The sequence below is a fragment of the Paenibacillus stellifer genome (genome assembly GCF_000758685.1).
GTDB classification, from domain to species: domain Bacteria; phylum Bacillota; class Bacilli; order Paenibacillales; family Paenibacillaceae; genus Paenibacillus_AQ; species Paenibacillus_AQ stellifer.
In genome coordinates this window covers 2,504,884-2,561,155 of sequence record NZ_CP009286.1, presented here as the reverse complement: position 1 = coordinate 2,561,155, position 56,272 = coordinate 2,504,884, and the positions used below count along the sequence as shown (strand labels likewise).

Genomic DNA, 56,272 nt, shown 5'->3' with positions numbered 1-56,272 from the left:
GTGATCTTCTGCAGGAACTGGGAACGGATGATGCAGCCGCCGCGCCAGATCTTGGCGAGACTGCCGTATTTCAGGTTCCAGCCGTATTCTTCCGAAGCGACGCGCAGCTGGGCGAAGCCCTGTGCATAGGATACGATTTTGCTGGTGAACAGCGCTCTGCGGACATTCTCCACGAACTCGGCCTTGTCGCCTGCAAATGCCGGAGCGGACGGGCCGTTCAGCACCTTGCTGGCTTCCACGCGTTCTTCCTTCAGGGCGGAGAGGAAGCGGGAGAATACGGACTCGGTAATCATGGACAGCGGCACGCCGAGATCCAGCGAGCTTTGGCTTGTCCATTTGCCGGTGCCCTTTTGTCCGGCTGCGTCGAGAATGACGTCCACCATCGGTTTGCCGGTGTCCTTATCATATTGCGCGAAGATGTCACGTGTAATTTCGATCAGGTAGCTGTCAAGCTCGCCCTTGTTCCATTCCGCGAACGTTGCATGCAATTCTTTTTCATCCAGACCGACAACATCCTTAAGAAGCTGGTAGGCTTCGCAGATCAGCTGCATATCGCCGTACTCGATGCCGTTGTGGACCATCTTCACATAGTGGCCCGCTCCGTCCGGTCCGATATATGTACAGCAGGGTTCTCCGTCAACCTTGGCAGAAATAGCAGTCAGAATTGGCTCAACCAGCTCATAGGCGCTTTCCTGTCCGCCCGGCATGATGGAAGGTCCCTTCAGAGCGCCTTCTTCGCCGCCGGATACGCCGGTGCCGATGAAGCGGAAGCCTTTCTCTTCAAGCTCCTTGTTGCGTCTAACAGTATCAGGGAAGTAGGCGTTGCCGCCGTCGATGATGATATCCCCCTGATCCAGGTAAGGAATAAGCTGCTCAATCGTCGCGTCGGTTGCTTTGCCCGCCTGAACCATGATCAGGATTTTGCGGGGAGTTTCAAGCGAATTCACGAACTCCTCAACGGTGAACGTGCCGAACAGATTCTTGCCTTTCGCCTCTTCCAGAAGATCATGCGTCTTCTCAGGGGAACGGTTGAATACCGAAACGGTAAAGCCTCTGCTCTCGATGTTGAGAGCCAAGTTTTTGCCCATAACAGCCAGGCCGATAACGCCGATTTGTTGTTTTGCCATCTGGTCCTCCACCCTTTGCACACTTTGTTTTTGTGTGAAACCTATAGAGATCAAATTCATTGACAAACAAGACTTTATGGAATTTGACCCGCAATGTAACCATTTTAACTTTTTTTTCGCAAGAAGTGAACCCCCACGAATAATTGCTTTCGCAAATTGAAGACACCCCTTTGACAAGAGGTGCCTAAATCCTGATTCTTCCTACTATATTTACCACTCCAGCCTGAATAATTCAAGAGTCAGCTCCCGCAGCTTTTCCTTGGATACAGTGGCCTGAATTTCGTCCTTACGTGCCAGTGCGTCGCTAAGACGGTCGAGTTCGGCATCAAGTTCCCTCTTGCGCTCCTCGATGCGCTCTTCACCAAGCTTGGAGTAGAACATCTTGGTCAATTCCTGGTCAGAGAGCAGCGGTCCTTTCTGATACAGCACTCTCTGCTGATAGCCTGAAATCTCCACCAGCCGGATAACCTCGCCGAACAAAATGTTCTCAATAAGAATCTGACGGTCGCGGAAACGTTTGACAACCGCATGTCCTCGCATGTCGCCGATCAGCTTCTCCATCCACTCGGCTAGACGCGCATCCTTGATCATATAATCGCCGACCAGCTTGTAGCCTTCCTTGATCCGCTGAAAGCGCAGCTTCACCAGTTTGCGGCCCGTGCGAACCGAGATGATAAACAGATTGTCGCTCTCGCTCCAGTAGAGCGAGTAGCCTTCCTGAATCAGGTCCTTGATCAGGTTCTGAATATGCAGCCGGTCAAACCGCAGTTCCAGGTTGCAGTATTCCACTTCGTCATTCTTGTTCACGGCCCACTCCCCCTTAGAAAGTTGACGATCGTTTAACCGGCTTGTTGATCAGTCCGGCTCGCCCAATCCAGCCCATAATGCGATAGCTCCAGGCCGGACCAGTGCCCGTGCGACGCATGAGAAGGATTTTGCGTTCATCCTACACTTATTTTATACTTCAGCTTATGTAGCGGTAACTTGGTTTATTGACTATTTTTACCCGCTTCCCCATGATTCCAAACGCCTTTTTCGGTGATAGGTGAAGTCGTTATGGAAAAATGGGACATTCTGTATTGAGGTGACATGAGATGCCGTTTGAAGGTTTTGCCTCGCAAGATTTCGATACCATGGCCATTGAAGGGCTTGAGCCGCGCATGGATGCCCTTATCGCCACCGTCCGGCCCAAGCTGAACGCGCTGGGAGAAGAGACCGCACCCTTCCTCTCCGCACTCTGCGGCGAGGAGATGTATCCGCATGTGGCCAAGCATGCCCGTCGTACGGTGCATCCGCCTAACGATACCTGGGTCGCCTGGGGCCCATCGAAGAGGGGCTACAAGGCGCTGCCCCATTTCCAGACCGGGATGTTCAGCACGCACTTGTTCGCCGTTTTTGCCATCATCTACGAAAGCCCGAACAAGATTGCTTTTGCCGATGCCCTTGCAGACAATATGGATATGGTCCGGAAAGAGCTGCCCGGAAATTACTTTTGGTCTACAGATCATCTGGACCTGCGGGGAACGATGCATCGAGATATGGGCAGAGTCCAGTTCGAAGAGCTCATCCGGCGCTTGAAGGAGGTTAAGAAAGCCGAAGTGACATGCGGACTGCGGATTGAACGGAATGATCCGGTGCTTGGAGATGGAGCGGCACTACTTCAGCTGGTGGAGAGCACTTTCGAGAAGCTGCTGCCGCTGTACCGGATGTCGTTCTGAGGGAGAGCTGAGCTGACCAGCCGGAAGTTCCATGACCGAAACAAGAATAACCTTCAAACCCCTGACATGTGGGCTTGAAGGTTATTTTTTTGAAGGTTCTCTTTTTGAGGATCTCTTTATGGGGAACTATTTTAAAAGGCTCTTATTGAAGATCCCTTGCGATTCCTATTCATTCCTATGTCGGCTGAATTATTTGTCCGCCTCACGGGTCCGCAGGGCGCGCACGGATGACGCGCTGGCCTTCCGCTTCGTCCGCAGCACAATGACCCGGTGAAGCACGAAGAGCAGCAGCATGACGGCCGCACTGGCGACGAACGGCGCGTTATGGCTTACCGAATCCCATAGCTTGCCCGATACGATAGGGCCGAACACCATGCCGGAGCCCTGCAGGGTAAGGAATATCCCCCAGACAGTCCCTCGCTCCTCCTTGGGTACCTGTGACGCCAGGAAAGCGTTCCAGGCCGGGAGGATCATCGCATAGCTGACTCCGACGAGCGCGACCATTATAAAGACGAGTGACAGCACACGCACATGCGAGAAGATCGACAGTGAAACGGCAGCCAGAAGAAATCCGGTGCTCAGAAAAACCGACGTGCCGATCTTGTCCACCAGCTTGCCGGCCGGTATGAGCGCCAGGACAGTGAATCCCCCGCCTGCGATCAGCAGAAGATTGAACTGCATCGGCGACAGATGAAGCTCCGTCCGGGTGAACAGCGTCACGACCGGAGTCATCAGGCCGATGGCGAACGCCTGTAAGAACAAGGCTGGGTACAGCAGGCGGCTTACCCGCAGCGACTGTCTCACGTTGCGCATCGTCCGCTGGAGGCTCCGCAGCGGATTCAGCTTGACTCTCTCCTCTTCCGTCGGCTCCCCGGACCGGCTGACCGCATGAACGCCATGCGCTAGCTTCGCCGGCAGCAGCAGGGCAACGGCGATGACGAGCGCGGCGAAGATTAGAAGCACCAGGAATACGGCATGATAGCTGTAATGCCCGTGATCCATCAGGAAGTTGACCGTGATAGGACCGATGCCGGTTCCCGCCAGCGATGCCATCTCTACCGCCCCCATCGCCGCTCCGCTTCCGCCGCTCGTTGTAGAGCCGGCCAGCTCAGTCACACCGGTCATGACGCAGGGCCATAGCGGAGAGGTCCCTACACCGAGGATCAGGCAGGCCAGTGACAGCGAGACAGCGTCCTTCGCATAGATGATCAGGCAGACGGCGACCGCGATCAGAAACAGAGCCCCGGTCATCGTCCAGCGATAGCCGATTCGCTCCATGATCCAGCCCGACGGGCCGCGGAACAGATTATCGCCCAGATATTGAAGCGCGAAGGCTACGCCGACAACGGTCACGGACAGATCCAGAACGTTCTCCATATAGACGGGCAGCAGCGCGACGAGCAGCGATCCCTTGATGAATTCGACCAAAAAAATGATGATCCACATCTCAAGAATAAACGGAGACGCAAGGTTGATATGGGTGCGCGGCTTCGAATTCAGCGGCATTACATCACATCCTAGTATTATGATCATGGTTTTGTTATACTTCATTTGTTTGTGACTTCACTTTTAGAAAGGTTGTGGGAGTATTAATGGATCAATCGCTTACCCCTCTCTTCACGGCTCTAAAAAAGCACGTTGCCGGAAATCCGGTGCAATTTCATATTCCCGGTCATAAAAAAGGAGCAGGAACCGATCCCGAATTCAGGGAATTCATCGGCGACAATGTCCTTTCCATAGATCTGATCAATATTGCACCGCTTGACGACCTGCACCAGCCCAAAGGCGTAATCGCTCAAGCCCAGAATCTGGCGGCGGAAGCATTTGGAGCGGACTATACGTATTTCAGCGTCCAGGGCACCAGCGGAGCCATCATTACGATGATCATGTCGGTAGTCTCGCCCGGGGATAAACTCATCGTTCCCCGCAATGTCCATAAGTCGATCATGTCTGCCATCATTCTTTCGGGAGCCAAGCCCATCTTCGTCTCTCCTGTACAAGACGAGAATCTGGGGATCGACCACGGCATCACGACCAGTTCGCTCAGCCGCGCCCTTCAGCGTCATCCGGACGCCAAAGGCGTGCTAGTCATCAATCCGACCTATTTCGGGGTATGCGCCGATTTGCGCTCCATTGTAGAGCTTGCCCACAGCTACGGCATCCCGGTGCTTGTGGATGAAGCGCACGGGGTATTGATCCATTTTCACGAGGAGCTGCCGATGTCGGCCATGCAGGCTGGCGCCGATATGGCCGCAACCAGCGTACACAAACTTGGCGGCTCCATGACTCAAAGCTCAGTGCTCAACGTCAACGCGGACACAGGATTCATTAACCCGCAGCGCGTCCAGACCATGATGAGCATGCTGACGACGACATCGACTTCCTATGTCCTTATGGCCTCTCTGGATACCTCAAGACGCCAACTGGCCCTTCACGGACATGATATGGCATCACACGCCATCGCGCTGGCGAAATACGCCAGGGAAGCTGTCAACGAGATCGACGGCTTGTACAGCTTCGGCAACGAGATTCTCGGTACGGAAGCGACCTATGACCATGATCCGACCAAGCTCAGCATTCATGTTCGCCATCTCGGCATCACGGGCTGGGAAGCGGAGAACTGGCTGCGTGAGAAGTATAACATTGAAGTCGAAATGAGCGACATGTATAACATTCTTTGCCTAATTACTCCCGGAGATACCCGGCAGTCTGTAGACAAGCTGCTCTCGGCGCTGCGCGTGCTGTCCGCCATCCATTTCGGCAAGGGCGACATCTACGAGCTCAAGGTGCAGGTTCCCGAGATTCCGCAGCTGGCACTCACTCCGCGGGACGCCTTCTATGCCGATACCGAGCTTGTTCCATTCAAGGAATCAGCTGACCGGATTATCGCCGAATTCATCTACGTGTATCCGCCGGGAATTCCGATTCTTCTCCCGGGCGAAGTTATTACCCAGGACAATATCGACTATATTCGTGATCATGTAGAAATCGGCCTCCCCGTCAAAGGACCGGAAGACAAGACACTCACTCATGTCAAGGTTATCGTCGAGGCCGACCCGATCTTCTGACCGCCGGCTTTCAGCCCGGCATCTCATACAAAAACCCGATACCTGGCCAAAGGTATCGGGTTTCTTCATGATCAGAAAGTATATAATTGTCCGGTGCCCTCTCTGATCTTCTCCGGTAAACGCTCGGCGTCAAAGGACACCGACAGGCGTTATCCTTGATTCCATATTTTGCTTCGGAAAATCTATCCCTGACGGGCAAGCAGCTCGTTGTAGGCTTCTTCGACAGCCTTCCATTCCGCTTCGTCTTCGATATTGTAAAGCACCATTTCCTCGTCTTCTTCTTCCATACGCAGGATGATGCCGTCTGCTTCCGGATTTTCGCGTTCCAGCAGCAGCGCGTAGAGCTTCTCGTTCACATCGAACGTTTCGACAAGTACCATCTCTACATCCTCGCCCTGTTCGTTGGTCAGAGTCAGTACAAATTCCTCGTGCTCATGGTCGTGTCCGCAGCCGCAGCCGTCGCCATGGTCGTGGTTATGTTCATGGTCATGGTCGTGCCCGCAGCCGCATGCTTCGCCATGCTCATGTTTGTGTTCGCTCATTGAAATACCTCGCTTTAAGTTGAATTATCCTACATTTGGTATGGTAACACGTAAGACAACCCCAGGTCAATTTGCGAAGATGGCGAGCTTTTGTCAATTCATTGCCGTTATAACTTTCTCCGAAACCAGCGAGTAATCCCCGTTCTTGGTGGCTTTCATGTAGATGCCGATTTTATATTTGCCAGACGATTTGAACTCGTAAGTGATCTCCTTGGTCGAATACCAGAAGTTATCATCCTGTCCGCTGTCAAGATCCCGTGAGTCCAAATCTTTGGTGTTGCCTGACGGATCGGTAATAGACAGCTTGACACCGGCGATATTGTCGGAGAGGCTGTCCACCTGGGTAAGCGCCCTGAATTTGAGCTTGCCCGTCTTCACATTGCCAAATACCCGGTCATTTGAGTCGAACAGCGTAATATGGACGTTCGGCTTGATAATCTTCACCTTTCCCGAATCATCCCAGACCACCAGCGCGTCCATTTCACGGGCGGGGACGTAGGTTTTGCCATCGATCAAATATCCCCCGTCGGCGATCTCTTTTCCGTTGCTCCATACGCGCACCTTTTGATAGACGGAATCGGCGAACAGCATTGAGCCGCCCATTAGGGAAAATGCAATCACACACACGGCAACCTTTCTCCATCTCTTGTTCATCATACCCCTGACCTCCACACTAATTCATGCTGTTAATATATACTTCGTCTTCAGAAGCAAGTTGCGGCAGCCAAGGGATATTTTTCTTCAATCTTTCAGAAATAAAGGTTCAGCTGGAAAAATGATTCTTTATCGCCGCTTAACAATTTGCTGATACTATGTACAATGGGTACAACGGCTAACTTTGGAGGGATAAGAAGATGACGCTTCAGCTTCAAATGCTGGGAACGGGCAGCGCTTTTGCCAAAAATTATTACAATAACAACGCCCTGCTGATCACTCCGGATTACACCCTGCTCGTGGACTGCGGATTTACCGGCCCGCTTGCGATGTACGACCTCGGGCGCTCCTTCGAGGAGGTTGACGCAGTGCTGGTTACCCATATCCATGCCGATCATATCGGAGGGCTGGAAGAGCTGGCCTTCTCTCTTCGTTCGCGCGGCGCCCGCAAAATGACCTTGCTGCTGGCAGAGGCGCTGATCGATCCCTTATGGGAGCATACGCTGATGGGAAGCATGTACCAGGAAGGCAAGATCACCAGACTTGAGGATATCTTTGATGTACGCCCTATCGTTCCGGATATGCCCTGCAGACTGTCCCGGGATCTCACGGTCAACTTGATTCAAACTCCACATATACCGGGCAAGCTCAGCTATTCGCTGCTGCTGAACGACGATATATTTTACAGCGCCGATATGACTTTTGAGCCGGAGCTGCTAACGAACCTTGTGCGAAATCAAGGCTGCCGCCTAATCTTTCATGACTGCCAGCTCGAAGGCCCGGGCGTTGTCCATACCACACTGGAGGAGCTTAAGAGCCTTCCTGAGGATGTCCGGAGCGTGATCTCGCTGATGCATTACGGAGACGAGAAGCCGGACTATGTCGGGCGGACAGACGGGATGCCCTTCCTGGAGCAGCATGTGGTATACCCTCTTCAGGGATAATAATGTAAAAAGCCGCCCGGAGGCCTAATCGCCATCCGGACGGCATCCGTCCTGCACCTGCTGCTCTTAGAACAGCGGCAATTGATCGAGATTGTTGGTCGGATCGCCGTCGGCATCCCCCCGGATATGGGGAGCTCCATCCCGGCCTTTGAACACATTCACTCCGGCAATCGCGCCGGCCTGCACTTCCCGAATAGCCTGCTGATAGTCCAGAGTCCGGCCGGTTGAAGTCTGGAACGAGGTGATATCCCCGTCTCCATTCTTCTGCACAGCCACAAAACGTTCGCGTCCTCCATTGATCATGAGTCCTTGCTCCTTTGATCGAAATTTGCCCCTCGAGGCTAATTCCTAGATTTCCCAAAGGAAGGCCGGACTATTCCCGGATTACTCGTGGATTACTGTAAATCCTTTTGCATCCGGACATGCAGAATCCCTGCATCATAAAAAGGCTGCTCCGATATGACCCGGTATCCGAGCTTGGTATAGAATTTCTCCGCCTGACACTGCCCGTCCAGAATGGAAGTCTCAAGCCCCAGCTCGCGGGCCAGCTCTTCTAGCGCCAGCAGCAGAACTCTGCCGTAGCCTTTGTCCCGGTATTCCTTCAGCACCGCAATCCGCTGCATCTTCGCGGTTCCCTCGCGGTAATAGGTCAGCCGCCCCGTCGCAGCTGCGGTCTCTCCGTCCATTACCAACAGATGATGGGCATCCGGTCCGATGCAGTCATACTGGTCGATTTCTTCTTCAACCGGCACCTTCTGCTCTTTCACGAACACTTCTTTTCGGATCTTCAACCCCAGCTGGAGCTGTTCCTCCGTCGTCACACGAACAATTTCCGCCGCCATATCATGCTGCTCCCCTCTCATCTGTTTCAATCCAACCGCAATTGAACTATTATACTGAAATTGTCATTCTCTGTACAGATGAAGAGTCCGGCGCGCTTATTGTTCGTTGCCGTACACATCCTCCGGTATGGATTTCGTATAAACATCCTGCATGATGGAGGGAAGTTCGTCATTGGCTCCGACTAACCCGGAACCGTCAACGTCCATTGGAAGGAAGACGGGATTCTCCCGATCCGATCCGTTAGGGCGGCATCCTGCGGGAATCATCAGGATAAGTGCCGCGGCCGCTGCTGCGGCCATTGCTTTGATGCTCATAACGATAACTCTCCTTTCGGGGGACGATTGGAATGCTTTTCCACAGTTTGAGCCAGGGCCATCCGTTTTATAACCCTTAGAAGAATTAACGCAAAATATGCTGAAGAATTATCCGATATAATTATGCTATAGTAGAATTGCTGCGCTTCAAGTCCGCAGTGTACGCCATAATTAATAATCCAAATGCTTATTTATAGGAAGGAAGCAGATTGAATGATCGGAGAGATTCTGCTGCAGGTTGTCCTGCCGGTCTTTATTCTTATCGGAGCCGGCTCGCTGCTTCAGCGGCTGTTCCGGCTGGATCTGTATACGCTGGCCAAAATCAACTTCTATTACATAACTCCGGCTGCCGTGTTTATGAGCATGTACCAGTCAGAGATGTCTTACTCCCTGCTTGGAATGGTTGTCGGCTTCTATGCAATCTACATCATGATTCTGTATCTGCTGTCATTCACGCTCACCCGCGCACTGAAATTCAAGCCCGGCATGAGGGCCGCCTTCACCAATAGCGTAATGCTGGACAACTCGGGGAATTACGGCATGCCCGTCAACAGCCTCGCTTTTCATGGCAACCCGCTGGCCGCTTCCCTGCAATCGCTGATTATGACGCTCCAGGCCCTGCTGACCTTCACTTACGGCGTCATGTCGATCCAACGCGCGAAGCTGAAGGGCAATTACCGGGTCGTCATCATCGGATTTCTCAAAATGCCCGTTCCTTATGCGCTCGTCTTCGGGCTTCTGCTGCATGCCTGGTCTGTACCGCTGCCGGCGTTTCTCTTACAGCCGTTAACTTACGCCCAGCAGTCGATGGTCGCTCTTGCGCTGTTTACACTAGGCGCCCAGATTATGAAATACCCGATCCGGCTGGACCGGGCCGAAATATATTTAAGCCTCGTGCTTCGCCTGCTGGCCGCACCGCTGATCGGTGTGGTTATCGTGCTGGCCCTCGGCATCAAGGGAATCCCGGCACAGGCGCTTATGATCGCCTCCGGTATGCCGACCGGAGTGAACGCCTCCCTGCTCGCTGAGGAATACAACAATGAGCCCGATTTTGCCGCCCAGACAGTGCTGATCTCCACGCTTGTCAATGTGCTGACGATCACCGGACTGATTATGCTGGCGCGCTGGATCGTTTGATGCGCATCGCAGCCGATTCGGCGGATTAAGCCGTTTTCAAATTCATTTTTAACGAACAGGGATTAGTGAAGGATGGGAAGTAGTTAGAGCATTATTGACCAGGATTATCGTGGGGATTTGAAGCGTGAGGCTGTAACCTGATCGCATATAACAGATTGTGGAGGTTGACCGGCAAATGAGCAAACTCGTATTCTTTCTCGGCGCGGCAGGAGCGGGCAAGACGACGCTGGCCAAAGCCCTGGCCGAAAGACGCAAGGCCGCATTCTTCGATATGGATGTGCTGCTGCGGCCTGCGGCGAACGCTTTGATGGAGCAGAACGGGCTGGACCCGGACGACCGGGATTCAGACGCCTACAAGAAGCTGTGCCGCGATTTGGGCTATCGTATTACAATGGATGCCGCTCTTGATAACGTTGGTCTGAATGTCGATTGTCTCGTCGTCGGACCTTTCACCAAGGAAGCCGCTGACGAGGGCTGGATTTCAGATGAGCTGGCCCGGATCGGCCGGTCGCTTGAGAACGTCGAGGTCAAGGTGATCATCGTAAGCCTGTCTGATGAAGCTCTTTATAAAAAAAGAATCCTGGCGAGAAATTCCAGGCTGGACGACTGGAAGCTCCGGCACTGGGACGAGTTTCGCTCGGCTCTCGGGAAGTGTGGGGTCAGCTGGCCTCTTCCCGCTTCCTCGGTCCTGCATTTTGACAATTCAGGCACAGACCCGCTGCTGGCCGCCGACGCCATTGAACGCTTCGTCTATCCGGAGGGATCCTAGATCCCTCTTTTTTCATATGTATAACCGTAAATAAGCTGTGCTTCATTTCAGCTTCCGCCCCTTGCTTTTTCCAGCTCCACAGGTTTATTAGGCAGCTATTATGGGAATGTTTGTAGGATTGTCAAATCTTTGAGTCCCGTATAAATTGTGAAATCATTCACTGATATTTATAATTAAACATAACTTTAGAGCGCCTGTGTATCCAGCATTAGGCTGCGAGAGGATGGAGATTCCATGAGTTCAGGAACCGCTGAAGTTCAAGAACAGTTGCCCAGACATTTGCTAGCTATGCTTCCGTGCCCGCTGAAAGTGCCGCTCGAAGAAACCTTCGTGCGTCAGCAGAATGAGGGCTTGTGGTCCGAACTGGACCCGCAAGAGGTTGCCTTCGAGGGAAATGCGAACCAGCACGACTTCTATAAAACGGTAGACGGCTTCGAATCCGAGGATGAACTGCCGGAAGCCGTCATCACTCCCGGGATCAGCAGCTTCTTTCACCAGAGCTTCCGCACCCGGTTTCTTGACCATGATGTATTTGCCGACGCAGCGGACTATACCCCGAACGCCAGATTCACCGAGATCGGCATGAAGGACCCGCTTGGACGCGTTACTCTCTTATGCGTCAATCCGCTCGTCATCGTCGCGGACAAAGCCCGTCTCGGCGGATTGCCGGAGCCCCGCTCCTGGAGCGATCTGCTGAATCCGGCGTACAAGAAGCAGGTGACCATGCGTGGCCATAAGGGCAGCTTCTGCGAGACGGTGCTCCTGACGATCGGCCAATCCTTCGGCCAGGAGATGCTGACCGGGCTTGGCCGGTCTGTCCGGCAAGGACTGCATCCCGGCCAGATGGCGAAGCTCGCGGGAACCGACAGCGAAGACGCAACGGCGCTGTATGTTATGCCCTATTTCTACGCCAACAATATCCGCAAGAAGGAGAAGGTCAGCATCATCTGGCCTGAGGAAGGCGCGATCGCCAGCCCCGTCTTCCTGCTGGCCAAACGGCAAGCCTCGGAATCCGGCCGGCGCCTGGCCGATTTCTTCACCGGCGCCGAGTCGGCGCAGCTCTACGAGGACGCCTTCTTCCCCTCGCCGCATCCTTCGGTTCAGACCTCCGTACCGGACCGCAAGCTGCTGTGGATGGGATGGGACCTGGTGTGGAACCGCGACATCCAGAAGCTGACTGATGAGGCGAACGCCGCATTCCTGCGGGGCTTCAAGCAGGAGGGCTGACAGATGAAGCTCATAACCGTGGCGGGACCGCCGTCGAGCGGCAAGACCTCCATGCTTCTGCGCGTGATCGAATGGCTGAAGGAGCAGGGATTGAAAGCGGGGGTTGTCAAATTCGACTGTGTCGCCTCCAGGGACGATGAGCGCTACCGGGCAAAAGATGTGCCGGTGCTGCTCGGTCTTGCCGGCAATCTGTGTCCGGACCATTATTTTGTGACGAATATCGAGGCCTGCGCCAACTGGGGACAATCGCTCGGTCTCGACCTGTTCATCAGCGAGAGCGCGGGGCTGTGCAACCGCTGTTCGCCTTTCATCCGCCAGGCGCTGGGAGTCTGCGTCATCGACAATCTCGCGGGGGCGAACACCCCGACGAAGATGGGGCCCCTGCTCAAGCAGGCCGATATCGTCGTTATTACCAAGGGAGATATCGTCTCCCAGGCCGAGCGCGAGGTCTTCCAGTACCAGGTGCGCAAGGTCAATGCCAGAGCCGAAGTGCTGCAAATGAATGGCCTGACCGGCCAGGGGCGGGAGCGCCTCGGTGCCCTTCTCGCCCAGGCCCCCGATACCGGAGATTTGGAAGGCCGGAAACTTCGGTTCTCCATGCCGGCTGCCGTCTGCTCCTATTGCCTGGGCGAGACCAAGATCGGGAAGGATTATCAGATGGGGAATGTGCGAAGCATCGCTATTCCCGAGTCCGAAGTCTCCGGAGGTGAGACGGCATGACCGAACTGAACGACGTCATTACGTCCGTAACCCTGCTCGGCGGACGCTCCAAATCCGGAGAGCCCGAAGAGGTGAACCTCCGGCTTGTTCCCGGGGATTTGGTCGCTGTCGTTGGACCTACCGGCTCCGGCAAAAGCCGCCTGCTGGCCGACATCGAATACATCGCCCAGAGGGATACCCCGAGCGGGCGCCAGATTCTCATCAACGACGACACGCCTGATCCCGAGCTTCGCTTCTCCTGGGGCCGGAGGCTGATCGCTCAGCTGTCGCAGAATATGAACTTCGTCATGGATGCCACCGTTGCCGAGTTCATTACGATGCACGCCGAGTGCCGCGGAGACGGCAATCTTGACGAAGCTTACGCAGAGAAGCTGATACATGAGGTTATCGCGCAGGCGAACCGGCTTACCGGCGAGCCGATCATGCCGGATTCGCCGCTCACCGCGCTCAGCGGCGGCCAGTCGCGCGCACTGATGATCGCCGACACGGCCATTCTGTCCGATAGCCCGATCGTGCTGATCGACGAGATCGAGAACGCGGGCATCGACCGCCGCCAGGCGCTGGACGTGCTCGTCCAGAATCAGAAAATCGTGCTCATGGCGACGCATGATCCCATTCTCGCGCTGCTCGCCCACAGCCGCATCGTCCTGAAGGGCGGCGGCATCGCCGGCGTGCTGCAAGGCGATGCCGAGGAAGCAGCGCTGCTCCAGGAGCTGCAGCGCACGGACGCCGCCCTGATGGCGATCCGCGAGAAGCTGCGGCGCGGCGAGCGCTTGAGCGGATCTTCGCTGGGAAGCGGCTCCTGTCCGGCTTAAGCCAGCCGGAAACTACAACGGACCTGATCTCCGATATGATGCGGAGATCAGGTCCGTTCATTGTTGTATCTGTTTTTTCACATGACAGCTAAAATACCAGCTCTTAACGTACCCCGATCAATTGGCTGGTCCGGGCAACTCCGGTACGGATCGCCGCTTCGGCGACCGCAATCCGGATATTTTCCACCACTCGCTTGTCGAAGGGGTTCGGAATAATGAAATGCTCACTCAGTTCCGCCGGATCGACAGCCGCTGCAATCGCCTCGGCAACCGCGAGCTTCATCGCATCATTGATTTCTCTCGCTCCGCAGTCCAGCGCCCCCCGGAAAATACCCGGGAAGCAGAGCACATTGTTAATCTGGTTCGGGTAATCGGAGCGTCCTGTCGCCATAACCTTGACATAAGGCGCAGCCAGCTCCGGATCGATCTCCGGCGTCGGATTGGCCATGGCGAACACGATCGCGTCCTTGGCCATGTTCCGCACGTCCTCCACCTTCAGCACATTCGGCGCCGATACGCCGATAAAGACATCAGCTCCCTTAATGCAGTCCGACAGCGAGCCTTCTTCCTGATTAGGATTGCTGAGCTGCGCGAACTCGGCCCAATGCGGCTTCTCGTAGACATTCGACCGGTTGATCGCTCCGTCCCGGTCTACACCGATCAGATTGACAGCACCGGCGTTCAGCAGCATTTTAGCGACCGAAATGCCCGCCGCTCCGCAGCCGTTGACGACGATCTTCACATCCCGGATGTCCTTGTTCACAACCTTCAGCGCATTCAGTACGCCCGCCAGCACCACAATAGCCGTTCCGTGCTGGTCATCGTGGAATACCGGGATGTCGAGTTCCTCCTGAAGCCGGCGTTCGATCTCAAAGCAGCGCGGCGACGAAATATCCTCCAGATTAATGCCGCCGAATGTCGGCGCCAGCGCCTTGACGACCGCGATTATCTCTTCCGTATTCTTCGTATCAAGACAGATCGGGACGGCATCCACGTCAGCGAACTGTTTGAACAGCGCTGCCTTCCCCTCCATGACCGGCATGGCCGCCCGCGGACCGATGTCTCCGAGTCCCAGCACCGCTGTACCGTCACTGATTACAGCCACCGTATTCTTTTTGATCGTGAGCTCGTAAGCCTTCTCTTCATCGGAAGCAATCGCCTGACAGACCTTGGCTACCCCAGGCGTGTAGACCTTGGCCAGATCCTCCATCGTTTCGATCGGATGCTTTAGCGTGGTCTCCAGCTTCCCGCCCTGATGAAGCCGCATGATTTCTTCCAGATTACTCATTAAATTCCCTCCCGTTAATTGGCCCGCCTGTCAGGTCTTGTCCATCTATTCCCGTTCGGATGAATCATCACCCGGGACTGATATTTATTCAGGATTCTGCATTTCTTAATTCAAACATATTGCCGGGCTCCTTACTGCCACATGTGTCACATTTCCCGTGCAAAAAAGCCTTTCAATTCAAGGAATATTTTGTGATTCATCACGTTTCCCCAGGTATACGAAAAATTAACTTACAGCTAACATAGCTTGCCCGCTAACTGCGTTTGTTCATCCGAACAAGCAGCGTTTCCAACAGACCCTAATGTATCAGATTGCAAGGGTTTTGAAAATATCAGGAAGCGAAATTTTCACCATTTCACTAATTATAAAAAAACTGTTGCATTCCCTTTAGAATTTATGATAAGATAATTTTTGTTGCAGGACGGTAGCTCAGCGGGAGAGCACTATCTTGACAGGGTAGGGGTCATGGGTTCGATCCCCATCCGTCCTATACGATTCACCTCGAAAAACCCTTATTTTATAAGGGTTTTTTCTTTTTGTGTCCATTTACTTTTTTGTCGACTCAGTAAAAATCAGAGTTGTTGGGAACGGATTGGGGACGGAATTTTTTCTACTAAAAAATGCAAGGAGTTTCTCCGTGGGGGGACTGACCCCTGCTTATGAGACAGGGAACAATACCTGCGGGACACACTTATGATCATACCCTTTCTCTTCACTTCACTATAGCCTGGTACGCCTGAGACTTATACACGCTGCCATGGTCGCTATGGAGTAGCATGCTTGTCCGCTATGCTGTACGCAACGATCTCCCCGCTGTACAGATCCAGAATACTTGAGAGATACAGGACAAAAACTATATCGTCAATGGTCTGGCCGCTCGGAAGTGACTCAATAATTTACAGGACATTCTGTATAAATTTCTGAACAACACCATAGGTGTTTGCAGTTTCCATCCACAGATGTACACATACATTAGTGTAGAAAGTTTGCAAAGGAGGAATACGAATGGGCGAATGTGCAGGATTTACTTCCACTACCGTCATTCTGGTACTCTACATTCTCTTGGTTATTGTCTTAAGAACGTTCTAAGCTTCAAGGACGCTGAGTACGGGAGCCTATCGCTCTGTATGGTTCTCGTACTCAGATCAGCATACTGATTACCAACAGTTAGTAGTGTCCAGGGTAAGGACCATTTTCTCCCTAGTAATGCTTTCATCTTTACACTGAAAAAAAAGCAGCTGTGGGCATGGTAAATGATTTGGCTTAATCCGGAGATTATAAGTGGATCACCACTTATAGATTTCACCTACAATTATAGGGCTTTTACTAGATTAAATAAGGGAGAATCATCCACATAATTCATAGAGTATCTCTTCAAGATCAACATCAACCAAATCAAAATGAGTTTCATTACTCTGAGTAAAGTGTTTATAAACCTTTGGATAGTTTAAGGGAGACTTCGTTCTAAAAAAAATTCGTCCGGCTTATCCTAGCTTATTGGCAATGTCAGTCATACAAAAACTTGCGCTTCTGGATCTCGGTCTTGGGATAACTCGCATCCATCGCCTTTGAAAATCCATTCAGAAACTTTCTTCATAAGAACTCCCCATTAAAAAGGCTTCTGCCCGGAATGCATTTAATTAATTTGCTCCCGGGCAGAATATGTTTTGATAAACAAAGATAAGGCTTAACCTCTGCTGATTTGCTTAATTCCCAGCTCAATTCGGGAAATTACATCGGCTTCGGCTACGGAGACTGCCCATGCAATGTATCCATCTGGTCTAATCAACGCCGTGTGCACATCTTCCCAGCCATTAACTTGATCAGACAAAGTTGCACTTGCGAATTTGAAATGTTGGTGCTGCAAATTGCTTACAATGGTTTCTGTGATCTTATCCGATGCTAGATTCAATAGTACATATTTACCTTCACGAAAAAGCTCATAACTACTGAAGACATCGCCATTCTGCGATCGCAATTTAATCTCTGCAAGCCGGCGGCCATTTAGTAGATGTGACGATACATTCTCTCGCACGTTGTATTGAACATCCACGGCCGCAATTTGACTGGCTAAGCGATAGTTTGCATCCGGGCTTAGCAGCAAATCCGAAATCATACTGCGGAGGTGGATTGCTGTAGGCGAAAAATCGGTGCCGAACAATAGAGTTTGTACCTTGGTATTTCGAAGCAGTGTCGTATTAACGGGGAATCGTTCCGCATGGTAACTGTCCAGCAAGTCCTCGGGAGCCCATCCTTTCACTTCGGCAGCAAGTTTCCATCCAAGATTCATGGCTTCCTGCAAGCCCACATTCATTCCCTGCCCGCCGGCTGGGAAATGAATATGAGCAGCGTCCCCCGCAAGGAACAGTCTTCCTTCCCTATAGCGCTCCGCTTGACGGGTAGCATTACCGAAACGAGTCATCCAGTAGGGATCGGAAATTCCGTAGTCATCCCCTAACATGCGGATCATTCCCGAGCGTAATTCTTCCAAAGTAACGGGCTCATCCTTCGGTATTGAATTTCTTTCCGGATCGATAAAGACAACACGGTGCAGCTCCTTCGAGACAGGGACAATCATAATCATTCCTTTTTCATTAAAGCTGGAAACGACGGTCGTTTTCGGCGGACTTTTAAATACGACATCCCCTTGAACCGCAGTAAGTGTTGCATCCGTGCCGTTGAACGCAATGTTGGCCTGCTTTCGTACAATACTGCCAGCTCCATCGGCGCCAATCGCATAAGCTGCCGTTAATGTAATTTGTCCGGTATCTCCGGAAGCAATCACCTCGACACAATCAGAGCTCTGAGTCACCGATAATACATCTATTCCGCGGCGAATATCGGCGCCAAGCTCCTTCGCTCTCAGCTCCAGCGCCTTTTCCGTTTCTGACTGGGCGATAAACAAGGAATAATTAGAGGATGAGTCGATGACTGTAAAGTCCAGCCGGGTTTCCAAGCCTGCAAAGTGGCCTGTAGGCAGCGTTTTTCCAATCTTCAACAATTCCGATTTCAATCCACGCAAATCCATAATCTCTAATGTACGGGGATGGATACTAAGCGCTCGCGAGTAAGGCGTAGTGGCTTCCAGCTTTTCCAAGACGCAAACCTTAACATCAGCCAATGCGAGTTCCCCAGCCAACATCATTCCGACCGGTCCTCCGCCGACTACAATAACGTCATAATCCATCCTTATTTACTCCTCTCTTAGTTAGAAACGGTGACGATCGCATCGACTTCAACTAACCATTCCTCAAAGCCAAGCGCCTGAACGCCTATAAAAGTACTTGCAGTAAGCGGCCACTGGTCGCCGAATACTTCAAAGCCGGCTTTAAAGATCGAATCAACCAGCTCTGGCCTATGGTTAACAACATGAATTTTCATTTGAACAATATTCTCTGGCCCAGCTGCAATAGCATCCAATGCGAGCTTTAAGTTAATAAACACTTGTCTTGCCTGCAGCCCGTAGTCCCCTTCTCCGATAAGCTCTCCCTTTTCATTTAACGCGACTTGCCCGGAAATAAAGGCTAATTCAGACACGGGAGCGACGACGATTTGTGTAATCAAACTTGTTACTGTACTCGTTAGAGTATCGGGATTTATTTTCTTCATATGAAATCCTCCAATTTGATTTTTCACAGATTAAAAAGCTGTCCCTTGAGAATGAGAGAGTATGTTAGAGCGCATGTCCCGAAGAACCCATGTCAAGGAATCATCGGGGATCAGATACCCCCCCACTCCGTCTGTAAACAAGATGTCAAAAATGCGACGGCAAGCAGCATCCAATGCCTCATTGCTTGTATCTTCCTCTATGGGCGATGGAAGGAGAATCGTAATGGTATCCGGTTCTTGGGGGATGATTTTCACTTGAAACTGCCCCTCGGGTACCGTGCCTGATCCAAAATACTCATTGAGCCCTGCTTTTGGATCAAGAATTAAGCGTTGGCGGGCAGCTTGATTTCGTTGAAGCAATCGGTAATGAGCGGTAAAGATATCATGTTGATCCATTAGGGGTTATTCCTCCTGAAGCTTTGTCGCATCGCCAAGAGCTGCACTTTCAGTTTCTGAGGCATGATCCAGACAAACAACTCGGCGCTCTGCCACAGATCCATTTGATTAATGACGCTATCGGCTTGGTCCGGCTCCTCTGAATACGGCGGTATGACATAGTAAAGGGTATCTCTCCTTTGCCGCCGGATGTCGAGCTTAACACCTTCGGGCACTTCTACTCCTATTTGCGCAAGCGCCTGGTGCGGGTTTCTTTCAATCAATCCAGCAAACAAGGGGTCTCTCCAAGCAAGTTCGGTAATTTTCCGTTCAAGACTGCTATTCATGGTTTTTATTGTCCCTCTCCGACTAATGTTGTTAGCTATTTTGAATAGCCTCGTAACCGATAACGCTTGGCTTCGATTTCCCGATCACTCTTACGGGCTCATGAACAGATTTATCAAAATTTAAGCTTAAGAAGCCGGGAGTGGAGTAATGCCCCGCATGATCGATCAGGAATTTGCCGGGAATGATCTGTTTGAGATCAATGTCCGCATACACAATACCTTCCTCATCATGCTTTAGCGTATTGCTGATAACATGACCATTCGGCGCAATGATCTTCGCAAAGCCATATCCAATCTTCATATAATTTGGAGAAGCAATGACCTTAGCGCCGTTAGCTGCTGCCTCATCCACGAGCCTGCATGTTTTGTCAATCGTAGCATCCAGATCCAAATAGACGGCGGCAGCCTGAACGGCAGCGGCTTTGAAGGTTTGATTCATGATTGAACAACTCCTTATTCATTTATTAATATTAGTTCACTATTAGTGTATACAATACACCTTTAGTGATTTTTGCTTAGTATAATTTAGCTTTCTTGCTTGTGCAAGGAAAATTTTCAAAAGCAGAAACGGTTTTGCCGTCCTATAAAAATAAAAAAAAGACACTACAGCCGATTTGACCGCAGTGTCTTTTGCACACTATGACAGTTGATTGGTTATTTGATTGGCTTTCTCCTTGAGCTTGAGGACATTTAGGGAGGATGGACTAGTATCGATTTCGCCTGTAAACCCGATGAGACAAAGTGCTGCAACCATCTTTCCCGTATAGTCAAAAATCGGACTTGCTACCGACATGCTCCCAGGTATTCCGGCAAAGAGCGTATTGCGAAAGGAAACTCCTTCTTCCCGAATTGCCTGTAATTCCTGCTCCACCACTTGCTCGTCAAGTTGATAGTTGTCGATCTCCCTTTGTATCAATGACTGAACCTGCGAGGACGGAAGAAAAGCGGCAAAACACTTACCAAGGGCTGTCATCAATAACGGAAAGCGATATCCAGCTTGAATCTCGACCTGTATCGGTTTATTGCTTCGTTCGTATTCTGCAATTATCGGCCCTCCCTCGCTCCAAATCGCAAGCGCTACGGAGTGATTGATCTGTTTGCTAAATTCGCGGATATGCGGTTTGGCGATCTTGGCAACATCGAATTGTTGAAGCGCGACCAAACCCAATTCAATCAGCGCTGGCCCCATTGCGTAAGTCGAGTCTTTTTTATTCTGAATAAGCGCGCCAACTCTTATAAAACTAACCAAGTATTTATGAATTTTATTCTTCGGCATTTCCATTCTTTTGGACAATTCCGATACGGACAAAGGAGTTTTTGCCTCTTTAAAACAATTCAGTATGGAAAAAGCGGTCTCAAGCGATTGGATACCCTGAGATGAGGAACTTAAATGAGTTGCGGCTTCCAGCTCTTTCATGAATTCACCCTGCCTAAAAGTAGTGTTCTAGCTCATTCATTTGTTGATGTTGTTTTAATAGTAATGGATCTGATTTTTCTTCGCAAGGAAGGGACAGGGCCGTTTATTTTGGCCACTTGCGGTATGCCCCCCTTTTCTCTTTTGTAAATAAAGTTGACATACGTGCTGAAAATAGTTGCAAAAAAGATAAACGCCTATATAATAATGTTAAAAACATTCACATATAGTGTATATGTACACTAATAGTGAACAAAATTGGAGGGAAACGTACTATGTTTGACAATGCAGAAATTTTAAACAATCCATCGGTTGTACTCATTCATGGTTCTTGGTTAGGGGGATGGAGCTGGAGAGAAGTTGCCGGACACTTAGCCGCTCAAGGGTATCATGTTCTGGCTCCGACTTTAACAGGACTTGGCGAACGTAATCATCTGCTGACTGGAGACATTAATTTATCCGTCCACATCGAGGATATTGTTAATCTAATCTTGTACGAAAACATTACAAATGTTGTGCTGGTCGGACACAGTTATGGAGCTATGGTTGCTGCAGGAGCCGCAGACCGTTTGTTCGGTCGAGTACGTTGTGATATCGTTATCGTAGACGGCTTTGTTACCGAACCCGGTGAGTCTATTGTAGATCATTATCCGACTGTGTACGCTCTCATGCAGAATTTCTTGTCACCGAACAGCTCCTTGGTTGAACCGCCGCCTGTAGAGACATTTGGATTAAACGATGCCGAAATCTCTGCAGCCATTACTCCCTTCCTAACCAAAATGCCTCTTGCAACGCATACGGAGAAGCTCAACTTCTCTTTAGAAAAACAAGCACAAATGTCCCGTTCCTACATTTGCTGCAAGGAATTTCCTATGTTTCATCAAACGGCATCCATCGCAGCCAAAGACAGGTGGCATACCTTTGAAATAAATGCTGGCCATCTGGCTCCAATTACCCATCCGAAACAAATTGCCGAATTGATCAATGCAGCAATCCAATCCTCACATTAATTTTCTTTGGAGAAACATCTGGCGCTTATCGATATGGATAGAGATGTTGAAGCAGCCCTGGCCGGGATTGACGTAGTAAGGTTTGCCATATGCCGATTGGGCGATTTCCACCTCTTGAAGAGGGACACCGAGTCTGCACCGGAAGCGGTACCAGCCGAAGCGCATCACGGACGTCCGATTCATTCAGTCGGCCGGCGATGATCACCGCTCTCACCCGCATCATCTGCTCTCCTCTGCCCGTTCCCAGGCGAGCATCCCGGCTCGCAATTTTCCGTGAGCGAGATCAATGCCCGGTCTGTGGCTTCCGTGAAAATCGCTTCCTCCCGTTATTCGCAGCCCGTTCTCTTTGGCCAATCGGAGACAATAGGCTGCCCAATCGTCCGTATGCTCGGAGTGATAGCATTCGATACCGTCCAGCCCATACCGGATAAGCTCGGCCAGTACAGGCTTTAGCTCCTCCATGCTCTTGTTGAGACGCACCGGGTGCGCAAGAACCGCAATGCCGCCCGCCGCCTTAATCAGATTAATGCAATCCGCCGGCAGCCATTTATACGTCTTGATGTACGCCGGCCGGCCTTGTCCCAGATAACTCCCGACAGCATCCCTCCGGTCCTTCGCGTATCCGAGCTTAATCAAGGCGTGAATGATGCTGTTTATGTCAATCACGCCCTTTGAGTTAAGCAACTCCTCATATGGAACGGGCATGCCCAGCTTCTTCAATGTCCTCAGCAGCCGGATCGTCTCCTGCGTGCGATGCTTTCTGATCTCTTCCATATACCGAATCAGATGCTCGGAATTGATGTCGATGAAGTAACCGAGAATATGCATCTCTTCCTCATAGTCCGCGCTCAGCTCGATTCCCGGGATGACTCTTACCCCGCAGCGCCCGCCTTCTTCCATCCCTTCTCTTACGCCCGCAATCGTATCATGATCCGTGATCGCAATGGTCCCCACATGGCGGGATCGGGCGTAGTGAATAATTTCCGATGGAGACATGGACCCGTCCGAGTAGTGGGTATGCACATGCAGATCAATATACTCGCCCAAGCGAGGACGCCCCCTTTCCATAAACAGTCTCCAAGCTATGCCCAAGCGGTTGTCGATTTACGCATACTGCTCTTTGAACAATTCATCATACGCTTCATTGCGGTCCAGAAGCTCGGTATGATGCCCGCTTGCCGCGATTCTTCCATCCTTCAGAACAATGACCCGGTCGGCCAGCAGCAGCGACGACAACCGGTGGGCAATCAGAATGATCGTCTTGTCGCCAGTTGCGTTCCGGATCACATCATGGATCATTCGTTCGGATTCATGGTCGAGCGAGGAGGTCGCCTCGTCCAGAATCCATATGTTCGCTCTGCTCAGGAACACCCGGGCAATGGCAAGACGCTGCCTTTGTCCGCCCGACAGCTTCACGCCTCTCTCTCCGATGATCGTATCATATTGATCCGGAAGAGTGTCAATGAACTCGTCGATATGGGCCTTCCGGCAAGCCTCCACAATTTCCTCATCGGTCGCCCGGCTTCTCGCCAGCTTCAGATTATCCTTGATCGACATGTTGAACAGAATGCTGTCCTGCATCACCGCACCGACATTCCGGTGGAGCAGCGGCTCATGCAAGCTGTCGATGTCGGTATGGTCATACAGGACTTGCCCCGCCCGGCACCGTTCGATTCCGAGCAGCAGCTTGGCAAGTGTGCTTTTGCCCGCGCCGCTCTTGCCGACAATAGCGACCTTCTCGCCGGGAGTGATCGTTAACGAGACATCCTCCAGAATATGGCGGGTGCCGTTCTCATACCCGAATGTAACATTCTTGAGCCTAACTTCTCCCTGAAACGGGGTTTGCGCCAATTGACCGGCCCGTTCTCCCCGTCCTCCCCGTTCTGCGTGTACTTCCCGTTCTGGCTGTTCTGACTGCTCTCCCTGTTCTGACTGCTCGCCTTCCTTGTCATGAATGACATCGAATATCCGATGAAACAGCGGCTTGTCGTTATTCAGGCTAATATTGCACTCATTGACCCTATTGACGCTTTCATAGAATCCTGAATAGAATTTCATGAAGATCAGCAAGCTGCCGATTGTAAAATCGCCGTTCATTACCAGAAGGCTGCCCGCCAGATACAGCGCGAACTTCATTATAAATTCATCCTTGATCGCCGGCAGAATCAAATCGTGGAGCAGCCAATAGTTAATCCACCGTGCATCGAGAATCCCGCTTCTGTGATGATATTGAGTGAAGATTCTCCGTTCCCTGTTCTCAATGCAGAGCGCCTTGACCTCCTTCCAGCCTTGAAGACTGCTCAGCATCCAGTCATCCTTCCTCGCCCAGACCTCCCTCCGCTGCTCGTTGAGCGCGTTCTCGTTCCTGCCCAGCACATGGCCGATGAAGAAGGTAACGGGTACCATAATGACGGAGAACAGAGCCAGCTTCCAACTGAGATACAGCAACACGCCGCCGTAGGAGACAATAATCAGCAAGTTGATGATATAGCTGTACGTTTGCTGATTGATGAACTCTTCGATTTTGTTCGTGTCGTCGTCCATCCGCATCTTCAGATCGCCGACCTGATACCGGTTGTATCTCGTCAGCGGCATCTTCAGATAATTGCTCCAGATTCTGAGCCGCATATTGAAAACAAGCTTGTTCAAAAAACGGTTCGAGGCGTAATTCCCGGCCGTCTTCATGCCCGAGGTGATGAGGTACACCGCCGCATATCCAGCAACCACGTACCAGAGCGCATGCACCTCCCGGTTCAGGATCACGTCGTCGACCAGTATTTTATAGAACACCGGCGTCAGCATCCCTGCGAACATCAGCACCAGACTGGATATGAACAAGATGGCAAAGTACCTCTCCAGCCCTCTGGCAAACGGAATAATCCGCTTGAGAATCGCGAATCTCTCTTTCATTATGCCTGACACCTTTACGCCCCCTGTCCGATATATTGAGATTTGAACAGCTTTTGATAATGGGCGCAGGTCTCAAGCAATTCCGCATGGTTGGCGCACGACACAATCTCGCCCTCATGCAGTACCGCAACCTTGTCGCTCTTGAGAATCGTCGTCAGCCGATGGGCGATGGTGATGGTCGTTCTGCCCCGGCTGACCGTATCCCATGCTTGATGAACGGACTTCTCTGTTTCGAAATCCAGTGCCGAGGTCGCTTCGTCGAAGACGAGAATCCGGGGGTCCTTGAGATAAATCCGGGCAATGCCCAGCCGCTGCTTCTGTCCTCCGGACAAGTCGATTCCACCATGGCCGACAATCGTATCCAGACCTGCGGGAAGCTGCCGGATGAACCCGCCGATATCCGCCTTGTCGCACGCCTCTATAATCTCCGCGTCCGTACAATGCCGGTTGCCGAGAGAGAGATTGCTGCGGATGCTCTCATTAAATAACAGCGTCTCCTGCTGGACAATTCCGATATTCTTGCGAATCGACTTCAGCGTGCAGCGGCCAATATCGCTTCCGTCCACCAGAATCTCCCCGGAGCCGGCCGAATACAGCCGGAGCAGCAAATTCATCAGCGTCGTCTTGCCCGACCCGCTCGCACCCACGATCGACAGATGCTGGCCCTCCTGGATATCCAGATTGATATTCTTCAGTACGGGGTCCCGGTCATTGTACGAGAATGACACATTCCGGAACCGGATATTTCCTTGCGGCACCAGCAGGGGCCTGTTGGCTTCATCATTCTTCTCCGTATCCACTTCAAGCAGCTCGCACACCCGGTCCACGGCCGCTTGTCTAAGCTGCCTGTCCACATTGTTGTTCACCAGGTCGGCCAACTTGAGATTCGCCGTCGCGAAATATTCCGCCATGGCAATGAAGGCTCCTAGCGTGATTTCACCCCGCAGCACAAGAAACCCGGACAGGCTGTATAGGCTCAAATTCGAGAGAAGCGCAATGCCTTCAATGAACAGAGTCGCCTTGAGCTGAATGATCGACGTTTTAATTTTAATCAGAACCATCTCTTTGTAATGCCGGACAAAAGCAACCTTCGAATTCCGCTCCGCCGCCAGCAGCCGGATCTCCCGCAGCCCCTTCAGCCATTCCACCATCCAGCTGATGTAACCGCCGTATGCGGCCCGCGCTTCCGCCGAACGCTTCCTGGCTCTGCCTCCAAAATGCAGGGACAACAGCGTCGAGAGCGGAATGACGACCAGCATAAGCATGGCGGCCTTCCAGCTGTAGATCCAGACGAAGATCAGGGCCAGCGCAACCTGGACAATGCCGTTGAAGAAATGGAACATATTCCGCTGGATAATATTCATGAACTCCGAAGCATCATGGACATTCCGTGATATCAGATCGCCGGTCTTGGCTTCCGAGAGAAATGACGCCTTCGCGTAAGTAATCTGGTCAAACAGTTTCAGCTTGATATCGAAAATAAACCGGGACATCAAATATTGCCATATATTCGGATGTATCGTGTACAGAACGCTCATGAACGCGATGCATATCCCGAACACGAGCGCAATTCTCCAGAAGAACTCGATGTTCCTGTAGTAAACGACCTCATCGACCAAGAGACCGATAATCAGCGGCGTAAGCATCGCGAGCAAGGCCTCGATCGCCAGACACAGGTACAGAGAGACGAAGCTGAACTTATATTTTCGGGCAAATCCCCAAATTACCCTCAGTTGGTCCCGGTTACGCATCTGCGCCATATCACTTTTCCCCCTTCGCCATCAGACGGTCCAGCAGTCTCTCTTCACCAGTAGCAAGCTCCACCGTTACCGCATCACCGTTCCCCCTGCGATCGGCGTCCGCCACATCCCCGGACCGGGTCTCAAGCACAACAACGTTCCGGCCCTCCGTCTTCACAACGTCTATGATTTCGGCCTGATACACTGCCCGATTCTTGTCATAATACCAGTAAGCCCGGTCATGAAGACCGACCTCCGCGCTCTCGAGTCCGTCAATCGCGGCTTGCACCCGAATGATCCCGTTCTTGCCGGAGACGAGTTCCCCCTTGTGGGAAGAATAGACCTCCATAGTCGAGACGACGGCCAGGTTATACAGAATCGCGAATATCACCGCAGACAGGGCGATTACAAGGATGGGCGTTCTGACGCAGAGATTCATATACAAATGGACCAAACTGGCTTTCCTTGCCGACAACAGGCTCTCCTCCTAACTTTTTTTGTTAATTCACTCACATGAATTGCTCTGCCAATACTTGCGTGGTCAGAATCCCCATGAACCGCATAATATCCTTCTCGTTGACACGCTCTTTGCTCGACAGGAACGCGATGTATTTGCCGGCGGACTCCGGATCGAAGATGCCGAACCTCCTGATCGTGTCCGGCTCCAGAACATATCGGATATATTCGTCATTCAGCAGCCGCGCAAGATCAACCGGCGCCCGGTAAGGGAACTTGGTCCGGTTAATAATCTCCCCGGGAACGTATTTCCGGGCCAGCTTCTTCAGAATATACTTCTCGTCAAGACCTTTCAGCTTCAGCGAATCCGGCAAGTTCATTGCATAATCCAGCATATCGCTGTCCAGGAACGGGTATCGGCATTCCACCCCGGCGGCCATCGCGACCCGGTCTCCCTGGGAGGACAACAAATAATTCGGCAGGAAAATAAGCAATTCCAGAAATTGCGCCCTCCGGATCGGCGTCCATTCCGCAAATCCCGGCGGAAGAAAGCCTTCCACATCCTGAAACTTCCCGCCTTGGGCCATCTCATACCGGTAATCCGCCGAGAAGAGACGCAGACTGCTGTCGAACAACCGCCATCGCGATACATGCGAACCCAGAACGGAATCCGCGGACGAGCTGCCATAGTACATGGCCAGGCTCCGGACAGGCTGGTCGTTCAGCCCGTTCACGAACTGATTCACTCTCTTGTACAACGCGCTTCGGAAGTTCGAATCCGGGTTGCGGCTGACGAACGTCCGGATCTTCACTTCACGGAACAGATCGTAACCGCCGAACAGCTCGTCCGAGCCTTCCCCCGACAGCACCACCTTTCTGCCCCGGCTGCCCACCAGCCGCGCCAGCACGAACATGGGGAATGCCCCGGTGCGCACGAGCGGCGTCTCCGTATGACGGACCGTCTCCCGGATGACCCCGGGCAGATCGTCCATGGAATAACGGACTTCATGATGATTCGTCTCAAGCGTATCCAGCATCGCCCTCTGATATCGCGATTCGTCGAAATGACGATCCTCGAACGTGAGAGAGAAGGTGTCGGGCCTGCGGCTCAAGCGTCTCGATGCGATGGCGAGAATCAGGCTCGAATCGAGGCCTCCGCTTAAATAGAAGGAAACCGGCACATCGGACAACAAGCGCCGCTCAATCGCCCGAGTCAGCCTGACATCCAGTTCCTCTATGTAATCCTCAAGACTGCAGGTCTCCTTCGTGCAGCCGGCCGGATACGTGAACGACCAATACGGCGCAATCCGCACCTCTCCCTTCTGACAGACCAGCATCGAACCCGGAGGGACGGAAGAGATATGCTCGAATACGCTCGTATCGCCCAGAGTGGACCAGTACGTGAATACTTGCCTCATTGCCCTGGGAGAGATGACCGGCTTCACGAATCCGCTCTTCAGAATCGCTTTGCATTCCGAGGCGAAGCAGAGCCTGTTTCCTTCCCGCGCGTAATAGAGGGGCTTCTCGCCCATTCTGTCCCTCGCCAGAATCAGGGTGCTCTGTCTCCGGTCCCAGATTGCGATGGCGAACTGTCCGTTCAGCCGGCTGAACATATCAAGACCGTATTCTTCGTACATATGCGGCAATATAGCGGTATCGGAATCGTTCAAGACGGCATGTCCGCACCTCATCAGCATGTCCCTCAGTGCTAAATAATTGAAGATTTCGCCGTTAAATATCACAATTACGGACCCATCCTCATTCGCAACCGGCTGCTTGCCGTGTTCAGGGTCCAGGATGCTCAGCCGGACATGGCCCAGGCCAATCTGACCGTCATGGAAGAAGCCGATATCATCCGGTCCGCGGTGCCCGAGACTCTCCGTCATCACATGCAACGTCGTTGCGTCTACTCCACTGGCATTGAATATACCGGCAATTCCGCACATAATCCCTTGTCTCCGTTACTGGTAGTTTGGATGAACCTCAGAGCTTCTTAATTCGCTTCGCTTGATCTTACCGTTTGCGGTGCGCGGCAGCGAACCGATGAACCGGTAGGCATGGGGTCTTTTATAAGGAGGCAAAATCTTTCGCACAGTTCGGTCGATTCTGTTCTCGTCGCAGTTCTCGTCCTGACGGACCACATAAGCTACAATTTGTTTCTCTTGATGAATCTCCGATTCGACGACCGCGCACTCCAATACGCCTTCACATTGATTGATCGCCGTCTCCACTTCGAGGGGACTGATTCGGTGGCCCAAATATTTAATGATGTCATTCTTTCTTCCTTTTATATACAGGAACCCTTCGGAATCGGCTGTTGCGAGATCCCCGGTGTGCAGCCACCCGTCCCTGACCGCCGCCTCTGTCTCGATCCGGTTGTTCCAGTACCCCTTCATAATATTGGGGCCGGAAGCGATAATCTCGCCAATCTCGCCGGGCCGGACCTCCATCCCGTCATCGTTCACCACCCGAAGCTCGACTCCGGGAATCGCTCTTCCGATCGAGCCTCTCTTCAGCGGCAGCAAGGGTGGCTCCAGATAGCTTAATCTCGCCGCAGCCTCGGTCTGGCCGTACATCATATAGATGCTGAGACCGGGCGCCAGAGCGCTCAATCTGTCCACATCCTCGGCAGAGCAGGCTTCCCCCGCAACAGTCAGATACTTGAGTCCGGCAAAATCAAGATCGGATACCGTATCCTGCTTCAGAAGAAGATGCAGATACGAGCCGACAGTCGAGAAGCCGCTCATGTTCCCGTCCCGCAGTCGCTCCAGAATCTTCACCGGAAAAGCCGCCCGGTTGTCCAGGTATAACGTCCCGCCCGCCTTCGTCTGCGTCAGAATCAGAGAATTGCCGTAAGCATAGTAGAAAGGAATGGCAACCAGCAGCGAGTCTTCCGGCTGTATGGGGAGATAAGCCAGTATCGATTCCGTATTGGCCTCCAGGTTGCGGTGCGTCAGCATGACGCCCTTCGGGTTTCGGGTTGTGCCCGAGGTGTACAGAATTAGCGCCACCCGTTCAGGCTCGGCGGAAGGAAGACCTGCCGCAGCCGGCATATGTCTTTGCGCTGCGGTTGCAGCCTTCACCCATTCGTCAACTGGCAAGACCACCGCATGCCGTTCGCTTGCCGGTCCGCTCACTCTTCCCGCGCTTCTTGCATGAGTGAGAATCGCCTTGGGGGCTACATCATCCAGAATGAACCGCAGATGCTCGCCGCTTGCGGCGGGGCTGACCGGAACGGCGATCGCCCCGGCGCGCAGCACCGCAAAGTAGGCGATGATGTACTCGGCCGAATTGTCCATCCATAGCAAGACTCTGTCGTCTTCACCGATCCCGAGCCGGGCCAGATGGCCAGCCAGGCCGGTTGCCAGATCGAACACCTCCCGATAACTCCAGCTGCGATGATGCTCTTCGATATAGGTGCGGTCCGGTTGCCCGCTTGCGCGATCCGCCAAGAACGCAAAAATTGTACCCATCTCCATCCCCCGGCGTTTTCAATTTGGATTGCATGCTTGCCCGATTACCTGCTTCACCTCGCCAATGATGCGCTCATCTCCCGGCTTCATTAGCCTGCGCATCCCTTCCTCCCGGGTCATCGACCCGCTTCGGACGAGAGCCGCGATCTCCAGACTGTACGGATTGAATCCGTATCGCTTCATATGGATATCGTTCGCGTAAGCATTGAGAAGACAATTGGTGCTGTTCGTGTCCGTATCCTCGGGCTTCCTCCACCCGATCGTCCGGATTGTATCCAGTATAAGTTCCTCGTCGTACAGACCGAAGACAAGTGGATAAATCTGGGCGGGAATATCCGCTTGTCTCTCTTCCATCCAGTCGTCATCAATGAAATATTTGCCCATCCCAAGCCCGAAGAGGCGGACAAGCGGCTCCTTGATCTGCCTTTGATTCGCCAGAATCATGCTGCGGTCCAGCCGGACAACCGATGATTTCGGGAGAACTTGCCCGGGAGTCCAGCCGAAGGAAATATACGGAATCCGCCTTAGCATCGCTTCCTTGTAGATGGCCGATTTAATCAGACCGATGCATGCCGTACAGATCGAGCTTGCCCGTTCCAGTGCTTTCCCGGGGAAAATATCCAGCTTGCCCGCCGCGTCGAACACCTTGGCCAAGTTGGCGAATGACGGCTTGATGACGAGATGATCGACATCAAGAGCCGTTGTCGCCGCATGCATGTTCCGGCGGCATTGGTCGTTCAGGAACCCGTTGTCGAATGTGACCGCCAGCACCGAGAATCCATATTGCTTGCGCAGCATATGGAGCGCATACGTGCTGTCCTTGCCTCCGCTGTACGCAAGCAGAACCTGGTAGTCGCGATCCCTGAAGGAATCGGCAGCCTCTGCAAGCAGACGGCTCTTTCGCGCGTAATCGGGCGATGTAGCGCCGTGATTCGCGCTATTCTCCCGCTCGCAGTAATTGCACACGCCTTCCTCATTGATCCGGACAGAGGCGATGTTATCGTTCAGTACGCATCTTTTGCATACATTCATCCGATCACCCCCGGTCCCGGTGTTGTTTGCCCCAGACAAACGCGGAGATGCAGCGGAGGGAATCAAGATTCTCTGGAATAATCTCCGAATCCAGCACCTCCACGTCGAAGTGGCTCTCGATCATGGATACCAGCTCCATAATTCCTGTTGAATCCAGAATTCCGAGTTCCAGAAACGACGAATCCGGGTCCAGATCTTCCTCGGCGTAGCCGAACAATACATGATTGAGCAAATGGCCTTTCACAGTCAGCATAATTTCATTCTGTTCTTCGGTAAGAATTGTCACCGCGAACCACCTCCGTACACTTCAATACAAACAGATACCGACACTCCGCCGCGGTTATACCCGTTAACGATGAAATGATCGCCCGGACGGATGCACACTTTCTCCCTGTCTCCGTATCCCACGTTCAGGGCGATTCTGCGATCGGGCTCATACGTATGCCGATTGACCGGCAGCCGCTCCCCGGTCAGTGCGAGAACGGAGACGATGCCAAGCAGCCCCGCCGCGGAAGAGGTTTCGCCGAAATAAGATTTTGGAGCATACACCGGGGTATCCGGTCCGCAAACTGCCTCAATGGCGGCTGCCTCCAGCCAATCCGCCGTCATAGTCCCGTTGGCGTTGGCTGCGACAAAGGACAGGCTGCCTGGACGGATTCCGCTTCGCTCAATCGCGGCTCTCATCGCCTCTTCAATTGCGCGCGCCCGGCTCCGGCCGGAAGCTGAAGTCGCCATTCCGATCCCTTTCACCACTCCGTACACCCGCTTGCCGCCGCGAAGCGCCGTTTCTTCCTTCTCCATTCGGACAAACGCCGCCGCCTCGCCCCACACCGCATGCTTGCGTTCCTGATCGAACGGTCCCCTCCAGCGCGCGGGCTCCGGTCCAGTCCCGAGGAGACCGAGACTATGAAGCTGTCCGATCAGTTCATCCGATATGCCGTCCGCCCCGCCCGCAATCACATATTCCGACTGGCCGGACTCCATGAACCGGATGCCCTGCCAGAGCGTCATCAGTCCAGACTCGGACGACCCGGCCAGATGATTCGAGACACCCTTAAGCCGAAGCTCCGTGGCAGTTATGGAATTAGGCATATTGCAGATCGAATGCATGAAATAGAGCGGGCTTGCGAACCTCGATTTCTTCAGCGTCTTGAGCTGATGCAAGTACCGGGAGGCGGAATCCAGACAGCCGAACTGGGAGGCGGTAAGAAGACCTCTTCCAGCCGCATCGGCATCGTCCTCCTCCAGTTCCAGCTCCGAATGTCCTATGGCCTGCCTTGCCGCACAGGCGCATAGCTGGCTTACCCGATCGGCATACGTCTTCAACTGAAATCCCAGCTTGTAGAAATCGAATCCCGTTGCCTTCGCGACGGGGTATGCGCTCTCCCCGCGGTGCTCAACCGCAAAGCCGGTTTTGTCCCCGCTGAAGCCGCTTCTCATCTCGCTCATATCGTTGCCCATGGACGATACTTGGCCGAGGCCCGTAATGACATACCTATGCTTCATCGCAAGGCCCGCCCTTCTCGAAGACGATACAGACATTCGTCCCGCCGAAGCCGATGGAGTTCGACATGGCGAACCGAAGGTCCATATCGACATATCCGCTCGTGCAGTAATTCAGATCACAATCCGGATCGGCATCCGTATAGTTGGCGGTTGCATGAACCCGACCGTGGACCAGCGCCAGAACCGTGATAACCGATTCTATGACCCCGGCGGCGCCCAGCGTATGCCCGATGATGGACTTGGAGGAATTAATCAGCAGCTTGCCGGCATGTCCGCCGAACACCTTCCGGATGATCCTCGTCTCTAGCTCGTCATTCAGCGGCGTGCCCGAACCGTGGGCATTGATGTACCCGACTTGGTCCGGGTCTATGCCGGACATCGCAATGGCCGACCTCATGGCCTTCTCCAGCGCGGCGCCTTCCGGATCGGGAGCGGAAATATTGTAAGCGTCGCTGCGGATTCCATAACCTGCGACAGAGGCATAGACAACCGCGCTTCTTCTCTCGGCCCATTCCCTGCTCTCCAGCACCAGAACCCCGACGCCGTCCGCCAGCTCGGTGCCGGACCGGTTCAAGGCGAACGGTTGTATCCGGTCCTTCGACAACGCGCCGATCACGCGCATGCCATTCTCGGGAATTACAGTCCGCACATCATACCCGCACACAATGACCAGCCCGGATTCGCCCGCCTCGATCAGTTGGCAGGCCAGCACTTCCGCGCTGGCACCGGAAGAGCACGCCGTGGAAGCGTTAAGCGAGACCCCATTGATCGCAAGCTCTGCCGTCAGTCTGTGAATCGCAGAATTGCACGCCCATAACAGGCTGCCGCTCCGGCCGCCCTGCTCCCATTGCCCCGTCTCGAAGAAGTTGGAGCCGAATATGAGGCTTACCCTTGACCCGCTTGCAGTCAGCGAGACTACGTCCTGCCGCGTCCATCCGGCAAGCTCCAGGGCTCCAAGCACGCAGTCACGGATGAGGTCCGCGACCCCGGATGGATTCCCGTAATCGTACTCCAGCGTGTTCCAGCCGCGTTCCGGGCCGGAGGTGCAGCCGGCTCCGGCTCTCAGAGAGGCTACATTGGCTTCCAGGGAATGGCCTGCCACCGTACACAGGTCATATCCGGTAATTACCGCTCCCGCTCCTGTCTCCATGGCTAGACCCCTACTTCTTCATCAAGGGCCCGAAGCAGATCCGAGACCACCTCATACCGGGACAGGTCCAGCGCCTCATCGTCCAGTTCAATATCCAGCTCCTGCTCGAGCTTCACTACAATTTCAATGAACGTAATGGAATTAATCCCTGCATCTCCAATCGGAGTTCCGGGTCCCAATTCATCCAACGCGATGCCGCTTGCTTCGCTGATTATAGCCATAATCTTGTCAACGTTACCGCTCATGCCTTCACACCTCCGCTAAGGACAGACACTCGTCCGGATTATTTGGGCTGGAAATTTTTAGACGCAAAATCCTCCCGCTTCTTGAATGCCCCGAAATCTCCCGTCTCGACAGTCTGTCTAATCAGCTCATACCGGTCCTTATTGAAGATTCTCTCGATGAAGGGCATTTCCCATTCGGCTCCCTGCTTGTTCTCCGCGCCATATTGATTCAGATAGGACTTGTCTTCAGGCTCGATGGAACGCAGGAACTCTTCCGTTAACGGTCCGATGTCCGGGAAGACCTGGCCGCAATAATACAGCGCGTAATAGACAGGCTTGTCCAGACCGAACTCCGTAGCGGTAGAGGTCATGTACGGCCAATCCAGTTCGCCGGCCCAATTCGCAATCATCCGGCTCAATTCGACGAATTGATACAGCTTCAGATCGTCCTGATCCTTGATGTGAAAGACCGCCGTCGTATCCCTGAATATCTCGAGACAGCAATGCAGCACCAAATCTTCCCTGGACAGGCCGGGGAACGCCGCGTCCCCGCATTGGATCATCGTTCTACGCGCAAGCAGCCTGTCCGTCAGTCCCGCATCCTTCATATTCCGATCGGGGCCAAGCCCGAAGTTCAGATCAATCTCGATGAAATCAGTTACGGGATCATCGAAGACCTTGCTGAACGGGAACGTCTGATGCGTCGTCATTTCATAGAATTTGACCGCCTCCGGCGTCGCTTCAAGGATAACACCCTTGCTGAAGCTGTACTCGCCGCTTGTATAACCCGCCAGGACAAAAGCCTCCTTGATCCGCTTGAGGTCCTTCTTCCTTACCATCAAGTCGATGTCGCCGAAATACCTTTCGCCGATGCTGCCGTACAGCCGGCTTGCATGCACAACCCCTTTGGACATGGCGAAATCGACGGATAGAGACTCGAAGATCTGCACAATCTCGGGGATAATTCTGCGGTACACCAGGGAGTTGCGGTAATGGGTCGCCAGATACTTGCATCTTAAATCTCTCGCGACAATCTTGTTGATCTCGCTCCAGCTCATGCCGTTGATCGTCTTCCTGGCGAACATGCAGTCGATCTTGTTCAGGCTCATGAACCATAAGGCATCGGCCCAATCCAGCTTGCGCAATTCGTCCTTGTCAAGCTGAACCTCGATATCCGTCCGGTCCCGGCACATTTCAAGAATCAGCCCGTATTCCGTCTTCATGGCTGCCCTCCTTGTATCGTATCCTTCATCCGCGCGCCGTCCACTCCGCCTCTGTCTCCGTCGGCGTGTACTCGAACGAACCATTCGTCTTGAACCAGTCGTAGGTCAGCCTCAAGCCGTCTTGCAGCTTCGTCTCCCTGAACCCCGGAATCTGCTTGAACTTGCCGACATCCAGGAAGAAGTGATTGTGGCGGAATGGAAAATACGCTCTTGCCCGGACCTCCGTGTTCCGCACATACTCCAGCCGGGGGACCGTTCCTGAGATTTCGCCCAGAATCCGAATGTAATCGTTGAAGGAGTAATAGGCGCTCTCGCCGATATTGTATGCGCCCTCTTCGATCCGATCGTTCCGGACAATATCCCCGACGAAATCGGCCAGGTCATGAACATAACAGAACTGAACAAGCGTCTCGCCGTCTCCCGGCACAAACACAGGCCGGTTATGTAGAAGCCGGGCCCAGATGAACTGTTCCCGCTCATTGTAATTATGGGGGCCGTATACATACGGCGGACGGATCATGAAGAGCTTCGGCAGGCTGTAAGCGGAGAGCATCTGCTCGCACTCATACTTGAGAGTGCCGTAATCTTCCCAGATCGGATCGCCGCCTCCGGGCGCTTCTTCGGCAAAGGGAAGCGGAGACAGCTCCCGGTTGTAGATAGCCGCAGAGCTGATGAACACATACTTGTCCGGCTTCTTCTTCAGCGCCCGCAGCACGCACTCGATATCCTTGGGCTCCAGAGCCGAAATATCCACGACGACATCGTATTCCTCCGTCAATCGGCTCTCAAGTCCCGCGGCGTCTCTTCTGTCGCACCGGATCGACCGGATTCCCGGCAGCGGGATTGGCCGCGTTCCCCGGTTGAGGACCGTAACCTCTCCAAGCTCCTTCAGCTTCTCCACGATCGCCAGACCGATAAAATAGGAACCGCCAAGCACCAGTATTCTCATAACATCCTCCCCAACATATCCTGAATCGCGGTCAATTGATCGGTATGATCCGCTTCCGGCTCTTTCTTGACCCGGGTGTAGAAATTATAGGTTCGTACATGCCACAGAACCCGGAAGAACACCACACCGCGCATGAACGCTTCCTTGTCCTTGCCCGTCAGCTTGCAATACGTCTCCAGCAGCAGGTCCTGCCGGTCCTCGGACAGCCAGCGGTAATGGGCCTGGTTGAAATCGGAGGCTGCCGCCCTGAAGCGCGCGGCCTCCCAGTCGATCACCCACAGCTTCCCGGCGTGGTCCAGCAGAAAGTTCCCCTGGTGAACGTCTCCGTGACACAAGCAATTGTCCTCCGGGTTGAACACAACATGCCGATCTGCATACTCGCTATATCCGGAGAGCAGAGCGGTAATGCCCGGATTCGGGCAATGGAAACGTTCCAGTTCCGTATGCAGCAAACTCTTCATGGCTCCGTCGTAATCGGCCGCCGGTCCGGCGCTTCCGACATAGCCGACGCAATCGCTCGCCACACTGTGAATATGCGCCAGCGCTTCCGCGAGCTTGACGATGACCTCCTTCCGGCTCCAGTCGATCGGGATATGGTCGATATAGTCGAATATCGCGCAGGCACCCTGCCCGTTCGGCGACGGAAGCACTTGATGCAGCCTCGGAACGTTCACCAGATGGCTTACGCTCGGGTATACCCACCGCTCCGCCGCGAATGTCTGGCTGTATTCCCCGTCGGCGATGATCCGTTTCCGGACGAACCATTTATCACGGCCCGATTCGACCCGGTACGCATGGTTTAGCGGCCCCCTGACGATGATATGCCCGGATGTGCCGATCAGATCCGCAAGCGCTTGACGGGAGCTAACTCCCATAACGCGAGACCCCGTCGTACTCGCTCTTCGTAAGCAGCACCGGCGTACAATCCACGCTCTTGATCCAGTGGAACTCCTCCCGGATCGGATTGATTACAGGCTGCTCGTACCGGCTCCCGCCAAGCGCAAGATTGCAATATATTTCCGCGAGGTTGAGGCCGGACCTAGTCAGGAAGTAGATCGAGGAATAGAACCGGCTCGCCTGGATTTCGGTCGGATACGGAACGCCGTCGAACCCCCAGGTGAAATCGACGCACATAATGCCGTGTGGTTTCTTCACGGTCGATCTTACGCATTTCATCGCCAGCTCATGCAAGTTCTCGTCCCAGAAGGTCTTCTGGTCCCCCGTGATCCCAGTTACTCCCGAAGGAGCAAGGTTCGCGTATTTCCAGTACAGCCGCTCGCGCAGTTGGCATACCTGAAGCTCTCCCTCGAGCCATACCCCGATCCAGGTTCCCGTCCTCTTGGACAGCTTCTCCGACACGATGAACTTGCCCCAGCCGTCATGATGCCGCACCCAGTTCACCGCTAGCTCGAAGCTGTCTGTAGGGAGCGAGCAGGCGCCTCCGCTTCCATAGATTCTTCTTAACCACACCTCGCGGTATTGTAAAATGAAGTCCTCCAGTACGGATTCGGAATCCACCAGCACGGTTGCCGGAACCGGAACGCCCGAAGCCTTCAGCCTGTTGTACGTGGCCCATTTATCTTCCGTGACCTCAATATCTTCCTGGGCGGGCAGGAACGTTCTGCATTTGATCCGATGCCGGTTCTTTGCGATGGTCAACAGCTCATTGCCCGTATCCGCCGCATACAGCAAGTCCACATCATGCCGTTCGATGATCCGGTTCAGAACGCTGATGTACGAAGGGTCGTCCCAGGCCGGAACCAGATACTTCTGATCCGCCGCGATCATGAAATAATCCTCCCGGCCGGACTCGACGCCGATGATGTGGAAGTCCTTCGTTTCCTGTAAAGAGCGACAGAAATTGATCCCGGTGACATCGCCCGCATTTACCACTAATACCGTCTTTTTCCGCATCATATGCCTCCGAACCCTGAATTAAATATATTCCGATACCGCCATATTCGCAGAGTCGGCCAATGACACGATCCGGTCATAGCCCGTCTTCAGTCTGGAGCTTGCCCGGTATGCCGAGAAGTCGTCGATATGCTGCTCGGGCGTGCTGTGGTGGGATACCACATTGGCCCCTGCAAGCAAGCCTTCCGCTTGCCGCTGCGCGAAGGAAGTGCCAATGGGGATCAGTACATCATCCCGCAGAACAAGCCTCAGCAACGCGATCAGATTCAGAGCGATGTCAACATCGCCCGGAGGATAGTCCCTGTAATCGGACTGCTTGTTAGGGCTGAATACGCTGACGCTCGCCATATCGGGGTCAATCTCCCTGATTAGCTTGATGTCATTCACAACATCCTCAAGAGTGGTGCCTGGCAAGCCCACAATGACACCCGTCCCGATCTTGAAGCCGATGTCCCGCAGCCTCATCAAGTGGTCGATCCGGTCTTTGAGCGACTTCCTTCCCTTGCTCCGGTAATATACTTCGGGGTTCGACGTTTCGATCTTCAGGATATACCTGGAGGCGCCGGCGTCGTACAGTTCCCTGTATTCCCGTTCCAGTCTCTCCCCCAGCACAACGGTTGTATGGATGCCCAGTTCTCCGGCGTATTGAATCATTTCGACGACCGGCCGGATCGGCTGGCTCCGGTCTTCGCCCGACACGATATGAAGCTGCTTGATGCCCATTCGGGCCATCAGGGATATCGCCTTCCTGGCATCGCTCTCCGATACGGTGTACCGGTTCAATTCACGGTTCCTGACCGTCATTCCGCAGAATGAACAGGAATTCGCACATATATTGGAATATTCCAGGCTTCCTCTGACCAGCAGCTTGTTGCCGATTGTAGAATCTCTCTTCGTTGATGCGGCCGCGAACAGTTCTTGCTGCTTGTGCAGCCTGCTGTCCAGCGCCTCGCGCATCTGCGGGTCCCGGGCTTCCGCAATGCCGGTTAACCATTTATTCACTTGCCTTACCCGCCTTCCTGGTTCAGGGAATAATCTCCGCCGTATAGGCCAGCCCTTTCTGATAGTCGATAAGCTCCTTCAATTTCTCGATCTCCTGTGCATCCAGTCCGGCAATATAGTCCGCGGAGAGCCGATAGAGCTCTTTCACGCCGTCGCAATACAGATCGTCGTCCGTCATCGCGCATCTTCCGCCGCAGAACTTGACGATATCGCATTCCAGACATCGGTTCTTGAGCGGATATGGTTTGAAATCAAAGTTATCGACCGTGCCGATTCTCTCTTTCTCCGACAGCCGGTGCGAGCTCTCCGGACAAGGGTACACATCGCCGCTGATGCTGATGTTCAGATTCTTGCTGCCCGCGCCGCAGATCAGATCGGGCTTCTCCATGCCGCCGGTCAGAATGAGATGGCACATTCCGATGAAGGGGGCGATGGTGAAATGCTTCATGTCATATAGATGCTCCTTCCAATACTGGAACAGCGTTCCGAGGTTCTCGTTGTATTTGGCGATGAACGTATCGGACAACTGGGTTCGCGTATTGTTAAGCTGCCAGTATACGGCATCGAAATGCTTGGACATCTCGGGAATATCCAGAATCTGATCCGGCGAAGAAATAGTCATTCTGGCGACAACCCCCGCATCGGAATACTGCCGCAGATACTTGATATTATCGATAACTTGATCGTAGACACCTTTGCCCCTGAACTCGTCGTGGTGCTCGCCTACCCCGTCGGTGGACAAGTGGTGGAAGGTGAACCTGCCCAGAAATTCAGGGTCCATATTCCGGAACTGGGTGCCATTGGTCACGCTGGCGTAGAGCATCTGATTCCGGTTCAGCGTCTCGTCGCTCATAATCTGTTCCATGTACCTGGAGTTTTTGAAGGGCTCCCCGCCGAGGAAGCAGACAATGAGCTTGCCGATCCGGCTGAAGCTCTGCACCAGGTCTTCAATCCGATATTCCGGCAGCTTCTCTTCCTTGTGATAGTAGCAATATGTGCATCTCAGGTTGCAATTGGCCGTGGTCTCTACGAAAATATACTTGTAATCGTCATAATCCTCTACGTGCATGTAGTTGCTCACTGTAAATCCTCCTCATAATGGGTGTATCCTTACGGGAATGCCTGATGACAGGGTTGTCCGGATCATCGCTGGCCCGTACTGTGCATGGCTCAACGCCGTTGAATCCGGTCATCGACGCACAGGAGTAGGCTCCGATATTATGAACCAGCAGCACATCTCCGATCTCAAGCTCCGGCAACAAAATATCCTCTTCGATAATGTCGAAGCTGTCGCAGGTGGGGCCCGCCAGCACGCTTTCATAGATCCGTTCCTCCCCCGATCCGAAGACCGAGACCGGATAGCTGGCATAATCGAATACCTTGCCCGAGAAGGCGCCGTACACCCCTTCATTCAGGTAGTACCACCGCTTGCCGTTCTTCACATTTTTGCCCATTACCCTCACTGCGAGAATGCCTCCGGGCCCGGACAGGAATCTTCCCGGCTCCGATACGATGTCCATCCCTTCGAACCGGGCCAGCGCTTCCCTGACGGGAGCGAAGAACTCCGTCATGTCCTCCGGCGATTCATCGGTAAATATCGGGAATCCGCCCCCGATGTCCAGCAACCGAAGATCGTGATGCCGCTGCTCGCGGATCAGCTCATGGCATACATTCAGCGCATAGACATACTTCTCGGAAGAGGTCACATTGGACCCGACATGGAAGCTTAGGCCCTTGACGGTAAGGCCGCGGCTTCCGGCAGCTTCCAGTAGGGCGGACGCCTCTTCCGGCGCGCAGCCGAACTTCTTGGAGAGGTCCATCCTGGTCGCATGGTTGCGTATGGCGATCCGGATCACCAGCTCGCATTGCCCGCGGTACGGCTCATACTTGTGAAGCTCGAAGAGATTGTCCGCCACGAAGGTCTTCACACCGCTTCGGATGCATCGTTCGATAAGCTCCGGGCTATTGATCGGATTCGTGAACAGGCAGGCCGATGTGCCGATTCCAAGCCTTTGCAGCAATGCCAACTCGCCCTCGCCCGCAATCTCGAACCCGCAGCCCAATGAATCGAGAAAGGTCAGCAGCTCGGGACAAGGCGCCGATTTGACCGCGAAGAGATTCCTCACCCCGGGAAGCATAACAGTCAGCGCCTCATACAGCGCCCCGACTTTATTCAAATCGTAGAGCAGCACCGCCCCCCGCGCGCTCCGGCTCACCCATGAGCAAATGTCACGGTACAGCTCGTCCTTCACCGAATAGTTCTGAACGTATAAGGTGTTCAACATATCTCCGACGCGGCCTCGCTGATAAGCAAACTGATGGCGTCCGCCGATTCGAGCCGATAGGAACGGGCGGCCGACATTCTGAGTATTGTCCGGTCCGTCATTTCGGCGATGCGGTCAATCTCTTCCAGGCCGATACGCGACCACCAATCCTCTTCCGGATTATGCGGAGTGAACAGGTTCTCTCTCAGAGCGACGGCGATGTGGTCAGGGTCGGTTAACGGCGTCAACCGGTCCGGACGGTCATAATGGATATAGGGGAATACCAGGCAAGCGACGGAAGCCGACGTTGCCGCTCTCCGTCCGATGAACTCCTCCAGGCGGTGAAGACCCATCCTCACTTTGCCGTCGCCGTTGCCCTTCCACAGTTCTTCGGATGAAGCGCAGCGGTACTGCTCCGGCACGATGTCAATGAAACCGCCTTCATATTTTCTCAGCGTGCCCGCCAGAACCCGGAGCGGCGACGGATGGCAGGCCATGAGCAGCCCGGATCCTACAGCTTTCACATAGGTCTTGTCCACCGAGAGGGGCACGGCTCCGTTCCGGATGCAGGCCTCGAAGAATGTTGTGGTCTTGCCTGTGCGTTTCTTCCCGATAAAAAGAAAGGCCTTGCCGCAGATGGCGACCGACGAGGCATGCAGCAGGATATAGCCCTTGGCGGCTGCTTTCTTGCTGATTACGTGCTCGAACAGATGGTACAGATCGTCGTTCGGCTTGCCGTTTGACAAATAATCGGATTTCACGAAGACCTCGTACTCGCCGCCCTTCTCGATCACGATGAAATCAGTCTTCTGGGCCTTCAGCAGGCGTCCTTCTTCTTGATACTCATACTCGATCAGACGGTAAGTGCCCTTCTCCGTCCGGCACAACGAAATGACCCATTCGTTGATTCTGGTATTGTAATTGTCTTGAAGCCGTTGAAAGAGCGTATCGTCCAAATGAATGGAGACCGTCACCTCCGGCCGGACGTTCTCCGGAAGTGCCTCGGAGACATAGGGATAGAAATAGTCGCGGACAACCCGTCCAACACCATTATTATCCGATGTTATGCGAATTGTTGTCTCGCATAGGTTATAATCCAGCACCAAGGATTCGTTCTTCACAATGCCCTCCTTACGTATAGGGGCCGGGAGGCCCGGTAGTTACAAATTTCACATATCAATCCGACAAATCAATCCGACAAAATTTTCAGTAAAAATGCATGGATATACACTGAGAGGCAGATTTGAGTTTGCCGGATCAAAGCCGATTTCATCTTGTTTCCTTCAGGGGACCAAACGGTTTCGTACCTTCAATTTTTGTTCATTGCCTCCTGCGTATGTAATGTATTATACTTCCAACAGATGATATGTCAATACATGGAATCCAAAATAAATGGACGATTCGTGCAAAGCATTGCATGAAAATAGAGCATGAAATCGCCTGAAATCACGAGAAATATGCCGAAATATGAAGATAAACTATAGTCAAATGCAAACGTATGCATTTTGTGAACGCTTTCTTACGGTTGTCTTCCTTAAGTGTGTATTTACGCTATCCATTGGCTGCAGGCGCTGCGACCGATTGAATTTCAGCGGGCCGATTTCATGCAGACTGCTCTCCCGAGCGTTCCCGCATTACTGATTTTTTGGTCGGATTCATAATCTCAACCTTGCATATCATTACATTATTCATAATATTTATTCATATATGAGGAGCGTGATTCTTTTGCGAAATATCTTGACCAAAATTAAACCGGGCAACGACGACTACCCGCTTACCCATCTCACCTGCTTCGAGAAGCCCTTCGGCATTGCCGTCGAAGGACTGGCAAGCGGCCATTCCTCCCTGTTCTACATGTATCTGAAATTGCTGACCACTCATGAATGCCTGATTACGGATTATGATCTCTATGATCTCTGCAGCGAAATACTCCCGAAGCTCGGATTTCGCCTCAACCTGTTCCGGGAGTGCGATCCCATTCTCTTGATTGAGGAGCAGATCGCCGCGGGAAGACCCGTACTCGTCCCCGGCAATCTCAGAGAACTGTACTACTCGTCCCATTTCGATGCGACTGATTGGCCGCACATGTTCCTGATTACCGGCTATGACAAGGAACATGAGCTATTCTCTGTAATCGACGGTACCCAGAAGCGGAGCAATGAGCATAACTACGAAGAGTTCGTCATTCCTTACCCTATTATAGATAAGATGTACAGGTCCTACCTGCGCAATTACGCAAGCGAAACCGGCATCGTGTCGCTGGAGAGAACGGAGCAGGCGATCGACATTCCGCGCTTTATCGAGGAAAGCCTGGATTTGTATGTTGCGCAGAGAAGCGATGCTCCTCCTGTCGAGATTGCTTTCTTCGAGGCTCTGACAAGCTCGCCTTCCCCTTCGATTGATCTGTCGACCAATTTGCTGCTGAAGCATATTAACTACAAGGAAGTGTACTACTCCGAATTGTTCGCCCTGTTGACCCGGTATTCCCGTGTCGATCCCGACGATCTCAATCGCATGAAGGACAAGGTCAACTCGCTCGCGGAGAAATGGCGGAAGGCGATTACCCGATATGCAGTCCATTTCAAGCGCGGCAAAACCGGTTCCTGGCGCGAAATCACCGTGCCGGCATTCCAGGAAGAAGCGGACATGTGCCGGATGATGCAGGAGTTGCGGGAGCGGCTCTCGCATCATGCGGCCTGCTGGATAGAGGAACGGGGTTCATTGTGGATCTACGAGAATAACCGCGACAAGCTGATTGCCGGACATGGAACCCGGCTGCTGTTCCATTTCGCAAATTCGAAGCTGTACAATTCCTGGATCAACGACGAATCACCCAAGGCGCTGCTGAATCAGGACCTGAAGGGCCGCAATTGGCTGTTCTCCTGCGAGGTCTGCGCCGATGCGACCGAGCCGGAGACCGAGTATCACGGCGGCATTGTGCTTCGAAGCACGACGGGAGAGCTGTTCTTCTGGGGAATCTACAGAGGCGAGTCCTTGGTGCTGCAAAAAATCGGGGACGATCATATTCCAAGCACCGTGCTCCTATCGGCCAAACGTTTCATTCTGGAGCTTGAGCATGCGGGCGGACTGTATATGTTCCGTTACGGATACAGCCGGGACGAAGTGAAGGAGGTGTACCGGACAACCGCGCTGAAGCCGGTCGATCAGCTTGGCGTAGGCTGCAAAACATGGGGAACCTACAAGCCCCTGACGCTCACCTTCTCTGACGTCGGCGTCCGGTTACAGCCCTCATAACCGCAGCCGGACTGCACAGAGAGCGGCTTGTGGATTGGAGGTTGTGTTACTAGGGCATGTCTGAAAACTGAAGAATCATTTGGTATGATGTGAGAAAAGCGAATGGAGCAACGAGCATGATTCAAAGACGGTATCGCACGATGTTTAATACCTTTCTTTGGATTTCCCGAAGTGGCGCGGCATGGCGAGATTTGCCGGAAGAACGTTATGGTTCATGGAAAACGGCCTATAGTCGCTTCTGCAAATGGAGAGATTCCGGACTACTTATCGCGATCTTCCAAGCCCTTCACATCGAACCGGATTTTGAAAACTTGAGCATTGATTCTACATCGGTCAAAGCCCACCAACACAGTGCGGGTGCAAAAAAACGCAGATGGACACGAAGTAAATCAACACATCGGCGTCAGTCGTGGCGGCAAGACAACCAAACTTCATACGGTAGTCGATGGATTAGGAAACCCTCTGGCTTTTCTTCTGACGGGTGGCCAAGTTCATGATTCCGTTCCAGCGATCGAATTGCTCCAGGAACCGGATATTACAGGAAGCCATATTCTTGGCAATAAAGCCTATGGCTCAGAAGCCATTCGGAACTGGATTACGACTAAACAGGCCACTTACACCATTCCGCCTAAAGCGAATAGTCAGCATCCATGGAAAGTCGATTGGTATCGGTATAAAGAACACCTCTTGGTTGAGTGCTTTTTCAAATAAAATCAAACACTTTCACCGTGTGGTGACTCGTTACGACAAGTTGGCTAAGTCATTCCTGGTGTTTACATACATAGCTGCCATTTTCAAATTGACCAATGATGAGTTTTCAGACACGCGCTAATTTTTTCTGGAAGTATTTACTCATAAGAACGCACTCAAAATTACATATTTGCTCATTTTTGTTTAGACAATCCTTGTTTCTATTTATTATGATGATTTGGAAAAACTTTATAAGGAGTCTGATATTTATGAGAATTGCATCAAAGAAGAAACTAGGCATTCTCGCGGTTATTACGGCCTTACTTCTGGTAGTAATCTTCCGTTTTTCATCTTTATCCTATGCTTATCCAGGCGGACTTGTTGATGGGAAGACTGCAACTTTAAGCGCCAGCCTTTGGGGAGAGGGCGAAACCACTCTTTTAACTACAGATAACGATAAAGAAACGGGCGTTACACTCAATAATCAAAATCTAACCATTGATTTAGGTGATAGCTACACAATTAAGTCACGCATTTTGAATGCCTCTGGTTCATTTGGTCCAACTCCTCAAGCTGAAAGCCGGGGAATTCTTACTATCACCATGACAACCGGCTTAGAAAAGGAATTCGACCTGTCGATGGACGAAGTAAACAGCTTTATTTCCTGGTATGAAGCAAAAAGAAGCCAGCACCGGCCCTGCTTCCTATGCTATCGATAAGCACGATAACAACAAAGGCCCTTTTATCAGTCGTAAGGATTATGTGATTTTCAAGAACATTCTCTCGTTTGAAGTAAATGAGTACGCTGCTAAGGACTGAAGCAGACATATATATGGCATAGGATATGAGTTCATTCCCCCTTGTCATCGATCGAAGGAGCCTTGAGCAATCAAGGCTTCTTCATTTTCTCAGAAATCTGTAAGATAACCTCGTGGCACGACTCCCGATACATCAGACACAATATGTTTTTTCTAGCCCCGCCCAAACCCATAATCCCGCTCAACCTTGCATACCCTCGTCTTGTATCGGAGATACCATTCGGACATGCCTTTTTGCTGAGCTATCATATGCCGTTCGTTCTGCTTCCAATTATGTATCGCTTCGAGCGATTCCCAGTAGGATACGGTAATTCCCACGCCTTCCCTGGCGCTTTCCACACCTAGAAACCCGGGTTGGGCCGCCGCAAGCCTAACCATTTCCTCTGCCATTTCGCCATATCCGTTATCTCCATCGCTTCGCTCCGACGTAAAAATGACAGCGTAATAAGGCGGCTCCGGAGTATTTGCTATTTCGCTCATATGTCCCCTCCCATAATCTCATGTTGCTTACATTTAGTATAATCCATAAATGAAATTGATCAATCAATGGTCAATAATCAGGGCAATGCAAGTCCCTGTTATACCCGCTTCTCCTTCTCTTTCTACATCAGCTGGCTGTCAGAGCATGGCGTTCTTCTCTCCCTGCATCAACCACCAACCGGGCTGCCGCCCTGCCCATTCATTAGGCATCTGCATAGAATGCCCTATACTCGTTAGGGAGGTAGCTATACGATGAATAGTTCAATGCAACCCATGTCTCATATGCCCCACCCCGTTGTTGTCTATCCGGTTGATCCTTATGTCGTAGAAGCTCTAAAATGTCTGATCGGTAAACCGGTTGTCCTGGAAACATCTCGTGGGAGGATCAACGGTTGTATTATCGAGGTCAAGCCGGACCATGTTGTACTGGAGACGAATGGCAGACGATTCTTCGTGCGCATCAGCGAGATCGTCTGGTTCATGCCTATATAGCTCCGGTCAATCGCACGGCTTCTTATTTTCCCACTCATTTCCAAAATTTACCTCATTCTATGCCACAAAGCTGACGCCCGATCGGACGCCAGCTTTGTGGCCGAATTCTCTCCGTCTGCGCATCGCAAGCGGCTTTTCAGCATTACCGGATAGACCATCTCGTGTAAAAGTTATAAAAAGGAACCGGTGTGCTCTGAGACAGCAGTCTTCGTTCTGCCATCTGCTCCTCAAGCGTCCTTCAGTGCTTGCACGCATCTGGTTCCTTCCTTAGTCCCGGTTCCTCCAATTTGTAACGGCTGATGCCTTGCACAAACCTATCGGGAATCCGGGATATCCGGATATCTTCGTGTATAATGGGTAATACCAAACCTGTTTATTCTAAGTCCGGATAAAGGAGCCAAGGCATGTCAAACCGTAAATGGCCGTTCGCCGTCATCCCCCTCTTTTTGTTATTCGCCTGGCTGCTTGTCCGGTTCACGCTCTCCTTTCTCCATATTCATCAGCTTGTCGGGCCGCTGGAGGCGGTTGAGCCGATAGACGGTAGTCTCGGTAAAAAGATCGTGCTCATCTCACAGGAACGCGGCAACTATTTCTGGCAGGCTATCGGACAAGGCGCACGCGAAGCCGCCGACAAATATGGCTTGCGTCTCGACTATACCGGACCGGACCGCATCAATCCGTCCGAGCAGATCAAGCTGCTCGATAAGGCAATCTCAGCCAAGGCCGACGCCATCGTGATTCAGGGCATCAACAACCCGGAGTATCGCGCGTTGATTGATAAGGCCGCCAGTCTCGGCATTCCCGTTGTCACGGTCGACACAGACGAGCCCGGCTCCAAGCGGCTGGCCTATGTGGGTACGGACAACGAAGGCGCTGGCCGCCAAATGGGCGAGCTTGTGGCGCATGCCGCCGGAGGGCAAGGCGATATTGGAGTCCTGATCAGCAGTGAGCAGGTCGAGAATCAGCGGCTGAGACTGGCCGGATTCCGTTCTGTCATCGGGCATTATCCAGGACTTCATATCGTGGAGATCCGATCCTCCAACATCTCGCGGCTTCAAGCCGTACAGCAGGCTCAGACCATACTGAATCAAAGTCCGGGTATCCGGTTCATGGTCGGGTTTAGCGCCTTGGACGGTCCGGGTATACTTGAAGCTGCTCAGCGGGTTGGCACAAGCGGCCTGCATATTTTCGCTTTTGACGATATGGAGGAGACGGTGGCAGCGATTCGCCAGTCGGAGATTGAATCGGCCATCGTGCAGCAGCCCGTGGAAATGGGTGCGCAGGCCATTGAGCGGCTGCACGATTACTTCAGCGGAAGCACTCCGCCAAGTATGACCTATACGAGAACCTACATAATCGGCAAAGGGTCAACGGGTCAGAATGACGGAGGCGAAACGCCATGACAATACGGGCCAAGCTGTTGATCTTTATCCCTCTTCTTGTCGTGTTCGCCAATACCGTTGCTTTCTTCGTATTCCAGAGCGGAAAGGTTGTACAGCGAAGCTACGATGAAATGCTGGGACGGATTCTTCTGATTGAGCAGAATACTGAATCCGCAGACACCAATTTAAAGCTCCTCTATGCCTTTCTGCTTGATCCGAGAACAGACCAGGCCGAGATGAATTCGGCGGGCGCACAACTGGAGCGGCTGAGCGGCGAAATCCGTCAGGAAGGCAATCAGAGAGATGCTTCCTTCACACTGGAGGATTACGTTAATCTGACAGCTACTTTTCTTGAACAGAAGCAGGCTGCTATTCAGGCGTCCGCTTCCGAACAGCCTCAGATCGCCTTTAATCATTATGTGGAAGCCGAGAATACAGCCGGTTATATCCGGGAGGAAGGGCAGCGGCTGGTTGATGCGGAGCTGGCTTTTTACCGTCCGATCATCAATAATATCCGGGAGGAGAACGAGCGGATGAACCGGCTCGGCGCGGCGTTGTTCGGAATGAACGCGCTGATGGGCCTGCTGTTTGCGGTCTGGGCTTCGCGCAGTATAACGGGACCTGTCGGCAGACTGGTACGTCTGGCCAATCAAATCGCGACCGGCAATCTGGACATCGCTCTCCAGCCAAGAAGAGACGACGAGCTCGGCATCCTGTCAAGCGCAATTTACCAAATGTCGTCAGACCTCAGCGTGCTCATTGAACGTGATAAAAAGAGTCTGGAAATGCAGCGTCTTGTGAAAGAGCTGGAGCTTCAGGCCCTCCAGAGCCAGATTAACCCTCATTTTTTATTCAACACCCTGAATGTTCTCTCCAGATTGGCACTGCTGGAAGGGGCCGACAAGACGAGCGATTTGATCATCTCCATGTCGAATTTGCTAAGATACAGCCTGCAGAGACTGGACACTCCGGTTACGCTGCAGGAAGAAATCACCCATATCAAGGAATACGCCGCCATTCAGCAGGCGCGCTTTCGGGAACGCATCCGTTTTGAACTCGACGCTGATCCAGCCGTGCTTCAAGTGGAAATTCCGGCGCTGACGCTTCAGCCTCTTGTCGAGAACGCTTACCACCACGGAGTTTCCAATATGGAGAGCGGTGCCGTCATCAGTCTGAAGGTGTTGAAAGCAGAAGCCGGGGTACTGATCGAGATTTCGGACAACGGGACCGGAATACCGGAGGAGACCCTGCAGGCTATTATGCGGCTTGAAGCAAGCAGCGATAGCGGCAAGTCCACCGGGCTTGGCACACGCAATGTTCTGAAGCGGCTTCAGCTGTTCTACGGGGAGGATGACCTGGTCCAAATCCGCAGCGGGCTTGGCCAAGGAACAACCATAACCATTAGAATTCCTGCCAAAAAAGGAGATGAACAGATACATGTACAGACTGCTGATCGCGGATGACGAGCCACTGGAAAGAGAAGGCCTGGAATTGACCGTGGAGCGGTCCATGCCGGGCATATTCCGCTTCATCCATGCCGGGAATGGACGTACAGCAATCGAATGCGCAGAAGAGCATCGTCCTCATATTGTGTTTCTGGACATCAATATGCCCGGAATCGGCGGACTTGAAGCGCTGCGTGAGCTGCGGGAGCGGCTGCCGGACACCCGGTTCGTGCTTGTGACAGCGTACGATTATTTTGCCTATGCCCAGGAGGCACTCTCTTTGGGGGTAAAAGAATATATCCTGAAGCCCGCGAAGCGCGATCAAATTGTCGGAACGCTGAAAAGGTTGATCTCGGAGATCGAGCGCGAGAAGCAGCAGCGCACAGAGGAATTGGAGCTTCGCCACAAAGTATCCCAACTGCTGCCTCTCGTTGAAAATGAGCTGGCGCTCATCCTGATGGTTGATCAGACGGCGGACTCCACCGCCTCCCAGTTATCGGAGTGGCTGGATTTCCCGCTAGATCAGGGGAATGCGATTGTAGTCGCCTTCGATGGACATCTCTCCGCGCAGGATAAGAAGAGAATTTATGATCGTTACCGCAGCTTTGTCAAAATCCATAGTCCTGCCACTATTGTAAGCTCCTTGATCGACCACCATCTCGCCATTTTTGCAAGGAAGCCTCTATCCACCCGCGAGAATGACTGGCGGGAAGAGAACAAGGAGCTTGCCCGGCAGCTCTCCGAGCTTGCTGTCCAGCAGATGGAGATTCAGGCTTTCGTCGGAATCGGTTCTCTGAGAAAGGGGGAAGACGGATTTCGCGAATCGTATTTCGAAGCGGTGTTTGCCTCAACTCTGCCGGAGCCCGGCAGCGCCTATTGTTTCTTTGACGAGTTGAAGCGAACACAGCACGACATTGGAAAATCAAAGGCCAGCCAGGAGCAGCCTTACGTCATTTCGGCTCTTAACCGGATTCGCGAGCAGCGCGAGGAACAGACGATGACTGTGCTGGGCAGAGCCAAAAAGTATATCGAAGAGCGTTACACGGATGATCTTTCGCTGGAGGAGGTCGCTGATTATGTCCATTTGAATCCCCATTACTTCAGCAAAATATTCAAGCAGGAATACGGGGAAACGTTCATTGATTTCGTAACCCGTCTGAGGATCGGCAAGGCGATCTCGCTAATAAGCGAAGGTCGTTTGACCCTGAAGGAGGTCAGCTTCGAAGCGGGTTACAAAGACCCAAATTATTTCAGCCGGGTCTTCAAAAAAATCACCGGTGTCTCGCCCACCGAGTTCAAGGTTCAGAACCAATAGCATGCACTAGTCCATGTCAAGCTCATACGGCATGGACTTTTATGTGCCGTCATGATAATAAAATGCTAGCCGCACCTCCGTTCCCTCAGCTTCACTGCTTGAGGTCAAGATAGTGCTTACATTTACCCGTTTAGTGAAGACGATAGCCAGCTTCCGCAGGCAGCACGCATGCTATACTTCATCTCAAGAACAACTTGAAAGGTTCGAGAGACAGGTTAATGGAAGGGAGTCTGATGAAAATGGCTATTGTCATCAATAAAGAGACGCCTCAATCGAAAGCGCTTCAGAACGATAAACCCAATATGCTCTTTGTTACATTGGTATCTATCGTTGCGGCGCTTGGAGGCATCTTGTTCGGTTTTGATATTGCAGTCGTCTCAGGAGCGGTCGGTCTGCTGCAGCAGCGTTTTGCCCTCAGCGAATTTCAAGTGGGTTGGGCAGTATCCAGCTTAATCGTAGGGAGCGTCACAGGTGCTGCGCTCTCCGGTTATATAAGTGAAAGGTTCGGGAGAAAAAAGGTGCTGCTCGTTGCCGCCTTCCTGTTCATTGTCGGTTCAATCGGCTCTGCAGTGCAGGACACTTTTACCGGATACATTATCGCCCGCATGATTGGCGGCATCGGCATCGGCATTACCTCGACGATCTGCCCTGTGTATAATGCGGAAATCGCGCCGGCTAAATATCGGGGACGCCTGGTTGCCCTGAACCAGTTGGCTATTGTTACAGGGATTTTCCTGGTGTACTTCTTGAACCTATGGATTGTCGGCATGGGTGACGACGCTTGGGACGTATCCACCGCGTGGCGCTGGATGTTCGGTATCGGGGCCGTTCCGGGACTGCTGTTCATGGTCCTGATGCTGTTCATTCCCGAAAGCCCGAGATGGCTCATCAAGCGGAACCGGCCGTATGAAGCGCTGCCAATTCTGATTAAGATTCATGGAGAAGAAGCTGCCAAGCAGGAAGTTCTCGATATCAAGGAATCTTTCAAGAGCGAGAGCGATTCGTTCAAGCAATTGTTCAAACCCGGCATTCGGAAAGCCCTCTTCATCGGTGTCGCACTTGCTGTCATGCAGCATATTACCGGTATCAACGCCATTCTGTATTATGCGCCAGAAATATTTAAAGGCATGGGACTCGGTACAGATGCCTCTCTCACACAGACCATCTGGATCGGACTAATCAACGTGCTGTTCACCATTTTATCGGTATGGCTCATTGACAAGGTTGGCCGGAAAGCGCTGCTTCTGACTGGTACTTCCCTGATGACCCTCTGCCTGGCTGTAATCGGAATCGCTTTTCAAATGGACTTGACCTCCGGTCCGCTTGTGCTGATCGTGATTCTCGTTTATGTCGCCTCTTTCGCCATATCGCTCGGGCCGGTCGTATGGGTTATGCTGTCGGAGATTTTTCCGAACCGCATCCGGGGCAAAGCTGTCGCAATCGCTTCAATGGCCCTCTGGGCGGGTGATTATCTTGTATCCCAGTTGTTTCCGCCATTGCTGGGTTCGGCCGGTCCAGCCCATACCTTCTGGATTTTCGGAATCGCCTCTCTGCTCTCTTTTCTGTTCGTATGGCGGGCCGTTCCCGAGACGAAGGGAAGATCGCTTGAAGAAATGGAAAAGATGTGGATGGCGAAATAAATTCACTCTGATCTATTGTTGGTTTGAAATTCCCCTGTGGATTTTTATGCAAAATGCTCATGCCAAAAGCCCTTCTTCGCACATCTGCGAAGAAGGGCTTTTCATGTTCCCGGCGATTAGAAGTATGTATGCTTGACTCTCCACTGTTCCAGCTTAATCGAGAGCCAGAACGAGTAAATGCCGAGGGTAATGATGCACAGCAGCCACCATTTGATCCAGTTGCCGAACAACTGCATGGCCGTTCCGTCGAAGCGGAGCCGCTGTCCATTGATTACGGTGTGCTCGATTTTCCAGCGGTACAGCACAACAACCGCCCAAGGATAACAGATTCCGATCGTGCAGACCGTTACGAGCCATCCGACAAGAGCCCAGCCGATATACTCCAGCAGTCCTCCGTCGAAATAGGAGGCTCCATTTTGCCCTGGCACATTAACATTCACATTGATTCCAGTCCCCAACATCATCCACCCTTTTCCAATATTCTCTGTTTATTATGCATTTTCTAGTATTTTTATCCTAAGACAAATGTCACAATATGCAGAAAAACAGGACCAAGGTTTCATAGGGATGATTTAGTCCACAAAGCGAACAAATTCGTCCGGTTTTCTTCGGATATACGCCGCGATGGTCTCCAGCAATTGCAAGGCGGCGGCCTGGAATTCGCGGTGCTGCTCCCCTACTGCATTTCTCAATTCATTGTCGCGCGCAAGTTCGGTCAGCTTATTGTCCTCCCATGAACGTCCAAGCCGTAAATTACGTTCCCGAAGATAGATCTCGCTTCTCTCCAGCACCGGAATCAGGGTAGTATCCGCAAAGAACTCCAGCCCCTGCAGCACCTCCTGCCACATATTGGGCTGACCCAGCAGATGGGATATCCATCCGTAATACTCCTCCGGAGAGTTCACGGCATGGCGGTATAGAATCTCGAACATACACACCGCCCGCTGTCCTTCATTTAGTTGCGCAAGAGCCTCAGCCTTAACCGCCATACTCTTTCCGCGGATCTGACGGAATACCGGTTCCACACAAGCTCGTCCCAAATCATAATCCCGGACGGCATCGAAATCCGCCCTGCTGATGTCCGTTTGCTTCATATGTCCTCTCCTTTCCTGCCAGCGTTCTCCTTGAAACTATTCTCTCCCTCCCTGGATATTCCTGCCTCTGCGGACAGTTCCTTCTACAGTGTCAGCTCAAATTCAAGCTCATGGCGGATGGGGATACCATCCATGCCGATAAGGGGAATGGACGGCTTCAGCTTTCGGGCTTCCGTTATAGCGTCCCGGTGAACCGCCTTCAGATCAAGCCCTCTCTTCTGATAGAACCGGATAGCCCTCGTATTGTCGTTCGAGGTGATCAGCCACACTCGGGTGCAGCCTTCATCCCTTGCCCGCCTTACTACGGCGCCGATCAGTTCCGTGCCTGCTCCCCTGTTCTCCCGCCGGCTCTCCAGCGACACAACTTCGCACTCCCTGTTCTCAATATGGTAAAAGACTTCTCCCACCGTGTTTCCATCCTCGTCGGCCGCATAGTAACCCGGCAGATGCTCCAGAACATGCAGTTGTCCCCGGGACACCATGACAGACCCGGCTTCCCGGGCTGCCTCCGCCCGTTCGGCCCCTTCCAGAACTCGAATGTCCATTAGCGTACCTCCTTCTCCAGTCTTCCGCTGCTACCTATTGTAAGCTGACGGGATATCAAAGAAAACCGGAGAGCCGCAGAATCTTTAGCTCACGAGGCCTTCGCCCCATTCACCAGCCGCCAGGCCAAAATCCGGTCCAGACGAAAGGACCGTGGACTTCCCGAAGCCAGGCATGAGGCCCGGACGAGGCCACCCCGGATATCGTTGACAGTGATGACCCGCTGGGTTAACTTGCCCTTACTGTCCAGATATACGATTTCCACGGTATGTCCTATATATTTTCTCGGCATGCAACGCACCTCCGAACAAATGTTTGCTTATCAACATCTTCATTATGGCAAACATTTGTTCGTAAATCAAGAGTAAGACGCCGCCATTTTCCAAAATTCTCCGGGTGTTTACCGAGAAGCCGAAGACCCTGATTATCTTGCAGCTTGCGCCTTTCTTACGCTTCAAGCGAAGGCGGAACGCTGCCTCATTTTCATCATCCATCTTTTGGAAGCATCATGCAACCTCACACCTCGTTTCGCCGTATCACACTACAGGACCACAGCTTGGGGGGCGATTTGATGAACTTATATTTTCGCGACAATTTTTTTAGCGCCGGCATTACGGAAATCCTGAACGAGCAGGAAGAGAATATCGGATTTCTTGATTTGAAGAGCGCATTGAATTCTTTGGTTGAGGTGTCCGGCCCGCAGGGCCAGCAGCTCTATGCGGGAAGCTTCCGCTTCTTCTCGAACAAATGGGAGGTGACTTCTCCGGAAGGAGGATGCGCCGGGGTGCTTAGAGACCGTTTCTCATGGTCCGGCAAGAAATTCACCTACGAAACCGAAGGACGCGGGATTTACGACATTGATTCTCCGGTCTTCTCCAGAGAGTATGAAGTCACGGACGAATCCGGTGCCGTCGCTTCCTTCACACAGTTGAACGGCTGGTTCTCCTCGGGCGCCTATCTGCTTGAGAATTCAAGCATGAAGCTGGATTCGTATGAACTTGTAGCGGTCATTATGGGCGTGCATGCCATTCAAAAAAGACAGAGCTAGGCGGCAAGCACCTATGCGTTTAACCGAAGCGCCTACGCCTGATGCCTCAATGCTAACCTGAAAAATCCCCGTTGAAATATCCCCGGTCTTCCCTTACAATGAACTCATAAACGCGCGTTTATGAAAGGGGGGATGTCATGCGCAGCGAAGATATTGCCAAACTGGCGGGAGTCTCACGCAGCACGGTATCCCGCGTCATCAACAACTATCCGAATGTCCCTGAAGAGACACGGATCAAGGTTCTGAAGGTAATCGAGCAGCATCAGTACGAGCCGAACAGCTTCGCCCGCGCGCTTGCCGGCAAGAA

At 52.7% G+C, this 56,272-nt stretch carries 59 protein-coding genes, 1 tRNA gene and 3 pseudogenes (2 of these 63 running past the window's edge); 22 read left to right on the top strand and 41 right to left on the bottom strand.

Annotation, left to right across the window (positions count from 1 at the left end; all coding sequences use genetic code 11):
* Both gndA and PSTEL_RS11615 read right to left on the bottom strand, forming a co-directional pair.
* Window positions 1-1,127, bottom strand: the 5' portion of a protein-coding gene (gene gndA, locus PSTEL_RS11620; protein ID WP_038695469.1) for an NADP-dependent phosphogluconate dehydrogenase. It extends 298 nt beyond the left edge of the window; the window shows 1,127 of its 1,425 coding nt (coding positions 1-1,127); the start codon lies at window positions 1,125-1,127; its stop codon lies off the left edge, out of view.
* A 210-nt stretch (window positions 1,128-1,337) separates the two neighbouring features.
* Window positions 1,338-1,934, bottom strand: a complete 597-nt coding sequence (locus PSTEL_RS11615; protein ID WP_038695467.1) for a hypothetical protein — start codon at window positions 1,932-1,934, stop codon at window positions 1,338-1,340.
* 287 nt (window positions 1,935-2,221) lie between these two features.
* Between PSTEL_RS11615 and PSTEL_RS11610 the strand changes: the two genes are divergently transcribed.
* Window positions 2,222-2,845, top strand: coding sequence for a YktB family protein (locus PSTEL_RS11610; RefSeq protein ID WP_038695465.1), 624 nt, complete (start codon window positions 2,222-2,224; stop codon window positions 2,843-2,845).
* Between the two features lie 189 nt (window positions 2,846-3,034).
* On the opposite strand, the gene PSTEL_RS11605 is transcribed toward PSTEL_RS11610, so the two are convergent.
* The gene (locus tag PSTEL_RS11605) at window positions 3,035-4,351 is read right to left on the bottom strand and encodes an MFS transporter (protein ID WP_052098388.1); all 1,317 of its coding nucleotides are present in this window, start codon (window positions 4,349-4,351) and stop codon (window positions 3,035-3,037) included.
* 86 nt (window positions 4,352-4,437) lie between these two features.
* On the opposite strand from PSTEL_RS11605, the gene PSTEL_RS11600 reads away from it, so the two are divergent.
* Window positions 4,438-5,913 carry an aminotransferase class I/II-fold pyridoxal phosphate-dependent enzyme gene (locus PSTEL_RS11600; protein ID WP_038695464.1) on the top strand — a complete coding sequence of 492 codons (1,476 nt, stop codon included), beginning with the start codon at window positions 4,438-4,440 and terminating at the stop codon, window positions 5,911-5,913.
* A 182-nt stretch (window positions 5,914-6,095) separates the two neighbouring features.
* Here PSTEL_RS11600 and PSTEL_RS11595 read toward each other — a convergent pair whose 3' ends face one another.
* Complete coding sequence (locus PSTEL_RS11595) at window positions 6,096-6,455, bottom strand: DUF1292 domain-containing protein (protein WP_038695462.1); 360 nt, start codon at window positions 6,453-6,455, stop codon at window positions 6,096-6,098.
* A gap of 93 nt (window positions 6,456-6,548) precedes the next feature.
* Window positions 6,549-7,112, bottom strand: a complete 564-nt coding sequence (locus PSTEL_RS11590; protein WP_245625138.1) for a copper amine oxidase — start codon at window positions 7,110-7,112, stop codon at window positions 6,549-6,551.
* 197 nt (window positions 7,113-7,309) lie between these two features.
* Here PSTEL_RS11590 and PSTEL_RS11585 point away from each other — a divergent pair, with 197 nt between their 5' ends.
* Complete coding sequence (locus tag PSTEL_RS11585; protein WP_038695460.1) at window positions 7,310-8,053, top strand: MBL fold metallo-hydrolase; 744 nt, start codon at window positions 7,310-7,312, stop codon at window positions 8,051-8,053.
* Between the two features lie 66 nt (window positions 8,054-8,119).
* Here PSTEL_RS11585 and PSTEL_RS11580 read toward each other — a convergent pair whose 3' ends face one another.
* The 3 genes from PSTEL_RS11580 to PSTEL_RS11570 form a co-directional block, all read right to left on the bottom strand.
* On the bottom strand, window positions 8,120-8,356 hold the full coding sequence (locus PSTEL_RS11580; RefSeq protein ID WP_038695458.1) for a DUF3892 domain-containing protein: 237 nt from the start codon (window positions 8,354-8,356) through the stop codon (window positions 8,120-8,122).
* Window positions 8,357-8,448: 92 nt separating this feature from the next.
* Complete coding sequence (locus tag PSTEL_RS11575) at window positions 8,449-8,895, bottom strand: GNAT family N-acetyltransferase (RefSeq protein WP_038695456.1); 447 nt, start codon at window positions 8,893-8,895, stop codon at window positions 8,449-8,451.
* 96 nt (window positions 8,896-8,991) lie between these two features.
* Window positions 8,992-9,210 (bottom strand): hypothetical protein, encoded by a 219-nt coding sequence (locus PSTEL_RS11570; protein WP_038695454.1) that lies wholly within the window; start codon window positions 9,208-9,210, stop codon window positions 8,992-8,994.
* Between the two features lie 213 nt (window positions 9,211-9,423).
* Here PSTEL_RS11570 and PSTEL_RS11565 point away from each other — a divergent pair, with 213 nt between their 5' ends.
* The 5 genes from PSTEL_RS11565 (at window position 9,424) to PSTEL_RS11545 (ending at window position 13,878) form a co-directional block, all read left to right on the top strand.
* Window positions 9,424-10,347, top strand: a complete 924-nt coding sequence (locus PSTEL_RS11565; RefSeq protein WP_038695453.1) for an AEC family transporter — start codon at window positions 9,424-9,426, stop codon at window positions 10,345-10,347.
* A 175-nt stretch (window positions 10,348-10,522) separates the two neighbouring features.
* Window positions 10,523-11,116: a P-loop nucleotide/nucleoside kinase family protein gene (locus tag PSTEL_RS11560; RefSeq protein ID WP_038695451.1), complete on the top strand. Its 594-nt coding sequence runs from the start codon at window positions 10,523-10,525 to the stop codon at window positions 11,114-11,116.
* A gap of 234 nt (window positions 11,117-11,350) precedes the next feature.
* Window positions 11,351-12,343, top strand: a complete 993-nt coding sequence (locus tag PSTEL_RS11555) for an ABC transporter substrate-binding protein (protein ID WP_052098387.1) — start codon at window positions 11,351-11,353, stop codon at window positions 12,341-12,343.
* A gap of 3 nt (window positions 12,344-12,346) precedes the next feature.
* Window positions 12,347-13,063 carry a GTP-binding protein gene (locus PSTEL_RS11550; RefSeq protein WP_038695449.1) on the top strand — a complete coding sequence of 239 codons (717 nt, stop codon included), beginning with the start codon at window positions 12,347-12,349 and terminating at the stop codon, window positions 13,061-13,063.
* The gene (locus tag PSTEL_RS11545; protein ID WP_052098386.1) at window positions 13,060-13,878 is read left to right on the top strand and encodes an ATP-binding cassette domain-containing protein; all 819 of its coding nucleotides are present in this window, start codon (window positions 13,060-13,062) and stop codon (window positions 13,876-13,878) included. Before PSTEL_RS11550 ends, PSTEL_RS11545 begins: the two co-directional genes overlap by 4 nt.
* Before the next feature lie 103 nt (window positions 13,879-13,981).
* On the opposite strand, the gene PSTEL_RS11540 is transcribed toward PSTEL_RS11545, so the two are convergent.
* A complete protein-coding gene (locus tag PSTEL_RS11540) occupies window positions 13,982-15,166 on the bottom strand; it encodes an NAD(P)-dependent malic enzyme (protein WP_038695447.1) in 1,185 nt (394 codons plus the stop codon).
* A gap of 418 nt (window positions 15,167-15,584) precedes the next feature.
* On the opposite strand from PSTEL_RS11540, the gene PSTEL_RS11535 reads away from it, so the two are divergent.
* Window positions 15,585-15,656, top strand: a tRNA-Val gene (locus tag PSTEL_RS11535).
* A 225-nt stretch (window positions 15,657-15,881) separates the two neighbouring features.
* Here PSTEL_RS11535 and PSTEL_RS27935 read toward each other — a convergent pair.
* Window positions 15,882-16,011, bottom strand: a pseudogene (locus PSTEL_RS27935) (IS3-like element ISLmo1 family transposase); the annotation flags it as partial.
* A 160-nt stretch (window positions 16,012-16,171) separates the two neighbouring features.
* Between PSTEL_RS27935 and PSTEL_RS28835 the strand changes: the two are divergent.
* Window positions 16,172-16,255 carry a YjcZ family sporulation protein gene (locus PSTEL_RS28835; protein ID WP_316503382.1) on the top strand — a complete coding sequence of 28 codons (84 nt, stop codon included), beginning with the start codon at window positions 16,172-16,174 and terminating at the stop codon, window positions 16,253-16,255.
* 598 nt (window positions 16,256-16,853) lie between these two features.
* Here the strand turns inward: PSTEL_RS28835 and PSTEL_RS11530 are convergent.
* The 6 genes from PSTEL_RS11530 to PSTEL_RS11505 all read right to left on the bottom strand — a co-directional run bounded on the left by PSTEL_RS11530 (window position 16,854) and on the right by PSTEL_RS11505 (window position 20,914).
* On the bottom strand, window positions 16,854-18,353 hold the full coding sequence (locus PSTEL_RS11530) for a monooxygenase (protein WP_038695445.1): 1,500 nt from the start codon (window positions 18,351-18,353) through the stop codon (window positions 16,854-16,856).
* A gap of 17 nt (window positions 18,354-18,370) precedes the next feature.
* On the bottom strand, window positions 18,371-18,775 hold the full coding sequence (locus PSTEL_RS11525) for a RidA family protein (RefSeq protein WP_038695443.1): 405 nt from the start codon (window positions 18,773-18,775) through the stop codon (window positions 18,371-18,373).
* 30 nt (window positions 18,776-18,805) lie between these two features.
* Window positions 18,806-19,171 (bottom strand): hypothetical protein, encoded by a 366-nt coding sequence (locus PSTEL_RS11520; RefSeq protein WP_038695441.1) that lies wholly within the window; start codon window positions 19,169-19,171, stop codon window positions 18,806-18,808.
* On the bottom strand, window positions 19,171-19,497 hold the full coding sequence (locus PSTEL_RS11515) for a nitrile hydratase (RefSeq protein WP_038695439.1): 327 nt from the start codon (window positions 19,495-19,497) through the stop codon (window positions 19,171-19,173). The genes PSTEL_RS11520 and PSTEL_RS11515 overlap by 1 nt, the downstream gene beginning before the upstream one ends.
* A 31-nt stretch (window positions 19,498-19,528) precedes the next feature.
* Window positions 19,529-19,936 carry a hypothetical protein gene (locus PSTEL_RS28145; protein ID WP_038695437.1) on the bottom strand — a complete coding sequence of 136 codons (408 nt, stop codon included), beginning with the start codon at window positions 19,934-19,936 and terminating at the stop codon, window positions 19,529-19,531.
* A 198-nt stretch (window positions 19,937-20,134) separates the two neighbouring features.
* Window positions 20,135-20,914, bottom strand: a complete 780-nt coding sequence (locus tag PSTEL_RS11505; protein ID WP_038695435.1) for an IclR family transcriptional regulator — start codon at window positions 20,912-20,914, stop codon at window positions 20,135-20,137.
* Window positions 20,915-21,186: 272 nt separating this feature from the next.
* On the opposite strand from PSTEL_RS11505, the gene PSTEL_RS11500 reads away from it, so the two are divergent.
* The gene (locus PSTEL_RS11500) at window positions 21,187-21,921 is read left to right on the top strand and encodes an alpha/beta fold hydrolase (RefSeq protein WP_052098385.1); all 735 of its coding nucleotides are present in this window, start codon (window positions 21,187-21,189) and stop codon (window positions 21,919-21,921) included.
* Here PSTEL_RS11500 and PSTEL_RS27620 read toward each other — a convergent pair.
* The 20 genes from PSTEL_RS27620 to PSTEL_RS11405 are packed head-to-tail and all read right to left on the bottom strand — an operon-like array spanning window position 21,913 to window position 42,884.
* Window positions 21,913-22,104, bottom strand: coding sequence for a hypothetical protein (locus tag PSTEL_RS27620; RefSeq protein ID WP_156995856.1), 192 nt, complete (start codon window positions 22,102-22,104; stop codon window positions 21,913-21,915). The two genes, PSTEL_RS11500 and PSTEL_RS27620, sit on opposite strands and share 9 nt — an antisense overlap.
* A 36-nt stretch (window positions 22,105-22,140) precedes the next feature.
* Complete coding sequence (locus tag PSTEL_RS11495; protein WP_052098384.1) at window positions 22,141-22,968, bottom strand: PHP domain-containing protein; 828 nt, start codon at window positions 22,966-22,968, stop codon at window positions 22,141-22,143.
* Between the two features lie 57 nt (window positions 22,969-23,025).
* Window positions 23,026-24,831 carry an ABC transporter ATP-binding protein gene (locus PSTEL_RS26245; RefSeq protein WP_156995855.1) on the bottom strand — a complete coding sequence of 602 codons (1,806 nt, stop codon included), beginning with the start codon at window positions 24,829-24,831 and terminating at the stop codon, window positions 23,026-23,028.
* A gap of 14 nt (window positions 24,832-24,845) precedes the next feature.
* Window positions 24,846-26,591, bottom strand: coding sequence for an ABC transporter ATP-binding protein (locus PSTEL_RS11485; RefSeq protein WP_038695431.1), 1,746 nt, complete (start codon window positions 26,589-26,591; stop codon window positions 24,846-24,848).
* Between the two features lies 1 nt (window position 26,592).
* On the bottom strand, window positions 26,593-27,045 hold the full coding sequence (locus PSTEL_RS11480) for a hypothetical protein (protein ID WP_038695429.1): 453 nt from the start codon (window positions 27,043-27,045) through the stop codon (window positions 26,593-26,595).
* 34 nt (window positions 27,046-27,079) lie between these two features.
* Entirely contained in the window at window positions 27,080-28,972 is a 1,893-nt protein-coding gene (gene asnB / locus PSTEL_RS11475; protein ID WP_038695427.1) for an asparagine synthase (glutamine-hydrolyzing), read from the bottom strand.
* Window positions 28,973-28,987: 15 nt separating this feature from the next.
* Window positions 28,988-30,499 (bottom strand): class I adenylate-forming enzyme family protein, encoded by a 1,512-nt coding sequence (locus PSTEL_RS11470; RefSeq protein WP_038695425.1) that lies wholly within the window; start codon window positions 30,497-30,499, stop codon window positions 28,988-28,990.
* An 18-nt stretch (window positions 30,500-30,517) separates the two neighbouring features.
* Complete coding sequence (locus tag PSTEL_RS11465; protein WP_038695423.1) at window positions 30,518-31,531, bottom strand: adenine nucleotide alpha hydrolase family protein; 1,014 nt, start codon at window positions 31,529-31,531, stop codon at window positions 30,518-30,520.
* A 4-nt stretch (window positions 31,532-31,535) separates the two neighbouring features.
* Window positions 31,536-31,817: an acyl carrier protein gene (locus PSTEL_RS11460; RefSeq protein WP_052098382.1), complete on the bottom strand. Its 282-nt coding sequence runs from the start codon at window positions 31,815-31,817 to the stop codon at window positions 31,536-31,538.
* A complete protein-coding gene (locus PSTEL_RS11455) occupies window positions 31,814-33,037 on the bottom strand; it encodes a beta-ketoacyl synthase N-terminal-like domain-containing protein (protein ID WP_038695421.1) in 1,224 nt (407 codons plus the stop codon). The genes PSTEL_RS11460 and PSTEL_RS11455 overlap by 4 nt, the downstream gene beginning before the upstream one ends.
* A complete protein-coding gene (locus PSTEL_RS11450; RefSeq protein WP_052098381.1) occupies window positions 33,027-34,187 on the bottom strand; it encodes a beta-ketoacyl-[acyl-carrier-protein] synthase family protein in 1,161 nt (386 codons plus the stop codon). Before PSTEL_RS11450 ends, PSTEL_RS11455 begins: the two co-directional genes overlap by 11 nt.
* A 2-nt stretch (window positions 34,188-34,189) precedes the next feature.
* On the bottom strand, window positions 34,190-34,432 hold the full coding sequence (locus PSTEL_RS11445) for an acyl carrier protein (protein ID WP_038695419.1): 243 nt from the start codon (window positions 34,430-34,432) through the stop codon (window positions 34,190-34,192).
* Between the two features lie 38 nt (window positions 34,433-34,470).
* The gene (locus PSTEL_RS11440) at window positions 34,471-35,634 is read right to left on the bottom strand and encodes a nucleotidyltransferase family protein (protein WP_038695417.1); all 1,164 of its coding nucleotides are present in this window, start codon (window positions 35,632-35,634) and stop codon (window positions 34,471-34,473) included.
* Window positions 35,635-35,659: 25 nt separating this feature from the next.
* A complete protein-coding gene (locus PSTEL_RS11435) occupies window positions 35,660-36,583 on the bottom strand; it encodes an NAD-dependent epimerase/dehydratase family protein (protein ID WP_038695415.1) in 924 nt (307 codons plus the stop codon).
* The gene (locus PSTEL_RS11430; RefSeq protein ID WP_038695414.1) at window positions 36,580-37,458 is read right to left on the bottom strand and encodes an aminoglycoside phosphotransferase family protein; all 879 of its coding nucleotides are present in this window, start codon (window positions 37,456-37,458) and stop codon (window positions 36,580-36,582) included. The genes PSTEL_RS11435 and PSTEL_RS11430 overlap by 4 nt, the downstream gene beginning before the upstream one ends.
* Complete coding sequence (locus PSTEL_RS11425) at window positions 37,448-38,500, bottom strand: ATP-grasp domain-containing protein (RefSeq protein WP_156995854.1); 1,053 nt, start codon at window positions 38,498-38,500, stop codon at window positions 37,448-37,450. The genes PSTEL_RS11430 and PSTEL_RS11425 overlap by 11 nt, the downstream gene beginning before the upstream one ends.
* Window positions 38,501-38,518: 18 nt before the next feature.
* Window positions 38,519-39,499: a biotin synthase BioB gene (locus PSTEL_RS11420; RefSeq protein ID WP_038695410.1), complete on the bottom strand. Its 981-nt coding sequence runs from the start codon at window positions 39,497-39,499 to the stop codon at window positions 38,519-38,521.
* Between the two features lie 22 nt (window positions 39,500-39,521).
* Window positions 39,522-40,580, bottom strand: coding sequence for a radical SAM/SPASM domain-containing protein (locus tag PSTEL_RS11415; RefSeq protein ID WP_038695408.1), 1,059 nt, complete (start codon window positions 40,578-40,580; stop codon window positions 39,522-39,524).
* Entirely contained in the window at window positions 40,549-41,784 is a 1,236-nt protein-coding gene (locus PSTEL_RS11410) for a type III PLP-dependent enzyme (RefSeq protein WP_052098380.1), read from the bottom strand. Before PSTEL_RS11410 ends, PSTEL_RS11415 begins: the two co-directional genes overlap by 32 nt.
* Entirely contained in the window at window positions 41,778-42,884 is a 1,107-nt protein-coding gene (locus PSTEL_RS11405; RefSeq protein WP_038695406.1) for a hypothetical protein, read from the bottom strand. Before PSTEL_RS11405 ends, PSTEL_RS11410 begins: the two co-directional genes overlap by 7 nt.
* Window positions 42,885-43,500: 616 nt before the next feature.
* Here PSTEL_RS11405 and PSTEL_RS11400 point away from each other — a divergent pair.
* The 4 genes and pseudogenes from PSTEL_RS11400 to PSTEL_RS26945 form a co-directional block, all read left to right on the top strand.
* Complete coding sequence (locus tag PSTEL_RS11400; RefSeq protein ID WP_156995853.1) at window positions 43,501-45,018, top strand: cysteine peptidase family C39 domain-containing protein; 1,518 nt, start codon at window positions 43,501-43,503, stop codon at window positions 45,016-45,018.
* Window positions 45,019-45,134: 116 nt separating this feature from the next.
* Window positions 45,135-45,281 (top strand): annotated as a pseudogene (locus tag PSTEL_RS28720) (transposase); the annotation flags it as partial.
* A gap of 88 nt (window positions 45,282-45,369) precedes the next feature.
* Window positions 45,370-45,729, top strand: coding sequence for a transposase (locus tag PSTEL_RS28430; RefSeq protein WP_245625137.1), 360 nt, complete (start codon window positions 45,370-45,372; stop codon window positions 45,727-45,729).
* A gap of 560 nt (window positions 45,730-46,289) precedes the next feature.
* A pseudogene (locus PSTEL_RS26945) lies at window positions 46,290-46,527 on the top strand (ran-binding protein 10); the annotation flags it as partial.
* A gap of 152 nt (window positions 46,528-46,679) precedes the next feature.
* Here PSTEL_RS26945 and PSTEL_RS11385 read toward each other — a convergent pair.
* Complete coding sequence (locus PSTEL_RS11385; protein ID WP_038695402.1) at window positions 46,680-47,006, bottom strand: antibiotic biosynthesis monooxygenase family protein; 327 nt, start codon at window positions 47,004-47,006, stop codon at window positions 46,680-46,682.
* A 273-nt stretch (window positions 47,007-47,279) separates the two neighbouring features.
* Between PSTEL_RS11385 and PSTEL_RS11380 the strand changes: the two genes are divergently transcribed.
* The 5 genes from PSTEL_RS11380 (at window position 47,280) to PSTEL_RS11360 (ending at window position 53,280) form a co-directional block, all read left to right on the top strand.
* A complete protein-coding gene (locus PSTEL_RS11380; RefSeq protein WP_245625136.1) occupies window positions 47,280-47,498 on the top strand; it encodes a DUF2642 domain-containing protein in 219 nt (72 codons plus the stop codon).
* Between the two features lie 404 nt (window positions 47,499-47,902).
* Window positions 47,903-48,901, top strand: a complete 999-nt coding sequence (locus PSTEL_RS11375; RefSeq protein ID WP_038695398.1) for a substrate-binding domain-containing protein — start codon at window positions 47,903-47,905, stop codon at window positions 48,899-48,901.
* Window positions 48,898-50,343 carry a sensor histidine kinase gene (locus PSTEL_RS11370; protein ID WP_038695396.1) on the top strand — a complete coding sequence of 482 codons (1,446 nt, stop codon included), beginning with the start codon at window positions 48,898-48,900 and terminating at the stop codon, window positions 50,341-50,343. The genes PSTEL_RS11375 and PSTEL_RS11370 overlap by 4 nt, the downstream gene beginning before the upstream one ends.
* Window positions 50,318-51,640: an AraC family transcriptional regulator gene (locus PSTEL_RS11365; protein WP_038695394.1), complete on the top strand. Its 1,323-nt coding sequence runs from the start codon at window positions 50,318-50,320 to the stop codon at window positions 51,638-51,640. Before PSTEL_RS11370 ends, PSTEL_RS11365 begins: the two co-directional genes overlap by 26 nt.
* Before the next feature lie 239 nt (window positions 51,641-51,879).
* Complete coding sequence (locus PSTEL_RS11360; RefSeq protein WP_038700702.1) at window positions 51,880-53,280, top strand: sugar porter family MFS transporter; 1,401 nt, start codon at window positions 51,880-51,882, stop codon at window positions 53,278-53,280.
* Between the two features lie 116 nt (window positions 53,281-53,396).
* On the opposite strand, the gene PSTEL_RS11355 is transcribed toward PSTEL_RS11360, so the two are convergent.
* The 4 genes from PSTEL_RS11355 to PSTEL_RS26940 form a co-directional block, all read right to left on the bottom strand.
* Window positions 53,397-53,741: a DUF898 family protein gene (locus PSTEL_RS11355; protein ID WP_052099211.1), complete on the bottom strand. Its 345-nt coding sequence runs from the start codon at window positions 53,739-53,741 to the stop codon at window positions 53,397-53,399.
* A gap of 111 nt (window positions 53,742-53,852) precedes the next feature.
* Entirely contained in the window at window positions 53,853-54,374 is a 522-nt protein-coding gene (locus PSTEL_RS11350; protein WP_038695392.1) for a hypothetical protein, read from the bottom strand.
* An 83-nt stretch (window positions 54,375-54,457) separates the two neighbouring features.
* The gene (locus PSTEL_RS11345) at window positions 54,458-54,919 is read right to left on the bottom strand and encodes a GNAT family N-acetyltransferase (protein WP_038695391.1); all 462 of its coding nucleotides are present in this window, start codon (window positions 54,917-54,919) and stop codon (window positions 54,458-54,460) included.
* A gap of 89 nt (window positions 54,920-55,008) precedes the next feature.
* Window positions 55,009-55,209 carry a hypothetical protein gene (locus PSTEL_RS26940; RefSeq protein WP_084064971.1) on the bottom strand — a complete coding sequence of 67 codons (201 nt, stop codon included), beginning with the start codon at window positions 55,207-55,209 and terminating at the stop codon, window positions 55,009-55,011.
* Window positions 55,210-55,488: 279 nt separating this feature from the next.
* On the opposite strand from PSTEL_RS26940, the gene PSTEL_RS11335 reads away from it, so the two are divergent.
* Both PSTEL_RS11335 and PSTEL_RS11330 read left to right on the top strand, forming a co-directional pair.
* The gene (locus tag PSTEL_RS11335; RefSeq protein ID WP_038695387.1) at window positions 55,489-55,965 is read left to right on the top strand and encodes an LURP-one-related/scramblase family protein; all 477 of its coding nucleotides are present in this window, start codon (window positions 55,489-55,491) and stop codon (window positions 55,963-55,965) included.
* A gap of 137 nt (window positions 55,966-56,102) precedes the next feature.
* On the top strand, window positions 56,103-56,272 hold the start of the coding sequence (locus PSTEL_RS11330; protein WP_038695385.1) for a LacI family DNA-binding transcriptional regulator. It continues 913 nt past the right edge of the window; 170 of the gene's 1,083 nt are visible here — the first part of the coding sequence; the start codon lies at window positions 56,103-56,105; the stop codon falls past the right edge of the window.

Coding starts and splice junctions, on each gene's coding strand:
- PSTEL_RS11455 (WP_038695421.1), bottom strand. CDS start 33,037: ATGAAGCATAGGTATGTCATTACGGGCCTCGGCCAAGTATCGTCCATG.
- PSTEL_RS11545 (WP_052098386.1), top strand. CDS start 13,060: ATGACCGAACTGAACGACGTCATTACGTCCGTAACCCTGCTCGGCGGA.
- PSTEL_RS11345 (WP_038695391.1), bottom strand. CDS start 54,919: ATGGACATTCGAGTTCTGGAAGGGGCCGAACGGGCGGAGGCAGCCCGG.
- PSTEL_RS11440 (WP_038695417.1), bottom strand. CDS start 35,634: ATGAAGACGGAATACGGGCTGATTCTTGAAATGTGCCGGGACCGGACG.
- PSTEL_RS11565 (WP_038695453.1), top strand. CDS start 9,424: ATGATCGGAGAGATTCTGCTGCAGGTTGTCCTGCCGGTCTTTATTCTT.
- PSTEL_RS11555 (WP_052098387.1), top strand. CDS start 11,351: ATGAGTTCAGGAACCGCTGAAGTTCAAGAACAGTTGCCCAGACATTTG.
- PSTEL_RS11485 (WP_038695431.1), bottom strand. CDS start 26,591: ATGGCGCAGATGCGTAACCGGGACCAACTGAGGGTAATTTGGGGATTT.
- PSTEL_RS11515 (WP_038695439.1), bottom strand. CDS start 19,497: ATGAATAGCAGTCTTGAACGGAAAATTACCGAACTTGCTTGGAGAGAC.
- PSTEL_RS11585 (WP_038695460.1), top strand. CDS start 7,310: ATGACGCTTCAGCTTCAAATGCTGGGAACGGGCAGCGCTTTTGCCAAA.
- PSTEL_RS11575 (WP_038695456.1), bottom strand. CDS start 8,895: ATGGCGGCGGAAATTGTTCGTGTGACGACGGAGGAACAGCTCCAGCTG.
- asnB (WP_038695427.1), bottom strand. CDS start 28,972: ATGTGCGGAATTGCCGGTATATTCAATGCCAGTGGAGTAGACGCAACG.
- PSTEL_RS11610 (WP_038695465.1), top strand. CDS start 2,222: ATGCCGTTTGAAGGTTTTGCCTCGCAAGATTTCGATACCATGGCCATT.
- PSTEL_RS11350 (WP_038695392.1), bottom strand. CDS start 54,374: ATGAAGCAAACGGACATCAGCAGGGCGGATTTCGATGCCGTCCGGGAT.
- PSTEL_RS11365 (WP_038695394.1), top strand. CDS start 50,318: ATGTACAGACTGCTGATCGCGGATGACGAGCCACTGGAAAGAGAAGGC.
- PSTEL_RS11595 (WP_038695462.1), bottom strand. CDS start 6,455: ATGAGCGAACACAAACATGAGCATGGCGAAGCATGCGGCTGCGGGCAC.
- PSTEL_RS11605 (WP_052098388.1), bottom strand. CDS start 4,351: ATGCCGCTGAATTCGAAGCCGCGCACCCATATCAACCTTGCGTCTCCG.
- PSTEL_RS11560 (WP_038695451.1), top strand. CDS start 10,523: ATGAGCAAACTCGTATTCTTTCTCGGCGCGGCAGGAGCGGGCAAGACG.
- PSTEL_RS11430 (WP_038695414.1), bottom strand. CDS start 37,458: ATGGGAGTTAGCTCCCGTCAAGCGCTTGCGGATCTGATCGGCACATCC.
- PSTEL_RS11500 (WP_052098385.1), top strand. CDS start 21,187: ATGTTTGACAATGCAGAAATTTTAAACAATCCATCGGTTGTACTCATT.
- PSTEL_RS11355 (WP_052099211.1), bottom strand. CDS start 53,741: ATGTTGGGGACTGGAATCAATGTGAATGTTAATGTGCCAGGGCAAAAT.
- PSTEL_RS11570 (WP_038695454.1), bottom strand. CDS start 9,210: ATGAGCATCAAAGCAATGGCCGCAGCAGCGGCCGCGGCACTTATCCTG.
- PSTEL_RS11530 (WP_038695445.1), bottom strand. CDS start 18,353: ATGGATTATGACGTTATTGTAGTCGGCGGAGGACCGGTCGGAATGATG.
- PSTEL_RS26245 (WP_156995855.1), bottom strand. CDS start 24,831: ATGAAAGAGAGATTCGCGATTCTCAAGCGGATTATTCCGTTTGCCAGA.
- PSTEL_RS11465 (WP_038695423.1), bottom strand. CDS start 31,531: ATGAATGTATGCAAAAGATGCGTACTGAACGATAACATCGCCTCTGTC.
- PSTEL_RS11360 (WP_038700702.1), top strand. CDS start 51,880: ATGGCTATTGTCATCAATAAAGAGACGCCTCAATCGAAAGCGCTTCAG.
- PSTEL_RS11450 (WP_052098381.1), bottom strand. CDS start 34,187: ATGGAGACAGGAGCGGGAGCGGTAATTACCGGATATGACCTGTGTACG.
- PSTEL_RS11385 (WP_038695402.1), bottom strand. CDS start 47,006: ATGAGCGAAATAGCAAATACTCCGGAGCCGCCTTATTACGCTGTCATT.
- PSTEL_RS11410 (WP_052098380.1), bottom strand. CDS start 41,784: ATGTTGAACACCTTATACGTTCAGAACTATTCGGTGAAGGACGAGCTG.
- PSTEL_RS28835 (WP_316503382.1), top strand. CDS start 16,172: ATGGGCGAATGTGCAGGATTTACTTCCACTACCGTCATTCTGGTACTC.
- PSTEL_RS27620 (WP_156995856.1), bottom strand. CDS start 22,104: ATGAATCGGACGTCCGTGATGCGCTTCGGCTGGTACCGCTTCCGGTGC.
- PSTEL_RS11520 (WP_038695441.1), bottom strand. CDS start 19,171: ATGGATCAACATGATATCTTTACCGCTCATTACCGATTGCTTCAACGA.
- PSTEL_RS11505 (WP_038695435.1), bottom strand. CDS start 20,914: ATGAAAGAGCTGGAAGCCGCAACTCATTTAAGTTCCTCATCTCAGGGT.
- PSTEL_RS26940 (WP_084064971.1), bottom strand. CDS start 55,209: ATGCCGAGAAAATATATAGGACATACCGTGGAAATCGTATATCTGGAC.
- PSTEL_RS11580 (WP_038695458.1), bottom strand. CDS start 8,356: ATGATCAATGGAGGACGCGAACGTTTTGTGGCTGTGCAGAAGAATGGA.
- PSTEL_RS11380 (WP_245625136.1), top strand. CDS start 47,280: ATGTCTCATATGCCCCACCCCGTTGTTGTCTATCCGGTTGATCCTTAT.
- PSTEL_RS11425 (WP_156995854.1), bottom strand. CDS start 38,500: ATGATGCGGAAAAAGACGGTATTAGTGGTAAATGCGGGCGATGTCACC.
- PSTEL_RS11600 (WP_038695464.1), top strand. CDS start 4,438: ATGGATCAATCGCTTACCCCTCTCTTCACGGCTCTAAAAAAGCACGTT.
- PSTEL_RS11525 (WP_038695443.1), bottom strand. CDS start 18,775: ATGAAGAAAATAAATCCCGATACTCTAACGAGTACAGTAACAAGTTTG.
- PSTEL_RS11470 (WP_038695425.1), bottom strand. CDS start 30,499: ATGGGTACAATTTTTGCGTTCTTGGCGGATCGCGCAAGCGGGCAACCG.
- PSTEL_RS28145 (WP_038695437.1), bottom strand. CDS start 19,936: ATGAATCAAACCTTCAAAGCCGCTGCCGTTCAGGCTGCCGCCGTCTAT.
- PSTEL_RS11375 (WP_038695398.1), top strand. CDS start 47,903: ATGTCAAACCGTAAATGGCCGTTCGCCGTCATCCCCCTCTTTTTGTTA.
- PSTEL_RS11590 (WP_245625138.1), bottom strand. CDS start 7,112: ATGATGAACAAGAGATGGAGAAAGGTTGCCGTGTGTGTGATTGCATTT.
- PSTEL_RS11335 (WP_038695387.1), top strand. CDS start 55,489: ATGAACTTATATTTTCGCGACAATTTTTTTAGCGCCGGCATTACGGAA.
- PSTEL_RS11370 (WP_038695396.1), top strand. CDS start 48,898: ATGACAATACGGGCCAAGCTGTTGATCTTTATCCCTCTTCTTGTCGTG.
- PSTEL_RS11435 (WP_038695415.1), bottom strand. CDS start 36,583: ATGAGAATACTGGTGCTTGGCGGTTCCTATTTTATCGGTCTGGCGATC.
- PSTEL_RS11445 (WP_038695419.1), bottom strand. CDS start 34,432: ATGAGCGGTAACGTTGACAAGATTATGGCTATAATCAGCGAAGCAAGC.
- PSTEL_RS11540 (WP_038695447.1), bottom strand. CDS start 15,166: ATGAGTAATCTGGAAGAAATCATGCGGCTTCATCAGGGCGGGAAGCTG.
- PSTEL_RS11550 (WP_038695449.1), top strand. CDS start 12,347: ATGAAGCTCATAACCGTGGCGGGACCGCCGTCGAGCGGCAAGACCTCC.